This window comes from Nostoc foliaceum FACHB-393 (assembly GCF_014698505.1).
GTDB classification, from domain to species: domain Bacteria; phylum Cyanobacteriota; class Cyanobacteriia; order Cyanobacteriales; family Nostocaceae; genus Nostoc; species Nostoc foliaceum_A.
The window spans coordinates 1-57,671 of sequence record NZ_JACJTD010000038.1 but is presented as its reverse complement, the minus strand read 5'-3'; the positions used below and the strand labels follow the sequence as shown (position 1 = coordinate 57,671).

The window sequence follows — 57,671 nt, the reverse complement described above, 5'->3', positions numbered from 1 at the left end:
ATTTGTAAAAAAGTTTTGATGAAGTAAATTTAACTGAAAGTGTTGCGAGTCAGAAAATCAATGGCATTATCATTCTTTAAATATCGCATAGCCGGGTTAGCAAGTTTGACTCTGCTCGTTGTTAGTATTTCCTTTCCCTCTCTTTCTCTAGCTCCTCGTGTTGCCTTAAAGCTGGCACAATCTAATCCTAAAACTGCCATAGACTGGTTAAATCAAGGCTTACAGGCAATTCAGGCGGGAAGGGTACAAGATGCGATCGCAGCCTTTAAACAAGCAACCCAATTAGATCCAGCATTAGCACCAGCGCACTATAATTTAGGGCTAGCACTCAGACAAACAGGACAATTGCAACCCTCTGCGGATGCATTTTATCGAGCGACGCAAGCTGATCCTAAATTTGCTCCAGCTTTTGCGAATTTAGGTGGTGCGTTATTAGAAGGGAATAATTTACAGTTAGCTAACGATTATTTGCAACGTTCGTTAGAACTTGATCCCAAACTCGGATTTGCTCACTATAACTTGGGTTTAGTACAAGAACAGCAACGAGATTGTGAGCGAGCGATCGCATCTTTTAAAAAAGCCATAGAATATAGCAAAAATGCACCAGAGCCTCCTTATCATATGGGGATGTGTTATCTCCAACAAGGTAAACTCGATCAAGCCAGAGATGCTTTTAATCAGGCAATAAAAATTAATCCGAAGTACCCCGAAGCTTACTACAATCTCGGTTCAATTTGGTTTGGGCAACGCAAATCACAAGAAGCATTAGAGGCTTTTAGAAAATCAGCCGAAGCTAACTCTAACTATCCTAATGCTTATTATGGTGCAGGGTTAGTTTTTATGCAGTTACAGCAATATGGAGATGCAGTACAAGTATTACAATTTGCTAGAGATTTATATAATGCTCAGGGTAATCCTCAGTGGGCGAAAAATGCCGAACAATTGTTGCAACAAGCACAAAATTTAAATTACCAACCTCGCTGATGCGCAAAAACTTAATATTGCATAACATAAAACTATTGGGTTGACTCGCTGGTGTTGTCTGAACTTGTCCCGATTGGAAAAAACGTACATGCAAAAGCGCCCGAAGAGTCGATTTTTATTTAGCGATCGCTGGCTTGATCGGCAATCAATTGTTCGCAACATGGAAGCCTTTCAAGACTTAATTGTGATTGTTTTGTGTTTGGGTTTGTTCGCCGTCATGCTAATCCAATTGTGGGGGATAGCTATCGCCCTCACGCAGCCACTAGACTATAAACATGTGACTGCAAAAATACTATTTGTGTTGATTTTAGTCGAGTTATTTCGACTATTAATGGTCTATTTGCAAGAACATAGTATCTCTGTAGGAGTGGCAGTTGAGGTAACAATTGTATCTCTACTGCGAGAGGTAGTAGTTCACGGAGCGCTGGAAATTTCTTGGGTTAATACGCTTGCAATTTGTGGTTTGTTATTTGTTCTGGGTGGACTACTCGTAGTCTGTGCTAAGACACCACACATGGATTGTATGAGCGCTAACACTAAGTTTTGTCCGGTTGTGTATAGAGGAGGTAGGGAACGGCAAAATGATTTGGAATTACAGTATTCACGTCAATGTGATGAGAATCAACCGCTTGGATAAATTCTTATGAAAATAGGGAGTGGGAGAGACGCGATTAATCGCGTCTGTACTGGGGAGTAGGGAAAAAGCATTTTCCTACTCTGCACTCCTTTGCTTGAGGCTGTATCAGGAAATTTGATGCATCTAAAAATCTAAAATCTAAAATCTAAAATGGTATAACCTACCCTTGCAAGGTACTTCCGACGTATTGAAATATACTCTTTTTGGAAGATGAATCCCTCTTTAAGGGTGAGTATAAAGTTAATTAGAAATTCTAAAAGAGGGTCAAGCCATGACTACAAATACAGGTAATGGACAGTCTCAAGAAGTAATTAGCAACTTGGAGTATGATTTCGTCACCGTTTTGCATAACAAGGCTGAAGCCGTTAAAGCTTACGAGATTTACATCAAAGATGCAGAGCAAGTAGGTTCCCAGCCTTGTGTAGAGTTATTCCAAAAATTGCGCCAATCTGATCTTGAGCAAGCACAAGAAGTTCGTCGGCATCTACAAGAAGTGATGCAACACGGTAAGATGTAACCCAGGTTTTAAGTGTGATCGTTTCTGGTTTAGTGAAACTAAACATAAAAGAGGCGATCGCACTTGCTGATTACATTAAAGGCAAGCAGTGGCCACTATCAGCTAGACTGATTCTCGGCTATTTGCTGTACTTGCGCCACCGTTAAATCGAGAGCCACCGCCACTTGTTCCACGCTCAATCCCAATGCTAACAACCGGGGAATAGCTTCTAACTTAGCTTCTTGACGACCTTCCTGGCGACCTTCCTGGCGACCTTCCTGGCGACCTTCCTGGCGACCTTCCTGGCGACCTTCTTCTAAGCCGTCTTCCTTGATTGATTGATACATCCTTGTTTTTTTGAATTCATCGTCTATACCCAACATTTCTGCTAACTCCTCTCGGCTTAACCGGGTAAATTTGTACAACAGAATAGTCTCTATCAATTCTACAATTTGCTTGGTGGTAGCTTCATCTGCCAGTTCTTGTCTTGCTTGTAAAATCAATTCTCTACCTTTGTCAATGGCTGTCTCTTCCCTTTCTATAATTAATTTAACGATCGCAACTTGAAGTGAGTTGTCTTCTGAATCTAATTCATCTAGATAAATGCGTTGCACTTGTGAACTGTTTAGCAGCAACTGATACGGCTGTTGGTCTTGCGGATCTAAACTTCGTTGCGGATAGATGACAACAGCACGCCAAAAATTGACTGATCCGTTTTGACGCAAGTAAAGAAAGATTTCAGCAAACAAGCGTCTATAAAAAGTTGAGTCTAATTGAAACTGAACTTCAACAAAGTAAAGTGGTTGGTTTGTGGTTTCACTTGTAGGGACGAATACGCCATCAATCCTAAAAGCAGTTTCTTTTACTTCAACTGAAACAAATTCATAGGCGTTGACATTCACAGTCATATCGCCAATTATGGCAAAAAATATGCTAGGAAAAGCTTGAAATAAGCTATAAAATATTTTATCAGTTTGCACTTAGATTTAGTCAAGCGAAAATTGGATATTCAAAATTTATCAAAAATAGTGTACATGTGTCTGATTTAGCATTAAAAAAAGCAGATGGTTCCATCTGCTTTAATAAAAGATTCGTTATCTTATTTACTTGGATACTAACTGATTAACTGGAGCAACCCCAGCCAAATCTAAAATTGGCGCGATCGCATCTTCTCGCTTCACCGCCATCATGTGGACACCTTGACATAATTGCCGCGCTATCTGCACTTGCTCGGCGGCGATTTTTATCCCTTCCTCAAAAGGGTCTTTGGCTTTTGCCAATCTATCAATAATATGTTGGGGAATATTTACCCCCGGAACACATCTATTAATAAACTGGGCATTTTTTGCCGATTTCAACAGAAAAATTCCTGCCAAAATCGGTTTTTTATAACCAGCGGCAATGTTATCCATAAACTTTTCTAGCCGCTCAAAATCGGTAATCAACTGACTTTGAAAAAACTGCGCTCCAGCTTCGATTTTGCGTTCAAATCGACTTTGCAAACCCGACCAACTCTTACATTGTGGATCTACTGCTGCACCAACAAATAAATCTAATGCTCCATCAGTCAAGGGTTTCTCATTGCAATCAACGCCTTGATTCATCTTCCGAATCAGTTGCAGCAGTCGCACAGCTTCCAAGTCAAACACTGCTTTGGCATCTGGATGATCACCTGCTTTAACTGGGTCGCCAGTCAAAGCTAAAATATTACGGATACCTAAAGCATGAGCGCCCATCAGGTCAGCTTGTAAACCAATACGGTTGCGATCGCGGCAAGCAATTTGACAAATCGGCTCTATACCGTATTGTGACAAAATCACCGATGCCATTAACGAAGACATCCGTAATACTGCGCGGCTACCATCAGTAACATTGACAGCATGAACCCTTCCCTTAAGAGTCGCCGCCATTTGAATCATGTGCGCTGGATCTCCCCCTTTTGGCGGTGCTACCTCAGCAGTAACTAGAAATTCACCTGCTTGTACAGCTCTGCGGAAGGCTGTGTGGCTATGGGTGTGATGCATAACATTAAGAATTTCAATTTCTTAAATGGTATAGCAAATCACACCGAAAAGGGAAAACTTATAGAGGAAGAGAGTAGCCTAAAGCAGCTTTTACTTGTGATAAAGTTTGATTTGCGATCGCTCTAGCTTTTTCCCCTCCATCCCGCAACACAGACTCTAAATAGCTTTTATCCTCTGTTATCGAGTGATATTTTTCTTGAATTGGTTTCAGGGACTCAATAATTGTGTCCGTCAACAATGGCTTGAATTGTCCCCAGCCCATATCCTGACACTCAACTGCTACATCTTCCTTTTTCTTTCCAGAAAGCAATGTATACAGCGTTAACAAATTATTACACTCTGGCCGCGCTGGATCATCAAAAGTCAGCCCACGAATGGGATCAGTTTTACAACGCTTAATTTTGTATTGAATCTGTTCTGGTGAATCTAGCAAACTGATTCTACTTAACTCCGAAGGATCAGACTTCGACATTTTGCGTGTACCGTCCGCTAAACTCATCACCCTTGCTCCTTCTTTGCGAATCAAAGGGTCTGGTAACTTCAGAACTGGTTGATCTGGTTTACCAAATTGGTGATTTAACCGAGCTGCAATATCCCGTGTCAATTCCAAGTGTTGCTTTTGATCTTCACCCACTGGCACTTTATCCGCTTGGTAAAGCAAGATATCTGCTGCCATTAGCACAGGGTAATCTAATAAACCTGCACTCACATTTTCTCCTTGTTTAACAGCCTTTTCCTTAAACTGGATCATGTCTTGCAGCCAGTTTAGAGGTGTAATGCAGTTGAGCAACCAAGTGAGTTCACTGTGGGCCGAAACGTGGGATTGTACAAAGATGGTGGAGTGATTTAAATCAAGACCACAGGCTAGATAGAGAGCAGCAAGAGTGTAGGTATCAGCTGCTAACTGTGTTGGGTCGTGTGGCACTGTAATCGCGTGCAAATCAGCCACAAAAAGGTAATTTTCGTATTCGCTCTGACCTTCTACCCAGTTGCGAATGGCTCCCAAGTAGTTACCTAGATGGTAATTGCCCGTTGGTTGAACTCCAGAAAGAACACGTTGCTTGCCCATAAATTCCAATTTAATTATCTCAAATCCGCGCTAGTAAAATGGCGATGTCTGGCGACAAGTCGCTTGCGCCTACACAAAACTCATTTAATTTTGACATTTTCCAGGTCAACTCGCCGTTGTGGGATGAGAGATTTTAACTCAACTCGGATTGCTATAAAAACTCTTCACGAAGGAAAACGATAATTTAGTGTGTTAACCACAGCTTGTTGAGTGGGCATTGCAATGCTTTACTGTAGTCTGTTGAAGTCGATGCAATCGCATTGTTAGTCGATGCAATGGCATTGTTAGTCAATACAATCGCATTGTTAGTCAATGCAATGGCATTGTTAGTTGATGCAATGGCATTGTTAGTCGATGCAATGCCATTGTTAGTTGATGCAATGCCGTTGTTAGTCAATACAATCGCATTGTTAGTCAATACAATCACATTGTTAGTCAATACAATCGCATTGCAAGAGGTTGCATTTATAGGAATCATATTTGATTTCTGAAAAAATCTAAGTATTTGTAGGGTGTGTTAGGCGTAAGCCGTAACGCACCAAAGCCTTAAGAATGGTGCGTTACGCTGTCGCTAACGCACCATACGTATCTTTTCAAAAATCAAATACTAGTCCTATACATAACACGGCAATACAAATACTAAATCGCAAAACGCCGCAATTAAACATGATTTCGACGTTTTATTACAACGGCGGTAATCCTGCTAATTAATTAAAAATTACATTTGCAGATGCAAATGTCTATCTAAAGACAGATAGATAAAGAATAGGGGTAATGGGATCGTAGCATCATCTCTGCAATCAGCATCCAAAACACGGATTGATCAAAAGTAAAAATTTTCCAACCAAAATTTAATTAGAGGACTACAGCAATGAAAGTACTCTTACTTTACCCCCGCTTTCCTAAAACGTTTTGGTCTTATGACGAATTCATGAAAATAGCGGGGCTTAAAGCATTTATCCCACCGTTAGGGATTCTAACTGTTGCCGCTATGCTACCAACAGACTGGGAAGTTCGGTTTTATGACCGCAATGTTAATCAAGAAACAGATGCTGATTGGCAATGGTGCGACATCGTGATTCTTTCAGCGATGCTTGCACAAAAAGAAGATTTTCTCGCCCAAATTCACAAAGCAGCGCAACTGGGAAAAAAAGTTGCTGTGGGTGGCCCTTATCCGACCTCAGTACCAGAACCTGCCCAAAAAGCAGGAGCTAACTATTTGATTTTAGATGAAGGGGAGATTACAGTTCCGCAATTTTTAGATGCGATCGCTAAAGGTGAAGAACAAGGAACATTTCGCGCCCTTGAAAAACCAGATGTCACCCAAAGCCCCATCCCTCGCTTTGATTTACTCAAGCGAGATGATTACTTAATGATGGCAATCCAGTTTTCTCGCGGTTGTCCTTTTGAATGCGAATTCTGTGACATTATCAATCTATACGGTCGCAAACCACGTACCAAAGAACCCAGTCAAACTCTAGCAGAACTCCAAACCCTCTATGATTTAGGCTGGCGCGGATCTCTGTTCGTAGTGGATGATAACTTCATTGGCAATAAACGCAATGTGAAACGCCTCTTACAAGAATTAATTCCCTGGATGCAGGAACGCAATTATCCCTTCACCTTCCTAACCGAAGCTTCCGTCAACCTAGCAGAAGATCCTGAGCTATTAGAACTAATGGCTAAAGCTGGCTTCTACGCAGTCTTTTTAGGTATTGAAACACCAGATCAAGACAGCCTGCAAGTCACTCGCAAGTTTCAAAATACCCGCAATCCCCTTTTAGAAGCCTGTCATAACATCAATGAAGCCGGGTTACTGATCTATGCAGGATTTATCATTGGTTTTGATGGCGAAAAGTCTGGTGCTGGAGAGCGAATTCAAGCTTTTATTGAAGAAACCAGCATTCCTCAACCGATGCTCGGTATACTGCAAGCCCTTCCCAATACTGCCCTTTGGGAAAGACTAAAACGAGAGGAGCGATTATTAGAAGGATTTGGAGGTTTGGAGGTGGGGGATCAGAATTCCTTAATGAATTTTGTTCCTACCCGGCCGATGGCTGAAGTTGCTAAAGAATATTTAGAGGCAATTTGGAAAATATACGAACCCAAAAACTATCTCCGACGTTGTTTTGAACAATGTCTGAAGATTACACCTAATCCGCAACTACAGCAGACAATGTATTTTCCTCCTGGTAAAGGACTGCGGCTACTTGTACACTTGCTGTGGCGACAAGGCTGGCAACGGCAGGAAATTCGGGGTCAATTTTGGCAACAGCTTTGGGCTATTCTCCGTACCAAGCCCCAATTCGTGAATATGTATTTGGGTTTATGTGCTGCTGGTGAGCATTTTTGGGAATACCGCCTTTTAGCCAGAGAGCGCATTACTGAGCAGTTAGGATTTGATCCGCTGACCACGCCTACCCCTGTTGAACAACCATTAGTCACAATTTAAGGTTAGTTGATTGTCGAGCGATCGCTAATGTGTTTTTATAAATAGCGATCGCATTAATTTTGTTCACAAAAACCAAACTTTTAAATTCGATTTACCTCTCTGCTAAACCCACCTGTCCACCAATTAGCCCCAAAAATCCTGTTCCAGAGTGCTGAATCTCCAAAAAACTTGCTTGCTCTGATGAGCTTTTATAAATCCGAAATGTCTTCATAATTCCCAAGGTTGCAGCACTTTCTAGAGGCCCAACAAAGCTAATATCCCGGTCAAGGAAATAAGTTTGATTAGCCCAATGAGTCATCTGATTTGCATTCAAAAAATAGCAGCCTGCGTGAGGATTGAGGGCACGACAAAAGGTAATTGGCGCATTCATAATTGTACCTTTGAGTTCCTGTTGCTCCTGCAAATTTTGAAAGGGAGCCGTTACTCGTAAAGCCAAATCCCCATCAATGTAAGCTTTATGAACCAAACCGTAAGGGGAAACTTCATAACGATTTGGCTGGAGCAAATTTAAATCACTTGCTTGTTGAGTAAACCAGTTTAATTTTATAAAAAACCAAGGGTCATGGATAATTAGGTCATCTTCCAAAAAGCAATAGTAATCATATTGACCGAGACAACTTTGCAGAACAGCTTGACACTCAAAACCCAAAAGCAGAGGTTCTACATTAGTAGAATGATGCTTATATAAAGATGATGGTAAAGGAAGCTGATTCAAAAGATGATTATCTTTGGTTGTACAAATAACAATATCTAGTTCGTGAGACTGCGGTTGGTTGGCAGGAAAAGCTATTCGTTGAGCAATGTTGATGATACTTTGAGATTTACCAAATAATTGGTGTAAAGCGGCAAGGCTTTTAGTTAAAGCCTGCAAGCGTGGTTGGGGGTCTTTGCATTGGGAAGCATGGCGACCCTCACTGCTAGGTTTGAAAAAATGGGCAATAGTAAAAATAATTCGCATTTTAAATATCGCTTTGATATTTCTCTGTCATTTGTCCTTTGTTGGTTGTAACTAATGACTAATAATTAATGACTAATGACATCTAATTTATGCCAAATCCTTTAGAATGTGGGCGCTTTTTCAAACTGTCAGAACTTTTACCAGCCAACATCCATTGCAAATGCTGTGGTAACAGTTTCGCCAAATCATAACGCTTCAGAATTGTCTCTCGCGCCTTTGCACGAATAGCGTTCATCTCCTGAGGATGATTCAGCGCTTCTTCAACTCTATTAGCAATATTCTGAGGAGAAAAGAAATCTACCAGCAGTCCATTCACCCCATCCTGTAAGACTTCCAATACTGGTGGAGTCTTAGAAGCGACTAGTAAACATCCTGCTGCCATTACTTCCAACATTGACCAGGATAAAACAAAAGGACGGGTTAAATAAATATGAGCAGAAGAAGCTTGCAAAACCTGAAGGTACTCATTATAAGGAAGCCTATCTGTAAAGTGCAGTCTAGATAAATCCAAAGATAATTTTTCTAGCATTAATTGTTTATAAGTCTTACCATCGGGGAGATTTTTACCATAAGCAACCCTATCTTCTCCCACAACTACCACATGACACTTAGGTCGTCGCTGCTGAAGTAGCGCCACCGTTTCCATAAACTGCGGAAAACCTCTATAAGGTTCCATTCCCCGTCCCACGTAAGTTACTAACTCTTCCACATGGGAAAGGTCAAGATTTATTCTTGGTAAAACTAACTTTGCATCTGGTTTGGGAACAAAATATTTGGTATCAACACCATCATGAATTACAGTGAGTTTGCTATGATACTCTTTGGGAAACTGTTGACGCTGCCAATTTGTCGGAGAAAGACCGCGATCGCAGCTATATAAATCAGTCAAAATCGGCGCATTTTTGACGCGGATGCGGCATTCATCATCAGCATTAAGTGGTTCATTGGGATCAAAATCTGCATCTGAACCGTGAGCATGGTAAAACCACTCGAAATAACACAATAATTCCGCTTTGGGGAAAACATCTTTCATAAACAAAGTCGGCCCCCAACCAGAATGGCCATAAACTATATCTGGAACGAAACCTTCGGCTTTTAATTTTTCTGCTACGCGATAGACAGCCTGAGCGGTAAGAACAGCATTTTCCAGGTTGCGAACATAGTGGTGAGTTTGGGGAGCAGCTTCACGAGAAGGAGTGTAAATAACTTTATAAACGCCAGGTATTTCCCCTTCACGACGATTTGTCCCAAAGACGACTTTGTGATTAGGATCTTTACCTAAAACTGTCGCTAAGTTGCGAAATTGCGAGGGAAAATTGGGATGTAAAAATAAAATTTTCATTGGAATAATCTTGATTAATTTATTGCGAGATAAAATAAATTAAGGCAAGCTGCTTAAGATTATAAGATTATTTCTCACGATTTTTAGCAAGTAAATTTAGATAAATGGTTACCCGAAAATGCGAAAATAATCGCAAATTCGTGTTATGACCATGAAATTTATTGGCATTGATTTTGGCTGGAAATCTCAACCAAGTGGACTATGCTGCTTAGAATGGATAGATGGACAACTGCAACTACTTGATCTAGACCGCAAAGAAGCCATTGCAGACATTCTCACCTGGATCGATCAAAGTGTACAACCAGACGAACCAGCCATCATCGCCGTAGATGCACCTACTCTCATACCCAACGCTAGCGGGAGTCGCCTCCCCGACAAACTCAGCCATAAGTACTTTGGTAAATATCATGCGGGATGCTACCCAGCTAATCAAAACCTACCCTTCGCAGAGCGCACCCTCAACTTTGGCTTAGAATTAGAATCCCGTGGTTTTGCACATGCACCCACCATTGAACCGCAAAAACTCAGCAGATATCAAATAGAAGTTTTTCCCCACCCAGCAATCGTTAACCTATTTAACTTAGAACGCATCCTCAAATACAAAAAAGGACGCATCAGTGAACGCCGCTTAGAATTAATCAAACTCCAAAATTATCTTCTCGATATTCTTCCCTATTTCTCTCCTCCTCTGCGTTCTCTGCGCCTCTGCGGTTCGTTTATTCCAGAAATTCCCACTACAGGCGCGGCCCTCAAAGCAACTGAAGATAAACTAGATAGCTTAATTTGCGCTTACGTTGCTGCATACTGGTGGTATTGGGGAGAACAACGTAATTTAGTATTAGGCGATCGCACCACTGGCTACATTATCATTCCCCAGAGAATATTATCCTAAAATTGTAATAACGTAAGATTTAAGTCCAAGAGGTTTTATGCAAGGATTTAGTTCTAACTTGAGTTTAAAAGAGCTAATTTATATCAATACTTAGAAAATGAATTACCATCAATTTATGATGATGCTTTAGGATATGTAGTTGAGAAAACCGAAGGCAAACTAGATAATTTGCCTCAATATTGTACTTATACCTTAGAACAGCTAGTAGATATTAATTATCTACCTGAAAACTTGTAAAATAAAAGGCGTTGCTAAACTTAAATCAGCAACGCCTATTCTTGAGAATTCAATAACTACTCAGCACTCTTACTCTGCCCAAGCAATCAACCTTGGTTCATAAGGATTAGCTAGGTGTGGATTTTTCGGCAATACACGCAACGACAAGCCCTGTAAACCAGAAGCGGTATAAGTAATATTACCCGTGTAAATACTCAATTGCTGTGCATCTTCACCTTGGTAATCCATCACCACTGGTATAGCGTTGACAATCTCACCATTGGCATCGATCGCACCTTGATATAACTCCACCTGCACATCATCATTGGTCAAGGTTGCTAAGTCAACTTTGGCTTTGACAGCAACGGTTTGGTTAACTTCAATGTCTGAAGCTGCCGATACATCAACATCTTTGATTCTGATGTTAAACCAGTGTTCACTTAGTTTTTCTTTCCAAGCAGCTAGTTCTTTTGCTGGGGCATAGTTATCAACAGTCAGAGTATGATAGCGATCGCTAGCTGGGAAATAAGCTCTTTGTGCATATTCTCCTACCATCCGCGCTGTATTAAAGAACGGACAATTCAACCGAATTGCATCCTTCATTTTGGCAACCCACGGACGGGGTAAGCCATCACTATCACGATGTTCGTAAAATAGCGGTACAACTTCCTTCTCTAACAACTCGTAAAGAGCATTTGCTTCTACTTCATCTTGGTAGTTAGGATCGTCGTAATTCTCTCCATGTCCAATTGCCCAGCCCGTGCGGACGTAATCAGCTTCATCCCACCAGCCATCTAGTACACTTAAATTCGGCAAGCCATTCATTGCGGCTTTCATACCACTTGTACCAGAGGCTTCCCGTGGACGACGCGGTGTGTTTAACCAGATATCACAACCCGCAACCATCAATCGGGAGATGTGAATGTCGTAATTGGGAACAAACACTACCTGTTTTTCTAAATGATGTTCGCGGATAAAGTGATTGATATCGCGGATGAGTTCTTTACCGGGAATATCTTTGGGATGTGCCTTACCAGCAATCACAAATTGCACTTTCCGGTCTTTGTTAGCCAGCAACAGCCGCTTAATGCGTTCCAAATCACGCATCCAAAGGGTGGCGCGTTTGTAGGTGGCAAAGCGACGGGCAAAACCAATGGTGAAAGCGTAAGGATCTAAAACTTCTTGGGCTTGGACAATTTCGGAAGCGGAAGCGCCGCGATCGGTCAAATGCTTCACTAAATGCTCCCGCACATACAAAATCATATCTAAGCGGCAGCGTTCGTGATTGCGCCACAACTCTTCATCGGGAATAGCTTCCATCCTCTCCCACAATTGGCTATCAGGTGGTGCTGATGACCAGTTTGGTCCGAGGTAGCGATCGTACAATTCTTGAGTCGATTTCGCAACGCAACTGCGAGCATGTACACCGTTGGTAATTGCGGCGATCGGCACTTCCTCTACTGGCACTTTCTGCCACAAACCCTGGAACATTTGCCGCGACACTACACCATGCAGTTGTGCTACACCGTTAGAAAATGTTGCCATCTTCAGCGCCAACACCGCCATACTGAAAGGCCCAGATAAATCGCCTGTATTTTCTCGCCCTAGTCCTAAAAATTGCTCTTTGGGCAACCCAAATATCTCTGCATAGTACCCCAGGTAGTACAGCATTTTATCGGGAGCGAACAAGTCAATTCCCGCTGGTACTGGCGTGTGGGTGGTAAAGATATTGCTGGAAGCCACCACCTGTTTAGCTTGGGCATAATTCAGTCCCTCTTCCTGAATCAGCAAGCGGATGCGTTCTAGAGCAGAGAAGGCGGCGTGTCCTTCATTCATGTGGTAGGCGGTGACTTTCAGCCCCAAGGCTTTGAGCATTTGCACACCACCGATCCCCAGCATAATTTCCTGGTGGATACGCATATCGATGTCGCCACCATACAGTTGATCTGTGATGTCGTGGTCGTAAGTGTTGTTGGGTTCAATGTTGGTGTCCAAAAGATACAGGGGCACCGTTCCCACCTGTACGCGCCAAACTCTGGCATATACCTTGCGTCCTGGATAATCTACCGCAATTCGCAGTTCTGAACCATCGGCATTGCGCTCCAGATGCAAAGGCATATTATAGAAATCGTTGAGCAGGTAGCGTTCCTGCTGCCAACCATCCGCATTAAGATACTGGGCAAAGTAGCCTTGCTGATACAGCAAACCTACACCCACAAGCGGTAGCCCCAGGTCACTGGCAGATTTGAGGTGATCCCCTGCCAGAACGCCCAAGCCCCCAGAATAGACGGGTAAACAATCTACAAGTCCAAATTCAGCCGAGAAATAGGCGTAACATTCTTTTGGTTTTTGCTCGCGTTGTTTTTGATACCAAGTGCGCTCTTGCAAATAATCTTCTAACTGACGGTCAGCTCGATCCATTTGCGCTAGGAAGCCTTCATCTTCGACAACTTCCAGAAGCCGCGATTGAGAGATAGTACCCAGCATCAACACAGGGTTATGATGGCTAGACTCCCAGAGGTCAGAGTCTAAGCGACGAAATAAATCTTTACTTTCAACGTTCCAATCCCAGTGCAAGTTATATGCCAGCCGCCGTAGTGGTTCGAGTCGCGGCGGTAGTGAAGGGGATACGTTAAATGTGCGAATTGGCTGCATAGGTTGGCAAAACTCCAAGTTTAGCTATGGTTATTGTTTACTCTCTTTACCAATGTTGCCAATTCTTTATACAGTAGTTTGTGAAAAAGCGATGACTTTGTTAAGCATTGAGAATTCTTTTTAACCTCGTTGCTAAAGTTTACACCAAGGTGTTTCTAATTCTATGCGTTAGCCTCAGCCATATACTTGGTATATTAAAATTTAATCATTTACTGCCATATATAACTGAAAAAAAATTTAGTTTTGAAGAAATAATTTATATTTATTTTAGAATTGATTCCGGGGATCAATCTAAGTCCTTGGCTGAGGGTGAAAATTCTGCATAGCGGCTTACAGGAACACTTAAAACTTTAATTATTTTTTAATAAAATTGCCCTAGCGTAGAGACAGTGTGAGAAGAAAGACTTAATATAATAATTCTTCGGTCAAGGTTAGCTCAAGGTCATGAGATACCAAATAGCTTGTTGTAAACATCGCCTAAAATTGGCTGGTGTAAAAATAATACCAAGCAGTTAACTAGGAAAAGCGATGCCTGCGGCGGGCTACGCCTATGCTAACTACTTGGTATAAATTTTGATGCCAAAGCAGGAAAATAACTTACGAAGGTGTTATTTTAAGCGCCTAGTGAAGGTTGATCTTTAGTATTTTTTGTCATCGACAAAGCTACAGCTGCTGCATAGGCAATCTCCGCTGCCATTTGATAAGCAAGTTTGATACTCGATGAAGCGTCCTTGGCTTTAGGAGAGAGAGAAGCTTTTTTTCGGCGCGACTCTTGTTTGACATCACCTGCCACAACAGATCGCTGTAAAATGATCCAGGCATCTAGGTCTTCTGAGTCATAATTACTTTGAAGTTGCGATCGCAGTTGATCTTCGGCTACAACACTCAGATAGCCGGTAGTTAGAGCTTCTTGGACAATTTCTTTAATTAAAGCCATAATTTGAACCAAGTGTGTGAGTTAAAACCGATACCTCAATGTGGGCATTTGATGTTGTTTTGGGGACTTCTCCTGGAAACTAAGCTGCGTTTTAGCTTTCTTTCAATAAAATTTATAACAAGTAGTCCCAAGCACACATCACCCGCTTGGCTCACCCGAATGGGTGATTTACAAATTTTTAGATATAAGTAATAGGTAAGAGGAAAATTTTTAGCTTTTTAACAAAGAGGGTGACATAAGTATAGTAGATATCATTCTGAGTTTAACATTTAATTATAAAATTACTTACACAAACAACTTGAGAAATATAGACAAAAGTGCAAATTAACCCCTTAGAGCATTTTTCAACTGATTGAACTACAGCCCTCTCTGCTCTCCCTACTTAAGGGATTTTTTCTAAATGTATAAAATTATTTAAGAGTAGCGTAGGCTTTGCCCACCGTAGGCATCGCTCCAGTAGAAAAATTAACTGTTTTCCTCCATTCTCATCAACAACCAACTGGGAAATCAACTTATTTAATAAGGGTGTTCCACTAAAAATAAAATGTGTTATCGTTAAAAACAATTGTTATTAAAAGCCATTCATGTCATTACAAATATGAATTGGTTAGTCCGTAAATCATCTGTGTGCAACATGATTGGAGCAGCATACTCTAGAAATTCGTTGCAAGAAAGCCGTCATAGCAGTCGGGGAAGCGCTTACTTGTTTGCACCGATGGTTAACTTCAATGTGATGGCTGATGTGGGAGATAATCCACCCTAGTTGGGTTTGATTTGGGGAAAATTCCCATAAAAATCCAGCAATAATTACATTGTCATGCTAGGCATAAATTTTATCTGAACTTTGAATATAGTCTAGTTAAATGTATTGTTTGTTGCAAAATAGCTTGTCGAACTGAGTTGTTTAAAAAGACTAAAACCGCCTGAAAGAAAGTAGCTTCAACGTAAACAAGTCCATCTCTAATTGTGTAACAAGCTTTGCAAATTTGCCGGACAACCAAAACAGTAGCCTATCTAAACCAGCAAATTTGCCCATCAGACAATTTAATGGTCTGAGGTTTGACTCTGCAATCTACTGAAATTGTTTTGTTAATTGTTATCGTGAAAAAGAAGCAAAATTTTTACGTACCTATAGTACAAAAGCTTCTAACGACTTAATGCAATTGTGCATATCAATTGGGTGATTATATACACCTAAATTCAAGAATTGCTCACATAGTCAAAGCCAGACTATGGTTTTTCAAATGTTGGAAAACCATCTATAAATATGGGTAAATTTCGGTAATATTGCCAAATAAATTTAACGTATCAATAAATACATTTTTTTGGTGCTGGCAGAAGATTAGGATACAGCGAAAACAACTTTCAAGACTCCCAACAACAATTGACTTAAGAGATATGTAGCCATGCATAATCAGAAATATTTTTCAAAATTGCAGCGCGTGCAAGAACTTTTAGTAACTACTGTACTAGGAGATATTCCTACACTTATTCTCGGCCCCAAGTTGCGTAATTTGGGATATCGTAGTATTTTTGCCAGAATAGGCAGCCCAGTTTTTATTCAAAATGGTGTTGAATTTAACGGTACTCCTTGTATTGAGATAGGTAGTGGAGTATATATTTTCAAGGGTGTGCGGATGGATGCTAGAGGACACAAAAATAATAGAATTCATCTAGGAAATAGAGTCGCCATTGAGCGTAACGTTGATATAGGGTCTTTGGAAAATACCTGTATACATATTGATGAAGACACCTTCATTGCTCCCAACGTGTGTATTGAGGGGCCAGGAGACATTAAAATTGGTAAACACTGCTTGATTGCTTCCCACTCAGGGATATACGCCAATAATCATAATTTTGCCGATCCCATGAAGCCGATTAAATACCAAGGTGTTACTCGCAAGGGAATTGTGATTGAGGATGACTGTTGGCTAGGGCATGGAGTAACGGTGTTAGATGGGGTTACCATCGGTAAAGGCAGTGTTATTGGTGCGGGAGCAGTTGTCAATAGAGATATTCCTCCTTTTTCTGTTGCTGTAGGCATACCTGCACGAGTAATCAAAAACCGAATCGGCAAAGACCTAGTAAAAGTTCAAACCGAAAAATAGGGGATAGGGAACAGGTGACAGTAACTATGTTCCCTTTTTAAGAAACTTTTGCCGTCAGTCAACGTCACAAGAGTAGCCAGCCTCTGAGTTATTTCTTAGGGTCATCTAAAAGTCAGACAACTGACATCTTGCACCATTCTCAATAACCGTAGGGTAGGCACTGCTAGTCCCTAATCTCCAAGTCCCCAGTCCCAAGTCCCTAGAGTCCTCTAAAAAAGGGGCAAGATTTGGGTAATATAAAGTAGCTATCTTTTCTGTATCGCAGATCGTGAAAGAAAAGCTTTCTTTGTCTTACCAGTTGGAGATATTTCTATGCTGACTTTAAAAATCGCTGTTTATATTGTTGTTGCCTTCTTCGTAACTATCTTCATCTTCGGATTTTTATCGAACGATCCCGCTCGTAACCCCGGTCGTCGGGACTTAGAGTAAAAGGGCGATAAATTATCCGCGACTTTGGAAGGCGGAAAATACTAAACGCCACAGAAACTTACTAAGCGAAAGTTAGTAAGTTTCTTCCTCCAGGTAGCTTGCTGTAGGTAGCAGAAGGCGACAGTCGGAAGGCAAAATGTATGTTTATCCTTCCCTTCGTCATTTGGCTGTTTGTTAGCCCGATTTTGCTCAAATATGCTTCATCCAGTTCTGCCACCCGATCCGCCTCCTATCGTCGAATCTTTACAACCTGTAAATCCCGCCTCATCTGCTAGTCATATAAGGTTTCTTTCAGGTGTAGATACTGGAATACACGAAAAGACAGATAAATCCAAGCAGCCCAAGGTTTTGGCTCAATTGGCAATTACGGATAACGCAAAGAGTGATCCGCAGTTGCCAACTTCGATCAACTCAACTCAGGATGACTTGGTAGTTAGCGAAACTTCCTCTGTACCTGATTCACCAGAAACCTTCCCACCAGAAACTTCTCCACTTAGCGATTCTGGATCTGCCGCACTTTTGGGGCGATCGCTGGTCGTTGGTTATCCCACGCAGGAGGTTAAAACCTCTAATCGCCAAGATAAAGAAGACACAAAGACAAGTCCGAGCATCGGTATTCGGCGTTCGGAACTTGTCCTAAGAGCGGCGTTACGCAAACGGGAGACGCAAAGAGAAGCCACTGCGTTGCCAAGAAAAGTTGGAGCAGAGGCTTCCTCTGTAAATGTAAAACGTGAATCTTCTCAAAAACTCGGTGAGCGATGTCTAACGACAAGCTGCTTTGCGTCTACGCCAGATTCCAATTTTAGTGGTGAAGAAAAACCAACCTTTTTGGACTCTGGTAGCTTTAGAGTTGCCCCTAGTCCCGTTGTCGCTCAATCTCCGCGTCCTCTTCAAAATGCCCCAAGTGCCACAAACAGCAATGTCGAGTCCAAGAGGGAAATTTTAACTGAGAAGTTAACCCAGCAAAAACAGCAAAGTGATATTACTGCACCACAGTCTTCAGAAAGAGACAATATCTCTGTATCTGCTGCTGATCTTGCACTGAGTTCTCAATCAGTACAAAATTTTATCAAATTCAAGTCTCGTAACCCGACAAACCAACTCTCAACGCCCATTACTGTAGAATTCAATTCCCAAGTCCAACAAAAAACTCAAGCACCAACGCCTACACCAGAGGTAGACACCACCAATCAGCCACAAGCGCCAGCTAGCACGCCGCCGGCCAAACCAAGAATTGTAGAAGTCACTTCAGATCGGCAAGAGTATGACGAACAACGGCGAATTATTACAGCTGTTGGGAATGTAGTTGTGCGATTTGATGGGGCGGTGGTGGATGCCGATCGCCTGCAAGTCAATTTAGACAACTTGATTGCTGCGGGGGAAGGCAACGTAACTTTAACACGGGGCGATCAGGTACTGCGCGGACAACGCTTTACCTATAACTTTGTTCAAGATAATGGAGAACTGGAAAATGGTAGAGGAGAAATTTACGTACCCTCAGCACAAACAGATTTTGCTTTTTCACCCACAGGTATAACTGCTGGTGGAGTTCCAAAACGTCCGCCCAGCGATCGCATTAGAGCCAATCAGCCCCTTTCCGGTGTGAGCAGCCCTGGAGGAATTGATGTGACATTTGGTGGTCAGTCAGATGCTAGCAACATCCCACCACCGAAAGCAGGAGGTGCAGTTAATCGGCTCAGGTTTGAAGCTGAAAACATTGACTTCTATCCACAAGGGTGGCAAGCAAGGGATGTCCGCATCACTAATGATCCTTTTTCGCCCCCAGAACTAGAATTACGCGCAGATACAGTAACTCTGACGCGAGAGACACCCTTGGTAGACCGTATCAGGACACAAGGGCAGCGTTTGGTATTGGATCAAACAATCTCTTTACCAATTCCCGTGAATCAGCGGACTATTGACCGTCGGGAGCGGGACGTTACACCTGCAATAGTCTCCCCCGGCTATGACGGAGAAGATCGGGGTGGTTTGTATATTGAGCGTGGCTTTCCAGTGATCGATACAGAGCGGACAAGCTGGACGATCACGCCCCAGTTGCTAGTACAAAAAGCTGTGCAAGGAGGTACGGGTGACTTAGGCGCACTGTTTGCTGTCAAGACAAAGATAAATTCTGTTTTGAGTCCACGAGCAGTAATTGAAGGGACTGGAGAGTTAACCAGCTTGGACTTGAACAAGGTGGAAGAAAATTTGCGGGTGAATTTGGGATTACGCCAGATATTAGGGACTTCCCTTCCCCATACATTGAATCTGCAATATAACTACCGTGATCGTCTCTACAACGGTACTCTCGGCTTTCAAACCGTCCAGAGCAGTCTTGGCGGTATTATTACCTCTCCTGTGATTCCTTTAGGAAAGAGTGGCATCAACCTCACCTATCAGGCAGGCGCTCAGTATATCAATGCCAACACCGATCGCCAAGACTTGCTAGAACCGCAGCGGGAAAACGATCGCATCTCACTAGGTCGTTTACAAGGCAGTGCTTCCCTCAGTCGAGGGCTGTTGCTGTGGCAGGGAAAACCATTACCACCCACTGCCAGTGAGGGATTACGATACACGGCTACTCCTGTAGTTCCTTACTTGCAAGCGATCGCTAGCCTCACAGGCACTTCCAGTTATTACACCAATGGTGATAACCAAAGCACCCTAACTGGTACAATTGGCTTACAAGGACAAATTGGTCATTTTTCTCGACCCTTTTTCGACTATACCGCCTTTAATATTAGTTATTCTCAAGGCTTAAATAACGGATTATCACCCTTTTTGTTTGATCGCTCTGTTGATAACAAAGTTTTAAGTGCTGGGATATCACAGCAAATCTACGGCCCTTTTCGCTTAGGCTTTCAAACTTCTGTTAACTTAGATACTGGTAGAGAAACTAGCACTGACTACATTTTGGAATATAGCCGTCGCACCTATGGCATCACCTTGCGTTACAATCCGGTGCTGGAGTTAGGCGGCTTCAGCGTCCGAATTAGTGATTTTAACTGGGGTGGCGGCACTGATCCATTTTCTGAAGTTAAGCCAGTGGTAGGTGGCGTGCAACAGGATTATTAATGAGAACGAGTAAGAATTCAGTATTTAGAATAACCCCATGAATATTTAGAATAACCCCATGAATGAATTCAGGGTTTCAATAAAGTTACTAAGATTTATGCTTCTGGAGGGGTAAATCTGCTGGCTCTGTAACCTCGATTTGCCACACAGGCGCACAGAATTCATACTGAATTCTGGCTCCTGACTTCTAAATTATTTTTGGTCAAACAGTTATAAGTTGCCCTAATCGACACTTGAATACTCTAACCGCAATTGATACTTGCTGTTTACAGATTTTCTATCTTTTGCCTAGTTTAAGGATTTGGCACAACTCGATAGGCTACACCAGGTATTCTCAGGTTGGCATAGTCGCCGCACAATTGAACACGTGACGGTGGTTGGTGTAGCGTTGCACAGCATCTTTGAACTGCGGCTTGATACTCTCGCCATTGCTTACGGATTGCAATACTTGCAGCATCGTTACCTAAGTCTGAAAATCTTAGTCCAGCCCGAATCAGCCAAGATTCTACATCAGTGGTTTCACCCAGTATTTCTGGAATGGGATTCATATTTTTCATGAGTAATATCTTATACGTACACGTATTTGAAATTGCTCATTTCACTTTAAGAGAAACTATCAATAATAACCAATATAATTTTTTCTTAAAATCATAAATAAAAATGATTGAAAAAGGGTTCATATCTGAGTATGGTTACTCAGATATGACAGAATGAATCAATTTCACGCCTGGCTAACATCATCGCCCTAGCTTCCGAATAAGCTGTTTTCTAGCTCGGAATCACTAGAAACGATAGCCTAATCCGGCTTGAAAGCTGACGGCATCAGCATCACTATTTCTGTAAGCGTCAATGCCCCATTTAGTATCGCCATAGGCAATGACATTGTTGCTAACTTCTGATTCAATACCAAGGGTAACTACAGGTGCATTCTGATTGCCCAATGGAGTTTTTTGACCTTCATCAGTTACAAAAGAATAACCACCACCGAAGTAAAGGTTAGTGTTTCTGGCGATAGGCGCATCGTAAGTCACTATGGGCATAATTGCGGCAGCATCACCACCATACAGCACAGAACCCCGCACTGAAACAGGCGCATTGGGAACGGCGTAGCGTCCTTGAATATTACCACCAAATTGTGCTTCATCGTTTCCTTGTCCGCCACTGGTTGCACCAGCCGCAACACCAGCACCGATGTAGTTACCGTTAGTACCAGCTGTTTGAGCAGAAGCAATTCCGGCCGAGAGGACAATGGAAGCAACAGCTAGGAAAGAGGCAGCTAATTTTGTAAGTTTCATAGGATTTTTCTCACTAGAGTTAGGTAAAATCAATGTTCTCTAGTACTAGAATCTCTTTTTTTACAAAATGTAACCTCGCACATCTGGCTCACCCAAGTGGCTGAATTATTTCTCACCCACCTGGATGTACAAACTGAAATATTCAAAGAACAGTTATTTCTTCAAAAAACGCTGACGTAGACGAGATATAAAAATATTCACCTCTGGTATTTTCATCCATGAAGCGATCGCAGCAAACACCGCAATCCCCACAAAGCCAGATACACACAACTGCGACAACAGAACCAGTAAACCAGTTTTACCTAACAACTGTTGAGAAGCAACCAAAGTCCCATAGCTGGCTACCCCAGCTACCACACTACCAGCAGTCAAACCCAGAATTGGCACACTCCACTCACGCCAAGGTAAACCATTGAGTTTGCGATCGAGCAACCATAACAGCATCAACAGGGAACTGCAATTTACGCCTACTGTCGCTAACACCAAACCGGGAGCACCAAAAGGCCCAACTAAAATCCAATCGAGCACAGCATTGAGAAAGATATTAAAAGTACTGATGCGAAAAGGTGTCTGGCCATCACCCAAGGCATAAAATACCCGCACCAAGACATCACGCCCCAAATAAGCAAACATCCCAATCCCGTAAACAATTAGCAACTCGGAAACTAGCTGCGTAGCATCTTGCGTGAAAGCACCCCGCTCATATATTACCTGGACAATTGGTACAGATAGCACTACCATCAACGCTCCTAGAGGTAGCATGGTGACAGCACTAAGCAGGAGTCCCTGACGAATACGTAATTTGAGATCGTCCCAATTTTCTGGTTCGGCAAGTTTGGCAAATATCGGTAATAGAGGCAGCAAAATGATATTAGAAATAATCCCTAAGGGAGTTTGCACTAGCAAATTGGCATAGTTAAAGCCAGCAGCAGCACCAGGGATGGGACTGGCGAAGTAAAGCACAGTAGCAAAGTTAATTGGCATCATCCCTGAAGAAATTGTTGCCGGAGTCATGATTCTAATCATTTCTTGAACACCGGGGGATTTAAAATCAAACCGCAGACGTAACGTACCTAGTCCTAACCGCCACTGAACAATTAGCTGCACCAGCCATTGGAGAATTGCCCCTGCCAAGGTTCCCCAGGCTAATACCATACCACCGATTAAAGCGTATTCTGGCTTGATAATATCCTTGCCCACTTGCATAGTCATAAAAGCAATACCGATGATAACGGTAATGCTAGATAACAGAGGGCTGATGGAGAGCAACCAATATTGATTGGCTGCATTAAGAGTACCGAAGCCAATGCCAATTAATCCTGAAAATAAAGCCATCGGTGCCATAATGCGGAGTTGTTGAATTGCGATCGCTCTGGTTGTCGGCTCCAAACCATAACCGACTAAATCAACGATCGCATCCGCAAATAAAATCTGAGCAACCGTCACCAGCAACAGCAATCCAGCCACTAGCGTTGTCACGGTTTCCACTAGGGGAGCCGCTTCTTCTCGCCGTCGCTTGGCTAAAACGCTGACAACTGCACTGTGTAATGGCCCATTTACACCACCGAGTAATATCAATATAAAGCCAGGAATAACATAGGCGTAGCTATAGGCGGTAGCAGCTGCACCAACACCAAAAGCCGCAGCGATCGCTTGCTGCCGCACTAAGCCGAAGACTTTACTAATTAATGTGGCTGCGGCAACAATGCCAGCAATTCCAGCGAAAGAACGAGAGGGTTTTTGGTCTTGTTGTGTCACGAATATTACCCGACAACTCTTGCAGAGTGCATATTTTAAAACATTTAACCTGAAATACCGCAGTCTGTCAGGTAAATTTCCACAAATTACTTTTTTTAAATGCTTTCGCCCTTGCTATTGGCGGAGCGATCGCTATAATAGTACGCATTTTATATCTCATTTCCAGGTAAAGGCAGGAACTCTTGCACAAAGAGAACACGAGAAACATTAAACCAAATCGCGGATTTATTGATTTTCAGCCAGTTAGAACGACTCAAAGGAGGTCAGATCGCTTTTCTGATTTGTTCCGGCAACAGTAACTTAGTTATATTTTCTGTTGTGTATAAGCAAAAATTATTTTTTAACCCATTACAAGGATAGATAAAGAAAGGGGAACTATAAGAATAACCATTTTCTGGGAAATAGTTGAACACTGCAAAAATTTGCATTGCAGTTTGTCATACTTTGACGCGCTTTGGCTCCCTGAAGTTTGGTATGAGGAATCATTATATAAAAACGACATAATCTAATCCAGAGCAATGGAACCCAATTCAAATTTCACGGAAAATCAACTTCTCTTGTCAAGCGCTCAACTTCAAGAGCAACTAGAGCAACAAAAGGCTCTGGCGAGTGTAATTGTGCGAATTCGGGAGTCTCTTGACTTAGAAACGATTTTTCAAACTACCGTTATACAAGTGCGTCAGTTGCTAAATGCTGATCGTGTAGCAGTCTTCCAGTTTGACTTGGAAAAAGATTGGGAAGGAGAATTTGTTTCTGAGGATGTTGCACTTGGCTGGGACTCAGCGCTGGCAGTCAAAGTTTACGACCACTGCTTTGGAGAACAATTTGCTTCCAGTTATCAACAAGGTCGAGTGCAAGCAGTAGCAGATATTTACAAGGCAGGACTGAGTGATTGTCATGCCGCAATTTTGAGTAAATTTCAGGTACAGGCCAACCTCGTTGTGCCTCTATTGCGGGAAAAAGAACTGTGGGGATTGCTTTGCATTCATCAGTGCAGTGAGGCTCGTGACTGGAAAGAATCGGAAATTGAGTTTATTCGTCAAATTGCTGATCATCTTGTTGTTGCGATTCAACAAGCGAAGCATCTCCATGAAGTCCAATTGCAAGCCGCAGAATTAGCTCAAGCGGCTCAACGCGACCAAGTAATTGCTCGGATTGTCGATGAAATTCGCTCACCCCTTGATATTGAAACCATCTTTAAAACCACTACTCAAGAAATACGCCAGCTGCTGCAAGCTGATCGAGTTGCCATCTTTAGCTTCAATGACGATTGGAGTGGTAACTTCGTTGCTGAATCATTTGCAGAAGGCTGGACTCCTTTAGTTGGTGTTGAGCCTGCGATCGCTGATACTTATTTACAACAGACGCAAGGCGGACGTTACGTTAACAATCAAACATTTACAGTCAATGACATTTATCAAGCCGGATTAACAAACTGCCATATAACCCTGTTAGAGCAATTCCAGGCAAAAGCCTTTGCAACTGCCCCCATTCTCCAAGGAGATAAACTTTGGGGAGTCATTGCTGCCTACCAAAATGCCTCACCCAGACAGTGGCAATCTTATGAAGTCGAATCGCTGACCAAAATCGGCACACAAATTGGTGTTGCACTGCGACACTATAAGTTACTAGCACACGCTCAGTACCAAGCAGAGCAACAAAAGACACTAACTAGCGTGATTACTCGAATTCGGGAGTCTTTAGATTTAGATACAATCTTCCAGACTACTGTCACCGAGGCACGGCAAATGCTGCAAGCCGACAGAGTAGCAGTCTTTCGTTTTGACCCTCAAAAAGATTGGGAAGGAGAATTTATTTCTGAGGATGTTGTACCTGAATGTAACTCGGTTATAGCAGAAAAAGTTTATGACTATTGTTTCAGTGAAAACTTTGCACCCCTTTACGCACAAGGTAGAGTAAATGCGATCGCGGACATTTATCAAGGAAAGTTTCCAGGTTGCTACGTCCAAATCCTAGAAAAATTTCAGGTACGTGCAAATATGATCGCACCTCTATTGAAAAAGGGTGAACTTTGGGGATTGCTGTGTATTCACCAATGCAACTCTCCTCGTCATTGGCAACCCTCTGAAATTGAATTTACCAGTCAAATAGCCGAGCAATTGGGAGTCGCATTAAAACAGGATTCTTATTTAAAACAAGTTCAAATGCAGGTTGTCCAGTTAGCAGAAGCCACTGAACGCGAGAAAGCAATGGAACGGCAAGAATTACTGGCTGCAACCATAGATAAAATCCGCCAGTCACTCGATATTAAAACTATTTTTAAAACCACTACTCAAGCTGTGCGAGAGTTGCTCGAAGTCGAGCGAGTTGCAATCTACCGCTTCAACACAGATTGGAGCGGTAAATTTGTAGCAGATTCTTTTAAAGATGGTTGGATACCTGTTGCACAAGCTCAACCAATAATTATAGAAACCTTTGAGGACACAGACGACGATAACGAACTTCCGCGTAACGAAACCTTTGTTCCCATTCGGGAAGGTGAAAAATTATGGGGATTATTAGTTGCTTATCAGAATTCGCAACCGCGTTATTGGAAAGAGGAAGAAATCAATTTACTAGCCCAAGTAGGAGTGCAATTAGGAATTGCGATTCAGCAAGCAGAATTACTCGAACAAACTAAACGTCAAACCTCAGAACTTACTCAAGCTCTCCAAGAATTAAAACAAACTCAAACCCGCTTAATTCAGGGTGAAAAAATGGCAGGTTTAGGACAATTACTTGCTGGAGTCGCGCATGAAATCAACAATCCTGTAAGTTTTATTTTTGGTAATCTGATCCATTTAAATGAATATACTCAGGAACTGCTAAATGTAGTGAAGCTTTACCGACAAAACTCCTCACTATCGCCAACTGTCCAAGAGCAAATTAACAAGACTGATTTGGACTTTCTCATCGAAGATTTGCCCAAAACTCTTGAGTCAATGAAAGTAGGAACAGAGCGTATTTGTGAAATTGTGCTATCACTACGAAACTTTTCTCGTACAGATGAGGCTGAATTAAAACCAGTAGATATTAATGAAGGCTTGGATAGTACTTTGCTGATTTTAGGGCATCGGCTCAAAAACAATAATGAACGCCCAGCTATTGAGATTGTGAAAGAATATGGTACTTTCCCTTTGCTCGAATGCTATCCCTCGCAATTAAATCAAGTGTTTATGAATCTTTTGAGTAATAGTATTGATGCATTAGAGGAAAAGTTTAAAACTATACAGCAAAGGTATTTGAAGTTATCCCAAACGTGTCCAAAAATACCCTTAACTATCTGGATTAGTACGCAAGCTATTAATAACCAGATTGTAATCAGAATAGCTGACAATGGTCTTGGGATTCCAGAAGAAGTGCGATCGCACATGTTTGACCCCTTCTTCACTACCAAAGCACCAGGTAAAGGTACGGGGTTAGGATTGTCTATCAGCTATCAAATAGTAGTTGAAAAACATCATGGTCAAATTAAATGTTCCTCTAAACCAGGAGAAGGAACAGAGTTTGTGATTGAAATTCCTAGCAGTAATTAGAGGCGGCTGATTTTCGATAATTCTAATAATACATTTCACAAAATATCTGGTACAGATACACTTGTAAGTTTAACCAAAATTACTCGCAGGATAGCTTGCTGACCCAAACTTTTCGGCATTAAGTACGCGTAAATTATAGCTCAATAGGCTTGAGTTAGTAATTTTTGATTGTGGAAAATTCCTCCAACCCATGCCAGACGATCTAAAAAGAAGGGTTAGGGAGGATCTCATCAAATCTTAACTGAACTGTCTTGGGTTATAGCCGCGACTTCAGTATCCTGATGTCGTTTTGCTCATTAACACAACCTAGTCAACTACAAATACCCACTTTGTCAGTTTGTCTAATTAAGCTATGTTTGGTAAATAAAATAAGTAGCCTACATGATCGGCTGTTATTCCACACTTGACATAAAGCATTGTGAGTGCAAAACGTCTGCCAGAAACCATTGCCCATGTCAGAATTACTCGCCAATCCTGGCAACACGGCTTCCTTGAAGGCGAAGTGAGTGCAGGTGAGTTTGAGTGGCATTTCCAGTGGCATTTTCGCCGGGGAGAACTTGCCGTCAAGCCTTCCCAAGGTCGCGCCTTAATCAAAGAACCCCTCGGTCGATTCTTGGAGCAACAAGATTATCAATTAGAGCCTGGAGGAGATTATGCTTTTACTATTCGGGCAGAACTTTAAAAGTTAGGATTTAGGAATTTAATTTTGGATTTTAGATTTTAGATTTTTTCTTCAATCCAAAATCCAAAATCTAAAATTGGTTGACTGCTGATTCAGTGAGGCGATTTAAGTATCTTTCGATTAAGAGGATGGCAACAATGTCATCTATCGGTCTTGGCGGCTGTCGCAGACCCTGTGGCAATAGCTTTATTAGCCCTTTGGGTGGGAACATTTGCCAATAGCGATCGCGTGCTTCTAGGGTTGTGTAGCGCTCATCCACTAAAATAATATTTAGAGGTTCTGTCAATTCCTGATATAATTTCTGTCTCCACTGCTTGGCTGTAGTTTGGTCGCCCATCACCATCAAGGAGATCGGAAACTTTTGACGTAGTGTCTCAATGGTAGCGATCGCCTCTTTTGCTAGCACGACCTGATGATAATACAGTTGCCGATCCAGTCCCATCACCGCTAAACCACACTTATCCCGACCTGGATCAAACCCCAAGATGACTGGTTGCGTTGGTGAAAATTCACGGAAATTCATAATAAATTCAAAATTAAAAATTAGAAATGTACCCTTACAGGGATCTTGCTACCCGTAGCGTCTCGTAGAGAATAAATACAATCACAGCAACTATTTTGCCTGCTGTTCAATATGTTTAAATCTTACTAATAACAGTGTGCAAATACTTTTTTAAGTACTAAAAATAATTTGTCCGTTGACTATTGCCACTAATTTTACTCTCAAGGGCCCAGCTGTATAAGTGTCCTCTGCTGCGATCGCTTTGATCTCCAAGGGTTGATTATACTGTCTTAATTGATTGACAAAGCGTAAAAAAGTCCCGTCTACTTGGACATTTTCGACAATTCCGGCGTTACGGGCCCGAAATTGGGAAGCAGAAATCAGTATTTCCAACCGCTGCTGTAACTGATAGGATGTCATGGTTTTGGAATCGGTAGTAGTTGTGGCCAGCACCGCGCCTCCCGAAAAAACCAATTGATTCCGGGCTGTATCGGCAAAAAATTCTATCTGCTTTTCTCCTCTGACATAATTACCAGCGGAAAAAATTCGCACCACGTATTCTTGACCATCCTCAATCTGCTTGCTCAATTTCTCAACCCTCTCCTGGGTGAAGCGTATTAGCTCTGCATTTGCAGGATTTGCGCCGGGTTCACTTAATTCCAGGTTGGCGTTGCGATTGGCTTCTTGTAAAAGTTGTACCACTGCCTGACGGGCAGCATTTGGTTGGGTCACACGAACTACACCAGCAGACAGAACTTGACCGCGAACTAAAGCTAGCTTACCCAGACGCAAGTCGCGGTAGGACTGATAATATTTTTCTAACCTTGCAACTTCCAGTTCTAGTTGCTCCTGTTGTCCTTCCAATTCTTTGAGGCGAGATTCCCGTTTGGCAATTACTTGCTCTCGCGCTGCAACTTCTAGATTACGCTTTTGAATTAGTTGATCCAGTTGGGCGATTTTTCGATCGCGCGCTTCTACGGCTTCTTGGCGGTTAGCGAGTTCGCGATCGCGTTTTTCAATAGCTGCTTTGGCTTCATCAATAGCTTTTTTAGCTTCAGCGTAAAGTCTTTGACGTTCTGTCTTAAGTAGTTCAACTGCCGCCTGTAGCTCCTTTCTCTGATTGTAAACGCTTTGCAATTCAGCTATAGCTTTTTGGTACTGAGTTACAACTTGTTCTAGCTGACCTTGAGTGCGTTGGAGTTGAGTTTGAGTTTGGGCTTGTTGACTAATAGTGCGGTTCAATTGAGCTTGTGTTTGGCGTTGTTTGGCATTCGCCGCCTGCAAAGATTGATTGATTACCTGCAATTCTTGTTGTGCTTTTGCTTGGGCAATTCTTGCTTGATTTAGCTCACTCTCTACCTGACTTTTCTGAGCTTCTGCGGTTTTTAGCTGTTCCCGCTTCTGCCTGAGGTCTGTTTGAATATCTTCTAATTCAAAGACTCCCTTTCGCAAGCCTTCGTCGGCAGCGAATAAAATTCCTAAGGTTGATGCTGAAATCAAACCGCCCGTAAAAATAGTTACTAGTACAGCAGTATTTTTCGGACGAAGGTTAAAAAGTGAGAGGCGGGCTTTGCCAACTCGTGTGCCGATGCGATCGCCCACGGTTGCAATTACGCCTCCCAGAATTAAAATTGCTGCGATGAGGATGTATCCGGTGGTCATCTTTAGCTACCGAAATCCTTCCAGATACAGCCTACTACTTTTAACCATTGTCTGGAAAGAAGTGGAAATTGGCAATAGCTGAAATTACTCAATTTTTAGATTTACCTCTAGCTATTAGTGTCATTTTTCAAAATAGAACACGCGCCGATTCCCCTTTCTCCTATTACATTTATGTGAATTGCCTACTTAAGGTAACAGGTTTATGCACAGTAATCTTCTTTTTGTGGATAGAAATCATCTTTTTTTCACGCAAATCCCCTAGTAGCCTAGTAACAGTAACACGAGTCGAACCAATTGCCTCTGCGATCGCTTGATGAGATAACTTCAGATCAATTGTGATCCCATCTGCACAAGGAACGCCAAAATCCCGACAAAGAATTAGCAAAAAACTCACCAACCGAGAACCCATATCTCGGTGAGCGAGAGTTTCAATCATCATCTCCGTTTGTAAAATGCGCGAAGACAGACCTCGCAGCATTAACATTGATAATTCTGGATTTTCCTTGAGTGCTTGCTCCACTTGTTCAATTGGTGCTGACAGTAATTCCACAGGGGTAAATGCAACCGCATGGTAAAACCTATCCGACTTATTTCCCGTCAGCAATGACAAAACACCAAAAACACTATTTTCCCGTAGCAACGCTACCGTTATTTCCTCTCCTGCCTCGTACACCCTGGAAAGTTTAACAGCACCTTTCAAAAGAAAATAAACTCGTTCGGCAGGATCGCCAGGAAAAAAGATCGTTTTATTGCGTTCAAACGTTTCCACAACTGGCGGAAACGCCCCGGTCGCCATCTGACGAAATACATTTGCTAGGGCTTTATCTTGTGTCACGATCATCTCCCTTCCCCTACCCAATGCCGGAAAAACAAAAACTGATTACCTAAGAATACACCCGAAAAATGAATATAGCACCGTCAACCTTTTTGTACTTTCCTATACTCAAACTAATCTCTTCATAACTCTTTGTTTATAATGATACATAATTGTTGATCCTTTCAGCTACTAATTGTTGATAAGTACTTCCAATAGCTGTATTCAAAAGGTTTTTTGAAGAACAAATAAAGTTATTTTGAGAATATCTTTAGAAAAAATCAAGATTTTTGTCACAGCAAACACTCTTACCAATATTCATTTTTGCAAATCCTGTGTAAAACAAAGACAAAACGTGCCTCAGATTCTAGTATGCTCCTAATGATCGATCGCATTAACAATTTCTATGCTGAATCTGACTGGAAAAAATGCTCTTGTTACAGGTATTGCCAATAACCGCTCGATCGCCTGGGGCATTGCCCAACAGCTCCATAAAGCCGGAGCAAACCTGGGTATTACCTACCTGCCGGATGAACGCGGCAAAATGGAGAAAAAAGTTGCGGAGTTGGTAGAACCCCTCAACCCCAGCTTATTTCTTCCCTGTAATGTCCAAAATGATGAACAGATTCAATCTACCTTTGAAACAATCCGCAATCAGTGGGGAAAGCTAGACATCCTCATCCATTGTCTTGCCTTTGCTAGCAAAGACGATTTGAGTGGAGATTTTAGCCAAACCTCTCGTTCTGGCTTCAACACCGCCTTAGAAATTAGTACCTACTCGCTGGTGCAGTTAAGTGGTGCAGCTAAACCTTTGATGACAGAGGGAGGTAGTATCGTCACCCTCACATATTTAGGTGGTGTTAGAGCAATCCCCAACTATAACGTTATGGGAGTTGCCAAGGCGGGGTTAGAAATGAGTGTACGTTACCTAGCCGCCGAACTAGGGCCGCAAAATATCCGCGTGAATGCGATCTCCGCAGGCCCCATCCGTACTTTGGCATCTTCAGCAGTCGGCGGGATTTTGGATATGATTCATCATGTAGAAGAAGTAGCTCCCCTACGACGTACCGTCACTCAGCTAGAAGTGGGTAACACTGCCGCTTTCTTGTGTAGTGATTTGTCCAGCGGTATTACCGGACAAGTGCTGTATGTAGATGCAGGATATGAAATTATGGGAATGTGACGCGATAAAGTTAGGAGTTAGGAGTTAAAAATTTATAACTCATAACTCCTAACTTCTAACTCTTTCCACTCCCCATGCAAACAACCAATCGTCAAGTTAATTCAAGCTACGATCAGTCAACTAAAACCCCTCGGATTGCCACTGTTCACCGCACCACTGGTGAAACTGATGTGCAAGTTACCATTAATCTGGATGGTAGAGGAATTTGCACGGCAGCAACTGGCATTCCGTTTTTGGATCATATGTTGCATCAAATTGCCTCCCACGGACTGATTGATATAGATGTCCAAGCCAAGGGAGACTTGGAAATTGATGACCATCACACTAACGAAGATGTAGGCATTACCTTGGGCCAAGCTTTCAACCAAGCACTAGGCGACAGAAAAGGCATTGTCCGCTTTGGTAATTTCCTAGCACCACTGGATGAAGCCTTAGTTCAAGTAGCGCTAGACTTTTCCGGCCGTCCTCACCTCAGCTACGGCTTGCAAATTCCTACCCAGCGGGTAGGAACCTATGACACGCAACTCGTGCGCGAATTTTTTGTGGCTTTGGTGAACCATAGCCAAATGACACTGCACATTCGGCAACTGGATGGCATTAATTCCCATCACATTATTGAAGCAACATTTAAGGCGTTTGCGAGGGCAACGCGGCTGGCGGTGGAAATCGACCCCCGTCGTGCTGGCTTGATTCCCAGTTCTAAAGGCGTTTTGTAAAGCTAGCCAGAATTACTTGCCAGGGCTGACATTTTTAATGTTAATTCACCTACTCTGTTTGCGATAATTGACACACAGGTTAGTGATGGTTATTATCAGCCTACTGGGTAACTTGTAATTAATACCAAGCTGGTAATTAGTAATTGAACCGAGATGAAGCCTGTTGCAGATGACCCTAATTCTCAACTTAATACCATAGACACTGCGCCAGTAGTCCTGACTTCTGAGTTGCGAAAAGTCTACCGCACTGGTTTTTGGCTAAATCAAAAAGTCGTATCTCTCAAAAACTGTTCTTTAACAGTTTATAAAGGCGAAACCTTTGGGTTGCTGGGGCCAAATGGTGCTGGGAAAACTACCCTTTTAAAATTGTTGCTAGGAATTATTCGTCCTAGCTCTGGACGAGGATTATTATTGGGTGAGCCACTGGGCGATCGCACTATCAAGCAACATATCGGATATCTGCCAGAAAATCCCTATTTGTATGACTATCTCACTGGCTGGGAATTTTTGCAGCTAGCCGCTGGGCTATTCCAAATTCCCCAAAGTGTCCAACGCCAACGCATTCCCCAACTGCTGGAATTAGTGGGTTTATCCCAAGCCGATGCCCGCAAAAAGCTGCTGCGTCGCTACTCTAAAGGAATGCTACAACGTGTTGGTATGGCACAGGCACTAATTAACGAGCCAGATTTGGTTTTTCTTGATGAACCGATGTCTGGTCTCGATCCTGTGGGACGCTACCAAATGCGGGAAATTATCCTGGCGCTAAAAGCCGCTGGTAAGACGATTTTTTTCAACAGCCACGTTCTTAGTGAAGTAGAACAGATTTGCGATCGCATTGCCATCCTCGCTCAAGGTGAATTAATTTGCTCTGGTTCGCTCAATGAACTCTTAGGTAAAAACAACACATATCACGTAAAAGGTCAAGGTGGTGACTGGGAAATTCTGAAAAAATGGATACCCACTCTCAGATTTGAACCTGATGGTTCATGGCAAGGTACATTACAAGACGATTACTATGATTTTCTCGCCAGTCTTCGTCTCATGGAGGGTAAAATTATCACCATGAACTTGTCGCGTTACTCCCTAGAAGAGTTTTTTATTCAACAAATTCAAAGGAAAAATGACTCACTTAATTAATCTTCTCGCTTATTGGTAAATAGTAAATTTTGGATTAATTTGAGGAAGAAAACCCAAAATTTCTGTCTTTTTGAGTTTATCTTTCTCAAACCAACCCACAAAAAATCAAATTACGATCTATTTTTAAGGTTATTTGTAATTATTTAATGAAATTGTTCATAATTTTGGTATTCTTAGCAGATTTTGAATCACAGTTAAGATGTCGTAAAATTGACTTTGACAATAAAATTTTATTCGTAAGTACTTGTTCGGTTAACAGATAGTTTCTTGTATAAACTATGTTGATTTGCGTAAGTCCTAATATTTTTTGATAATTCCTATATTCAAGTTGGCTTAACTTTAAATTAACTTCACTAAAAATTCAAATTCAATAGACAAATTTACTCCGGAAAATGACACTTTTCGAGGAAAATAAGAGTGTCGGGGAACTTGAATACTTAGGTATAGTCAAAATAAAAATGTTTAGACAGTACTTTATTGATCGTAGTTTCAGAGTCTCAAGGTAAATATGCTTAACACAACTTTGTTTAAATTCCTAACTCAGCCAGTTGTGGGTGTGGCTTTGTTAACTGCTGTCAATGCCGCTGTGCCATCTGCCAGTCTAGCTCAGGGACAACCAGTACCACCAACTACACAATCACCAACCACGCAAACACAAATAGATACTAATTATTCATTAGGAGGCGGCGATCGCATCCGTGTAAATGTATTTGAAGTACCTGAGTATACAGGCGAATACCAAATTCCCCCAGGTGGAGCAATCAACCTACCTTTAATTGGTAGTGTGTCAGTCCTTGGTCTAACAACTGAACAGGCTGCTGACGAAATTGCCAGAAGATATGCTCGCTTCCTCAAACGTCCCTTGATCTCAGTCAATTTGTTATCGCCTCGTCCGATCAATATTTTTGTTGCTGGAGAGGTGACACGTCCAGGGGCTTACACCCTGAGCTTGAGTGGAGGGGCAGGAGATAATCCAGGCGTACAATACCCCACTGTATTAGCTGCACTGACAACAGCCCAGGGGGTAACCCTAGCTGCGGATGTGACTCAAGTACAATTACGGCGTAAAATAGGACGCTCCTCAGAGCAAGTCGTCAGTGTCAATTTGAAGGAACTCATCCAAACAGGCAGGTTATCACAGGATATTACCTTGCGGGATGGAGACACTATAGTTGTGCCAACTGCAACCAACTTCAACGTGGCAGAATCCCGTAATATATTTGCATCTAACTTTGCCGCTAGCCAAACCACACCGCGCACAGTAACAATTATCGGTGAAGTTAACCGTCCCGGTTCGTATCTTGTCACCCCAGCTAGTACAGATGCACAGGGGGGAGCCGCAACCGCTAATAGTGGTACTGTCACTCCTAATGGTCTACCAAATGTGACGCGGGTAATTCAACTAGCTGGGGGAATTACAGCACAGGCTGATATTCGTAATCTCAAACTACGCCGACCTACAAGATCTGGTTCAGAACAAGCTATAGATATCAATCTTTGGCAATTATTGCAGAGTGGTGATGCCAACCAAGACATCATTGTGCAAGACGGAGATACCATTGTTATTCCGACGGCAACTGAAATCAACCCCGCAGAAGCCACTCAATTAGCTACAACTACTTTGTCTCCTGCACGCATTCAAGTTGGTGTTGTAGGCGAAGTTAAAAGACCAGGGTTAACAGACGTTCAGCCGAATAGCTCTTTAAATCAAGCCATACTCGCTGCTGGAGGATTTAATGATGCCAGAGCTAGTAGTGATGCTGTTGATTTGATTCGCCTCAATCCTAATGGTTCCGTGACTAAACGTATAGTAAAAGTGGATTTCTCCGCTGGGATTAATGAGCAAACTAATCCCATACTCCGCAATAATGATGTTGTGGTAGTCAATCGATCTGGTTTAGCTAACGCTGGCGATACCACAAACACTATAGCTGGACCTCTAGGTGTTATATTTAGTATTTTGAGGGTGTTCGGACTCTAGTTTAAAATACAGATATGAATTGGGGGCGTTGGTCAAATCTCTCCGTCCCCAAAATTCCACTATTCTATGAGTCAAAGCTCAATCGTCAAGAGTTAATATAGCCCTACTTAATCATTTGTGAAAGATAAAAAGGCTGAAAAGCTTATAAATACCTAATTTTATCTCCGTATTTTTTCACGATTTAATTTGGATTGCCATAAAAAACAACTATATACTCATTTATTGCAGTATTAAATTAACTCCTGTACTGGCTTTTGAAAGCAAGAATTAAGTAAGTGGATGTGAATAATTAAAGGTTTGTACTAAGCGGCTCCAACCCTATTTTAGGGTTGGAGCCGCTTAGTATGAGCTAACTTAATAAATTTTACATTGCGTAACATAGTTTTATTTATTCTTGCCCACGATCGTAGATCTGTACTCTTGCAGAGAAGCAAGCTATGCAAAGCGTCTTTATATTCTAAAGAAAAACTTGTAGGCTAGAACAGCCGTTCTCGTATTCCTGGGGACAAGCAAGCTACGCACCGCCTCGACCACAGGATAAAACAAGAGTATGGTACAAACTGGCTTGCATGGAGCGATCGCTGACTCAAAAATTGTATTTTCTATCCCCATTTTAAAATAATATCAAGTAATATTACTCATTGACAAATGGTATGAACCTAAATTTATCACTGAAAATTCTTAATCTGCTATTGATAGGCTTTTTCAAAGTTTGTTTTAGTTACTTTAATTTCTTATGATAATGAGAATTAGTTAGAAGGTAGAGGTATTAATTTCTCGGCTCTGCCTTGTTTATGCTCACAAAATGATTCTTATTATCATAAGAAATATTTAAGTAAATTAACTGTTTGATGACAGATATACTATCTCAACCATAGATACCGCGTATACACAGTAGAATGATGTCGAATTGGAAATAACGCTATTTGTACGGTTGCTTAATGTCCATAAATGCGGTAAATATCGATACTGATAATTTGGGTTCAGTAATTTTACTAGACAGTTGCCATTTTCTGGAACACAAGCTAAAAAGGCTTTTCGGCCATATTTACGTGTAACCTCTCAGGTGCAATCCTGAGAAACCGTGTATAAACTTACAAATAGCAGTTACACGACCGTATCCAATACTGAGTTACTTACTAAGGCTAGAGTTACTGACCGTTGACGATTTAGTTTTTTCAACATACCCTATTTTTTCCCTATGATGATTCATGGTTTCGGTTTTCTCAGTTTGAGCGCATCTCTTGTACTTCCCTGGGCATTAACAGGACTAGTTCAAGGAGAGAGAATAGCAGAGTCTTTAGTTAAAGATGTTCGTCAGTCATCTACTGATCGGGAAACGACACTACCAAGTCGCAAGCTGATCAGCCAGGTTCCAACTGGGACAACATACTATGTTAGTGGTACCGGAAGCGACAAAAATAGCGGACGCACCACCTCATCCGCCTTTAGGACAATTCAAAGGGCAGCAAATCTGACTAACCCTGGGGACAAGGTACTCATTATGAATGGGGTATACAAGAATGCACACCCATCTGGAACAGTACTAGATATTAAACGTTCTGGAACGGCAAATGCATGGATTACCTATAAAGCATATCCTGGACATTTTCCAAAACTTCAGAATAATGGATGGCATGGAATTTCTATTACCAATGGAGCATCATATATTGAGGTAAACGGGCTGGATGTTGGAGGGAACAATGGCAATATAACCCTTTCTTACGCTCAGAGTCAGAAGTATAACACATCAAACCCGCTGACTAATGGAAACTGCATTACCATAGATGGACGAAACGGTAAGCGCCCCCACCATATACGTATTCTCAACAACAAAGTACATGATTGTGGAGGCGGAGGCATTTCAGCCATAGAATCGGACTACATAACAGTGGATAATAACGAGGTATTCAATAATGCCTGGTACTCAGTCTACGGCTGTAGCGGCATTTCGCTGCTCAATACTTGGAATTATGACAACAGCCAGAACTATAAGATGTTTGTGACCAGAAACAAGGTCTACAACAATAAAATGCTCATTCCCTGGATTCAGAACGGAAAGTTCCAAGACGGTAATGGCATTATTGTTGATCGTTCAAGAAATAATGGGTCTGGTGGCTCAAAATTGAGTGCATATCGAGGACGTACTTTGATTGCCAACAATATCTCATATAAAAATGGTGGTTCGGGCATTCATACCTATGAAAGTGACCATGTCGATATTGTCCACAACACAGCTTATCTGAATAACCAGACTGCGGGAATTAGTTATGGGCAAATCATGAGTAATGCTTCAGGTGATATCAAAGTTCTCAATAACATCCTTTATTCTGCACCTAACAAACCAATAAACGCGCGTTATAACAGTAGCAACACTACTTTCAACTACAACCTATACAACAACAATGGTTCCCGTGTAAGTGCTGTCGGGCCTAACGATATTATGGCAGATCCACAATTTGTTAATGCCTCGATTGGTGACTTTAGACTGAAAGGTACGAGTCGGGCAATCAATAGTGGTTTTAGATGGAATAATTTGGCAACCGATATTGTAGGCAATCCTCGTATTTATGGTTCAGCATCTGATAGAGGGGCACACGAAAAGCAGGATTAGTTACCAATTATCTTTGCTAATTTCTGAAGACAGGTATTAAGTTAATAGTAGTATGGCATCGGGTTGTATGGCAAAATTCTGATTTATATAGAGCTTTTGTCTACAACCCGTTGTTTTAACCTAGGTTATACCAAATTTATGTGAGGCTGCATAGAATAATTTCCTTGTCCGGCATGGAGTTTCAAGTGTTTGATTCTGTGCATCTTCATAGAGAATTGGTATTACGCACCTGATCTACAACCTTGATTTGATTTAATGTCTTGAAGTAGACCCTAAACTTTGGAGATTTTATCTTTTCGCAATTCCCTTAAGTTCTTTTGTCAACTCCCTTGGTTTAAAATATTCATGATCGTGATATAAATAACTACTAGATTCATGTTTATCAATGATTCCATTCACGACTAAACCTAAGACGTTGTAATTGGATCTCTCTAACATCTCTTGAGCAGCGTTAGCACTGTTAGAATCAATTACCCCAGGTCGAGCTACTAACAAAATCCCATCAGTCATTTGGCTTAAAGTTAAAGCATCGGCTGCTAAAAGGAGGGGAGGAGCATCAATAATTACAAAATCATAGTTATGTTGAGATGAAAAATTTTCAATTAATGCTGCCATCCGTTGTGAGTCAAGCAAAGCAAGTGGGTTGGGAGGTCTAACTCCAGCAGTTAAGACATCAAGATTATCCATTACCTTAGATACAGTAACTTCAAATTCAGACTGACCTACAAGAACCTCACTCAAACCAACTTCATTGGTTAGTTGCCAGAGATGATGCTGGGAAGGAACTCGCATATCTGCATCAATTAGTAAAACTTTACGTCCTAGTTGAGCGATCGCTGCTGCCAAATTAGCTGAAACTGTAGACTTACCTTCTTTAGGAACTGCGCTAGTTACCACAATAGTTTTGAGCACTTTATCTGAACTCAGGAATTTCAGATTGGCTTGAATCATTCGGTACATTTCGCTAGTTAAAGAGTAAGGTGTATCTCTAACAGCAATTTTTTGAGTTATTGATTCTACATTTGAATAACGGGAGCCAACCTTTTTAACAGACAAAGGAACAATTCCCAGCAACGTATATCTAAATACATCTCTGACTTCCTTAAGTGTTTTCAGAGATCTATCTCTCATTCCTAAAAAGAGAACAGTTGTAGTGGCCAAAAATAAACCAAACATCACCCCTAGCAGCAAAACTATCATTTTTTTGCCTGCTACTGGATTTTTAGGTACTAAAGCCTGAGCAATAATCCGGGAACTAGCTGTATTTGTATTTTCTACTAACTGTAATTCTTGAACCTTTTTCAAAAGAGTCTGATATGTCGATTCTGCGACTTCAACTTTCCTTTCTAACTCCCGCTGATTTTGTGCTAACTGTGGTATGATTTTGACTCGCTGTTCGTAGGTAGAACGGGAATTATATAGGGAAGAGAGTCTTTTTGCTAAACCAAAGCGCTGTACTTCTGACTGCAGAAAATTTTGGATCAGGTTTTGTCTGAGTTCTCCAATCTGCAATAGGCTCTGCGGAATTTGTGTTTGATTGCCAACAGTTTGACCAACTTGCTGTTGCAGGAGAGATTTTAAGCTAGCTTTCTTTGCTTCTAAGTTAACAATTACGGGATTGTCATCTAGGAAACGGCTACGCTCAATCGCTAGCTGTCGATCGGTTTCTTGAAGTTGTGTAAGAACTCCCTGCACTGCAGGTGACTGACTGAGGGCACTGACTGCGATCGCTTCCTGAGAATTTAGCTCTACTTTCTGGCGCAGTTCATTAGTTTGGGCGTTTACCTCATCCAGTTGAGCCTTAACAGTATTCATCTCATTGTCTAGATTTCCAATAGTCGTAACGGCTGATCTGGTCTCCTCTGATAAATCTGCAATCTGATGTTTTTGTTTAAATATACGTAGCGCTACTTCCGCATTATTAACAGCTTCTTGAGTTTTAGGAAGCTGCTTGGCCATAAATTGGCGAGTTGCTGCTGCTTCAGAGCGATTTGTCAGAATGTCATTTTCTAAATAAAGACTCATGATTGTGTTTACGACAGCCGCTGATTGTTCGGGGTCACGACTGGTATAGCTAATTCGCAATACATCTGTACCACCAACAATTTTTAGTATCAGAGATTTTCGTAATTGATCTACTTCCAAAGGTTTACCTTCTGAGTCTTGAAGCTGTAGTTTGTCTATTGTTCGCTGCAATAGAGCCGGTGAAGAAATAACTTCTATTTGAGTATTTATAGGATTTTGAGTTGCTATCAGGGATTTTAAATCTCCTGCATCTCCTCCTTCACTGTTATTAGGCAAAAGATTAGATCCTACTACCTTAAAAGAAGGAATTCTAAATAACAGTTTTCCTTCGGCTTCATAGGATGGCTTTATAAATTGTGTAGCTACAGCACTTAGCATAACTGTAGCCGCAAATATTGCAGTAGCAGGTAGCCACCATCGTTTCAATATCAATAAGTAACGACTAAGGTCTAAATCAATAGATTCTCTAGATTCCATAGATTTTTGTGACATAAATCTTCAAAAGTACAGGATTTTAGCAAGAAACTAACAATTGGCTTACTTAAAGAATACACAAACCACTGCAATTGACAAGACTGATGCGATTTGACAATATGACAATAGTATAGACTATCTAAGTTACAAATTGAGTTCCCATTCTGGCACAATGGTGCCATAGCATTGCAGACCACGCTAGTGAGCAAAAACTAACTTAGTAAATTCTGGATTCGAGGTGAGTAAAAAGTGTCGTAACCCTCTACTGACCATAAATTAACCTTTTGGCACCACTGCATTTATTCATTTATTTTTTTTTTGCTATTAGCCATTAGTATTAGAATTTTAAATTTATTTCTCGATTATCAAGGGTTTGATTTTTCTCCTCGAAGTTATATGGCTCTAACCGTTGTGAAATCACCTATGCTGTCCAAAGTTACCCAGTCTAGTAAAAAAAATCATTGTCCAGTCAGTTTGCGATTTTTGACCATATGACCATACATATTAATTACTCACCCTCATTTAAATAAGTAACTCGATTGATTTTATTTTTACAGATTTGCGCGTGTAGAAAGTTTGCTTGATAATATTGCTGATACATAAAGTATCCATTCTAGACTATTTTGCTCTAATAATGTAGTTTCAGTTAAATTTGAAAGAATTATATAAGTTAGATAAAGTAAAAGCCATAAGTTTTCAAATGTTTGATTCCATCGGATTAAATATATCGATCTTAATAAATTAATAACAAAGCCAATTAGAAAAACCAAAACTCCTAGGAGACCCAACCCTAGCCAGAGATCCAAAAAACCATTGTGAGCATTAGGAGCATTCCACTGTACCGTTTGTAGAACAATATAAGAGTCACCATTCTTCTCCCAAAATGCTCCATAGCCATATCCTAGCCAAGGTTTTTTGGCAATCATATCCAACACAGCAGGCCATAAATCTGAACGTCCAGTGAGTGTTGTGTCCTTACCTACTGAGCCTAAAATTGTATCAGCTTGTGAGAGAAACCAAGTATAAAAAGCTATACCAAATGTTGCTAGCAACGTCACAATAGGTATCATCAATTTATACTTTAAATGTAAAATTCGATAATATATAAGAAAAGCAACTGTAATGATTATAAAATTACCCAGAGATGTTGTTGACTTTGATAATAATACAAGCACTGCAGAAGCAATATAGCCAAGCCATGAAAACCAGCGATTTTCTTTAGTAGTAATGGCAAGAAACAGAAATATTGTTTCACTAAGTACAAATCTCTTGCCAAGAGCATTTTTAGTTTGGTATATTCCTCGCCAACTAGTAGTTCCACCAAAATCGACTCCGAACTGTGGTATAAATATAGCAAATAAGAAACACATTACTGCTGATATCCCGAGCATGTATGCACATAACTTCAACTGCTCCTTTAAGGTGTAGCGTGAAGCTAAATAAAGTCCAAACATACTTGTTCCTACCAGAGCAATAACACGACGTATAGTAGTGTCTGGATCTGAAGACCAAAAACTAGAAAGTGCACAAACTCCAATCAATACCCAAATAAATTTATCTCTCCTAAAAACGTAAGTAACCTTTTTCCAGCGTAGAGCAATCAATAAAAGGGTAACTATATATGTAAAAGTATAAAGCAATCTAAATATAGTTCTATCGCCTTCTCTTACAGTAAAACCATCCGTCAGAAAAGCGTCTAGCGGAGTTCCTGAGTAGAGCATTAAACAGATGAATGTCAGTATTTGTTCGGCAGAAATTAAAAATTTCCTCATTTCTTCTTATAGTATGATCATGTATACATATATAAAATAGATTAAGTAAGTCAGGGATTTGTAGTTGGTAGTCTCAGTTTATTTTGGCAAATAATTTGTTTCTTGAATTTGTAATTATTATTTTTCTGATATGCCAAAAACGTTAGTGCATTTGTACTAACGCCTTGTTTTTATAGTTTTTTGATAAACTTCCACAGTTTGAGCGGCAATATTTGACCAATTTAAATCTTGCTGGCAGCGAGTTAGTGCCGCAGTTCGCATGCGTTGTTGCAAGTCGCGATCGCTTAATAAACAAATTATGGCATCAGCTAGGGATCGAACATCACAGGGGGGGACTAACAACCCATCTTTTTTATGCTGAATTATCTCACTCAATCCCCCTACCTCAGAGGCTACAACCAGTGTCCCCATTCCATAAGATAATGCTGCTACACCACTTTGAGAAGCTTCTATGTATGGCAGAACTGTTACTGTGCTGCGTTGAAATAGATTATTTACTTCTTCAAGGGGTATAAAGTCATTGATAATCTCGTAGCGTTTATCATCATACCCATTAGGGAAATATTGTTTTATGTTTTCTCCCCGTCCAGCAATAATCAGCTTGACTTCAGGTACATGTTCAGCAATTAAAGGCATAGCCTCAAGCAAATATTTCAATCCTTTATAGGGCCAGATGCGTCCAAAAAATAGCAATGTATTTGGATCGCGAGACTGATCATTGTGATTACCCCGACGCTGATACAAGCTACCAAGTTCCCCATGCGGTAAAACATTGACTCGCTCTTGAGGTAAACTAAACTGTTCAATTAGAATCTTTTTTAATTGATGAGTGTGGACAATCAATTGTTGGGAACGGTAGAAAGCAATACGTCTGGTATACTCTGAACCAAATACAGCCATGCTATCCCCTGGATGACGAAATACGTCGTGGATAGTTGTCACCAATGGTGGCATCTTGTTGAGTAACAGAGTCCAATCGTACCAAGGATCGTTAGTTTCTTGCACATGTAAAACATCTGGTTGTATGTCTTTGATGAGATTCATCATAGTGCTCATAGACAATAGGTTGCGCGGGTCACGAATCCGTGGTTTTTTAAAGCTAATAACACGGATACTGGAATCAAGAACATTCCGACAGACATCGGATACTTTTTCCGGATGAATTAGCGTTAAATCAACATATTTAACCAGATTGTTTGCTAATTCAATCGTGTAATCTTCAAAGCCAAAATGTAATAACGCAACTTTAATCATAGTTAAGATTATATTATCACTTAAATTATTTATTCAAAAAAAGTTGGATGTCTTACTGCTAAAATTTTATTTCTTAAAAATTACTGTTCTCTTAAAAGTTTTGTCCACAAAAAACGAAACCCTCCAAACGCACGAATACCTAGATAAATCACAAATACAAAATAGGCAAAAGTCGCAACAAGTAGAGTATATATAAAGTCTAAGCTTATTTTTTGCAATAATACGAATATAAATAGCATCAAAATGCTGATTATTAAAGGTCGACGCATAATCCGCAATATATTTAATGGAAATAGGCGAGTATAGGTGAAATAGATAAACTGGCTAAAACCGAGAATGGTCATTAATAATGCCATTAAAGCTGCACCTAGTAACCGATATTGCGAAACTAATGCCACACCTGCCAAGCTTCCTAATGAAGTGGTAATAATCACTTCGCGCAGGTTCACTATTTCGAAACCATTAGCTACAAGTATATAAGAAAGTGGGCGGGTGAAGGGCAAAAAAAATAGTGACATGGCACTTAAAATAAGAGCAATATTTGCTTGAGCAAAACTAGAATCATATATAAAAATTAGTAAATCCTTGCCAAAAAATAACAGTCCCATAAATAAGGGTAATGCCATAATTAGTAGAATTTCAATAATATTTTCCGTTATCTCCCTCTGCTTTTCCCGCCCTTGCTCTACTGCTTTTGAAAATCTTGGAAATATTGCTAAAGTTATACTGTTAGCAATAATCAAAAATGGTTGTAGCAATTGTGTTATTCCGCCAAAGAGTCCCACTAAAAACTCATTTCCTAATAATGAAAGAATCAATATTTGAATTCTGCCACTGATTACAGCTATTGCTTCAATAGCAAAAAATGTACGTGCACTTTTGATTGTCTTAAATATAAAATTCCCATCAATCTGCCATTGTATTTTGACTAACCGTGTGATCAGAATCCATTCAATTACCAAAATTAGTGCTTCTGAAAAAAATAGGATTGCCCCCAGATATTCAATTTCGTATTTTAGTTGCATTGCCAAAATCATTATTATTAGGCGTAAGATATAAACTGGCACTGTAGCTATTGCAATCAGATGCATCTTTTCTTTAGCTTGAAAAATTGCCTCCGTGATGTTGGAAAGTGCAAAGGGAATTATCGTCAAGCCCATGATATAGCAAAGATTTGAGGTGTTGGAACTATAGGGAAGTAAAAATACTACAATCACCAACGCCCCATAACTGAGTAAACTAAATATTAATTGCAGCCAAGTACCACTCATTAAATAAACTGGTGTTTTTTGTGGCTCACGGGCTAGTTCTCTAGTAAACAATGTCTTTAGCCCCTGTGAAGCAATGCCCACAAAAATAAAGTAGTAGCTATATGCTAGTAGATACTGGCCTAAAGCTTCAGCTCCTAAATTACGAGCAATAGCAGCGGTTAATACAAAGGTTGTAATGCTTTGCGCTAACCGATTGACTATCATTGAGAGCGAATTACTTATGAATTTGTACTTTTCTACCATTCTTAAATTATTAATTCAGCTTAATTCGCTCATTTGGAATCGGCATTATCTATATATCTCATAACTGTACTTTTTTGCATCTCTCCTTATTTTTCTCGCTGTTCCATACAAACCAATCATAACTAGTTAAAAACGAAAATGCATTTTCATTACATTTTCGTTTGGCTTATATCAACGCACGCTTAAACTTTTCACTTATCCCAATATCTTGTTAATTAACAAAGATTTTGATTCATATATCTATCCAAACTATTTAGACGACTTTTACTTTGGAATAACTTGATGTCTTCTCTATTATGTATGGTAATAAACTTTTCCTGGTCTTAATAGGCACCTTCCTTTTTCAAAACTACCATAACTGTTTTGAGAAGAATTTCGAAGTCTAAACCAAGCGACCAATTCTCAATGTAGTTAAGATCAAGATTTATCACTTGTTCAAAATCTAAAATATCCGAACGACCTGAGACTTGCCAAAGACCTGTAATACCAGGTAAAACTTCATGTCGAATAAAATGATGTTCAGAAAACTTATCTACATCTCTTGTAGGTAAAGGACGAGGCCCTACTATACTCATTTCTCCAAAGATAACATTAAAAAGTTGGGGTAATTCATCTAAGCTGTAACGACGGAGAAATTTTCCTACACGGGTAATGCGAGGATCATCTTTAATTTTAAAGATAATTCCGTCTTTCGTTTCATTTAATGCTTCTAATTCTTTCTGGAATTTTTCCGCATCAGACCTCATAGTTCTGAATTTCCATACTTTAAACTGTTGCCCATGTAAACCTATACGGGTTTGTCTGTAAAATACTGTGCCAGGAGAGTCTAGTTTTATAGCTATAGCTATAGCTATATAAATAGGGAACGATAACATTACAAATAAAGTAGCGAAGCAAAAATCACAACTACGTTTGATCCAAAAATCTTTACCTGTAATTATCGGACAATCCAAACTCAGACAAGGCATTCCTCCTATTTTATTAAATTCTACGTTTCTATAAATTGGTTTTAATTCCATCGGTAAAATATGTACTTGGATGCCAGATGCTTGAAATAACCAGCATAAAAACATTCTATTTTTTAGAGCATCCCAAGATATAAAGACTTCTGTTACACCTAATTCATTAAGTTGATTTAATGTTTGTTGACGTTTATATCTATCTAATGAATTAGCATTAGCTGTTCCTGATACAATATAATGCTTTTCTTTTTTTATAAAGCTAGCTATCTGCTCATGATCTTGAGGATCACAAATAATGAAGACAGAAGAACGAACTATTTTTTTCTGCTTACGTAAATATTCAAGAGTAAGATTTACAGCATATCTACCAGTACAAATAAATAATACACTGAGCAACCAAGATAATAATATTAATCTGGGGCGTGTAATATCAACAACTGGCTTATACAAAAAACAAACAAGGAGTATTAATCCATGAGCAAAAGTTAGCGATTTGATAATATTCAAATAGTCATAGCGTTTTTGTCCTTCTCGATAAATACCTTGGAGAGCTAGTGAGCCTATTTGAATGCCAATAGTTATTAAAATAGGTAAATAATGACTCGGTATATTCCAAGTCAAATTTCCATAAGAAGATTGATATCCAGCTAATAACCAAGCTAAGGATAAAAGAGTATAGTCTACTAAAAACAATGTTGTTAATCTCAACCACCAAGAACCCTTGCGTACCTTGACAAATGAAGATGCACGTAAATCCAAAGGCACTTCAGTGAATTTATTTGTTGTTATGCTTTGATTACTCATAGTTAGGAACACTTGGTGTAGTTAGTTAAAATTTGATTGAAGATTGTATAAGACAAGTGTGATATCTTACATCTTTTTTTTCACAGTAAGTCGGTCTTTGTAGTCTACTATTAACCATTTTCTTCGGAGTAATTTTAGGCTTTTTATTATAAAGTATCTTCCAGGATCGGCTTGAGTGCGGTTAATACCCAGATACTTAAACTTTTTTTGCAGGGTAGAATCAAGTTTGACCTAGAAGTTCTGAGCTTTGATGCAAAAAAAGGATTTACTTGTAAGTTAACTTAATAAGTTGAATAAAATTCCTGACGTGAATAATCAAGGAAGTCAGGTAAAAATATTATAATTTTTCAGGAGCGTAATAGCGGAACTGAGTTCTTACAGTTCCATTGCAGAGTTCCACTTCTATAGAGACAATTATATGTCTTCGGGAATTACTGTAGCATGTTTAGCTAGACTAATTCTGCTTTACTTGGAAGTTCTGTGGTTTTTTACGCATAATTACTGAATTAACAAAACTTACACACATAACATATAACAAAATGCATCAAATATTTGAAAATTGTTACAAAACTTTACAAAATCCAATATCGTGGTTGAGCTTGAGTTAAGTTTCATGGACATCTCTTTAGATAATTGGTCAATAGATTAATGAAAATAAATTCTAATAGCTCAAAGTAATATCAACATGTGATATCTGTGAGACCTGTTATATCTGCATTGTAGAGATTTTTAGCGCTTGCAGATCATAGGTATGGATTATAACAGTTTTAGGATTTTTAGTTATGTTTAGCACCCAAAACAGTAAACATGCGTGCGAACAATTTGGGGTTGTGTGAAGCACATGAAGCAATCAACTTGCCTAATTTACATACGTTAGAGTGAATTTGTAAAGTGCGTAACTCTAATATTTACCTCCTAAGAGAGAGTATTTTTCTTGCTTTACACTATTTTTACATATCGAATAAATACAGTGAAGATTCGGTAATAATTATTTTTTCCTTCAGCAAATTTTCATGAAAAAGGATAAAGTCTTTTCAGTATTAAATTTTAGCCATCTAGAATCTACAAAAAATGATTTGTAAATTAAAAGTAAAGCCGCAGAATAAATACTTTTCCATGCATGTAATTTAACAATGGAATCATGCATTTTTTGTAATTTTCATTGGGTTTTAAAGATTGACGTAAAAACAATAAGATATAGGGTAAAGATAGGATTATTATGTTAAATAAAAATCGATTAGCTAGAGCTTTAAATACCACTTCTCTTGTGAAGATGTATATAACTAACCTGGGTACTGCAAACTAGAGGCCTTAGCGCAGTGTCCCGATCTTAAAGCTAGTCAGGCTTTGTTTCTGTAGCCCTAGCCTTATATACTGAGGGCATTAATATGCAACCTCACACAGAATTTGGTATATATACAATAAATAATAAATTAGAAAAATGCCATTTCCTGATGGAGTTGATACATAGAAAATGCAGATAAATAGCCAAACTTCAGGGTATAAGCAAAATATTCCGTTAAATACCTTAACTCACATTATCGGCACTCAAGTTCTACAGGAATGGCATGACACTCAAGTAGTTCATCATCAGGATCTGTGCATTCATCAAATATTTGAGATGCAAGTAGAGCGATCGCCCCAAGCGATCGCTGTAGTATTTGAAGATATACAACTTACTTATCAGCAGTTAAACCAGCGGGCGAATCAACTAGCGCACCACTTACTTACTTTAGGAGTTGGGCCTGAAGTACTAGTGGGGATTTGCTTGGAGCGCTCCTTGGAGATGATCGTAGGAATACTGGGTATTCTTAAAGCTGGAGGTGCTTATGTGCCTTTAGATCCGGCATATCCCCCAGAGCGTTTAGCTTTCATCTTATCAGATACCCAGACACCAGTGTTATTAACCCAAGAGAAATGGGTCAAGAACCTACCACCGCATCAGGCGCAAGTGGTTTGTCTAGATTCAAATTGGCAAGATAACACCCAAAACAGTCAAGAAAATCCTGAAAATCAAACGACGGCTGATAACCTGATCTATGTAATCTACACATCTGGTTCTACAGGACAACCCAAGGGTGTAATGATCTCTCATCGTGGTATCTGCAATCAACTACACTGGCGGCAAACAACCTTTAAATTAACTCAAACAGATAAAGTCTTACTGACTATTTCTTTTAGCTTCGACCCCTCAGTGTGGCAAATATTCTGGCCATTGTGCTTCGGGGGGCAATTGATCATCGCTCGTCCTGGTGGACATCAAGACACTGCTTACCTTGTTAAAGTGATTACTGAGCAGCAAATCACTGTCTTGGCCTTAGTACCTTCTATACTGCGTGTCTTACTGGAAGAGGAGGGAATTGAGAATTGCCGATTTCTCAGGCATATTACTTGCGGTGGTGAAGCTTTACCTAGCGAACTCATAGAACGTTTCTTTGCCCAACTGAATTTGGACAATGTTTTCCATAATTGCTATGGCCCGACAGAAGCTTCCATTGATACCACTTTTTGGACTTGTCAACGCGGCACTAATTACGCGATTGCTCCAATTGGTCGCCCCATAACTAATGCAGAGATTTACATCCTCGATGAAAATTTGCAGTCTGTGTCTGTTGGTGAATCAGGTGAACTGCACATTGGCGGTATTGGCCTAGCGCGAGGCTATCTTAACCGTCCTGAATTAACCACAGAGAAGTTCATTTCAAACCCTTTTAACTCTGAAGTTGGGGCACGTCTTTACAAAACTGGGGACTTGGCACGTTCCTTACCAGACGGTAATATTGAATTCCTCGGTCGTATTGACCACCAAGTGAAGATTCGTGGCTTCCGAATTGAATTGGGAGAAATTGAAGCAATATTAGGACAACATCCGGCACTGACACAGACTCTAGTCATAGCTAGAGAAGATGTTCCTGGTGACAAGCAACTCGTAGCATATATTGTTGCCAACCCAGAAAAAATTCCTAGTCAGGTTGAATTGCGTCGCTTTTTGCAAGGTCGGTTGCCTGAATATATGGTGCCTGCCTCCTTTGTATTTTTAGATACTCTGCCATTAAACCCAAACGGCAAAATAGACCGCCGCGCTTTACCCGCACCGCATACATCTGATCTTGGTCTGTCAACTAACTTTGTCCCACCCCAAAATGCTACAGAAGATGTCTTAGCTGGCATCTGGGTAAAAGTTTTGCGTCTGGAACAAGTAGGCATTCACAACAATTTTTTTGAATTGGGAGGCCATTCACTGCTGGCGACTCAAGTCATGTCTAGGGTTCGCCAAGCCTTTCAGATAGAAATGCCGTTGCAGATTTTATTTGAGAATCCAACGATCGCTAGTTTAGCTCAAGCCATCGCTCAAACCCAGATTCCAGAAAATGATCCTCAAAACCAGACTATTCCCCTAATAACCAACCGGGAGTCAATCCCTTTATCCTTTGCCCAGCAGCGAGTGTGGTTTTTGGAGCAGTTGGAACCTCACAGCCCAGCTTATATTATCTCCAATGCACTGCGTTTAACAGGCGAGTTCAACGCGAGTATATTGCAACAGGCACTAAATGCGATCGTCATCCATCACGAAGCACTGCGAACAAACTTTATTACATCACTGGATGGTAGCCCCATACAAGTTATTGGCAAGCCTCGGCCAGTTGAACTCAAGATAATTAAAGTAACTCAGGAGCAGGTGCAATCTCTGCTGAATCAAGAGGCGCAACGCCCGTTTGACTTAAAATCTGACGTAATGTTGCGGGCTTGCTTGCTCCAGATAGACGAACAGGAGCAAATACTGTTGTTGGTAATGCACCACATCGCTTCTGATGGCTGGTCAATGGGCATTCTCTGGCAGCAGTTAGCATCCCTTTATGAAGCCTTATTGAGTGGTAAGCCTTCTCCTTTAGCAAAATTACCCATTCAGTATGCCGATTTTGCTGCCTGGCAGCATCAATGGCTATCTGGTGAAGTCCTCTCCAGTCAAATAAACTACTGGAAAACCCAGTTAGCAGGTGCTAATACTGTACTAGAATTGCCTACCGACCGGCCACGGCCACCAGTGCAAACTTACCAGGGGACAGCCCAATCCCTAATGATACCGCAGACCTTGAGTGCATCGCTCATTGAACTCTCGCGTCAGGAAGGTGTCACCCTATTCATGACCTTACTGGCAGCCTTTGGGACAATCCTGCACCGCTATACTGGGCAAGAAGACATTCTCATCGGTTCTCCCATTGCCGGTCGTAACCGTTCTGAAATTGAAGGGTTGATCGGATTTTTTATTAATACCGTCGTTTTACGGGCTGATTTTTCCGGTAATCCTAGTTTTCGTTCAGTGCTGAGTCGAGTTCGCCAGATGGCATTAGGTGCTTATGCACATCAAGATATGCCCTTCGAGAAACTGGTAGAAGAACTGCAACCAGAGCGAGATACCAGCCGTAACCCACTGTTTCAAGTGTGGTTTAATATGCTCAACTTAAAGGACATCCAACTGGAACTACCTGGAGTGGCGATAGAACCAGTCTCGATGTTAGAAACGGCTTCCAAGTTCGACTTAACCTTGTATGTGACAGAAAAAAATCAGGGAATCCAACTTGATTTAGTCTACAACACTGATCTGTTTGCTTCAGAGCGGATGATGGAAATGCTGCATCAATTCCATCATTTGTTAAATCAAATTGTTGCTGCTGCGGATAGCCAGATTAGTTTGTATTCTCTTGTCACACCAAAAGCCAGAACTTTGCTACCAGAACCAAGGGCGGTTTTGCCAGAACCGAGTTACGAATTAGTAACAACAATGTTTACCTCTTGGGTAAATCGCACCCCAGAACATTCAGCACTCCGTCAAGGATCTCGCACTTGGAACTATGGGAAATTGGGCAGAAGCGCTCAAGCTTTAGCAGGGGTGATGTTGGATCACGGAGTCCAACGGGGAGATGTTGTAGCCGTGTTTGGGACAAGAAGCTTTGGATTGATTTCGAGTATGGTCGCTGTACTATTGAGTGGCGGTGTCCTACTTACCCTCGATCCAAAACTTTCCAGCGATACCTTTGGTGGGCTATGCCAACGCCACTTGCTCATGTTAAAGCAAGCTAAAGCTAAATACATATTATATATTGATAGTCAGCGTCCAGAAGACAAAGAAATATACAAATCTTTAATTACCATCTGTATAAACCCAGACACAGGAGAAGCGATAAATTCACCCCAAGACAACAGTAAAGCAATCAATTTGCCTGAAATCGCTGCCGATGATGCAGCTTATATTTTCTTTACTTCTGGCACTACTGGTATACCTAAGGGAGTGCTGGGATGTCACAAAGGGTTGGCGCATTTTCTCAACTGGCAGAGGCAGACATTTGAAATTGGTCAGCAAGACCGGGTTGCCCAATTGACAGGTCTTACCTTTGATGTAGTCCTCAGAGATATTTTCTTACCTTTAACTAGTGGTGCAACCCTGTGTTTACCAGAGGAAGGGGATAACCTAGAACCAACTAGAATTCTGAATTATTTGGAACATGAGCAAATTTCTGTGCTGCACACAGTTCCTTCGCTGGCGCAATTATGGTTAGCGAATGTGCCGTCAGGAGTCTATCTACGTAACTTACGCTGGTTGTTCTGTGCTGGAGAACCTCTCAAGGAGACACTTGTATGTCGGTGGCGCGAAGCTTTTCCCGAATCAGGTGAAATTGTCAATCTTTATGGGCCGACAGAGACAACTTTGGCGAAGTGTTATTACAAAATACCTGTTGAGTGTACACCAGGAGTACAACCAGTAGGATTGCCGCTCCCTGAAACCCAAGCACTAGTTTTAACACCAAATAACCAGTTGTGTGGCATTGGTGAACCAGGCGAGATCGTTATACGAACACCATTCCGCACCTTGGGTTATATAAATGCTCAAGATGAAAACCGTTCTCGATTTGTCAAAAACCTCTATCGGAATGACGAACGAGATTGGCTTTATTATACAGGCGATTGCGGTTGCTATCTTCCAGATGGCTCTCTAGCAATTCTCGGTCGCCGAGATCATCAAGTTAAGATCCGTGGGATACGCATTGAGCCAGGGGAAATTGAGACAGTGTTAGCCCAACACCCAGATGTACTTCAAACTGTAGTAATTGCCCGTGAAGATGTTCCTGGGGATAAACGTTTAGTGGCTTACATTATCCCCAATCAAGACTGGGCATCTACAATTAGTGATATACGTAGCTTTCTCTTGACAAAGCTCCCACAGTACATGGTACCTTCGGCTTTCGTCTTGCTGGACACCATGCCTCTAACCCCCAACGGCAAGGTAGACCGCCGGGCCTTACCTGCACCCGACTTATCAAGGCAAGGGTCGGAAGATACGTTTGTTGCTCCCCGCAATGAGGTGGAACGCCAGCTAATAAAGATTTGGGAGGAGATTTTAGGTGTCCAGCCCATTGGTGTCAAGGATAACTTCTTTGAGCTAGGAGGACACTCCATATTAGCAGTAAAACTATTTTGGCAAATTGAGAAAACATTTCATAAAAATCTGCCTCTTGCTATTCTCTTCCAATCAGGGACTATAGAGGCTTTAGCCAAAATAATTTGCCAAGAAGATTTAGCAGAAAACAAGGCTTTAGTAGATAACTTAGACAAATCAAGAGCTTCCTGGTCATCCCTAGTAGAAATTCAACCCAATGGTTCCAAGCCACCTTTTTTCTGTATTCACGGACTAGGTGGAGAAGTCTTGTGTTTCCGTGAATTGGCATTGCATCTGGGTTCAGATCAACCATTCTACGGACTACAACCACAAGGGCTAGATGGAAAACATCCCTTCCATACACGGGTTGAAGACATGGCAACTCACTACATTAAAGAAATTCAGACCCTTCAGCCTAATGGCCCTTATTTTCTAGGAGGTTATTCTTTTGGGGGTGTAGTTGCTTTCGAGATGGCTCGGCAACTCCAAGAGCAAGGCGAACAAGTTGGTATTTTAGTTATGCTTGATAGTTGTCGCCCAGGTTATAGCTGGCGGGCATCATTTCTCAAGCGAGTTTTCTTGCATTTAAATAATATTATTCAACAAGGGCCTGACTACCTTTGGCAAAGAGCTGTGAGATGGAGTTATTGGCGTAAGTCTCATCTCCAAAATAGATATAATCGTTACTTAGAAGGCGTACTTAATTTACCTACAACTGACAAGCACTTAAAGATTATAGATGCTAACACTCAAGCCGTCAGTGAATATATCTTTTCACCTTACCTTGGTCGAGCTATCCTCTTGCGAACAGACGATCAAAGTCGGGACGAAGCTATAGGCACACAATACGATCCTCAATTCGGCTGGGGCGAAGTAGTTGCTGGAGGATTAGATATCCATTACGTTCCCGGATCTCACCTTGACCAACTTAATGAGCCGCATGTACAGGTGTTAGCCGAAACATTAAGAAATTGCTTAATCCAAGCGCAGTCTCCAAAGAATTAATCTGAAAACCCATTACCTTCGCAAAAGAAGTCAACTGTCCAATTGATTTCTGGAAGGGGGTTTGGAGATTGCTTTACTTCGTTCGTAATGACAACTAATCAGCCGGACATGATATGAGAAACAATACCAAAGCTAAGGCTTATCTTCCAATGGAAAAATGCATTCTAGTGGTAACTAGGATAAGATAATTATTTTGTGTAACTGGAATACTGGTCGCAGTCCAATAGCTAAAAGACCTGACCAATTTAATATGTGATGAATATTGCTAGTGTCAGAGATTGAACAGAGGTAATTATTGTGGCACTGTAGTCACGAGTGACTGTCGTTTTGAGATTTTAAGTTGGTAAGCAATCCACAATTTACTGATGCTATATAGACGATTTGGACGCACAGAATTACAGATGCCAGTGTTTTCCTGCGGTGGCATGAGATATCAGTTCAAATGGGAAGATGTTCCCAATAATGAAATTCCTGCTGATAACCAGGCGAATCTGGAAGCGACTATTAGAAGGGCTGTCGAGGTTGGGATTAATCATATTGAAACGGCCCGTGGTTATGGCACTTCCGAAATGCAATTGGGAAGAGTTCTACCTCAGTTTCCCCGTGAAAAGTTGATTGTTCAGACCAAAGTCAGCCCAAAGGCAGATGCGAAAGAATTCCGCGAGACATTTGAACAATCATTGCAAAATCTCCAGCTAGATTATGTTGACCTTTTAGGGTTACACGGCATCAATCATGCTGAGTCATTCGACCATAGCATCCGTCCTGGTGGCTGTTTAGAAGTAGCGCAGCAGTTGCAAGCTGAGGGAAAAGTTAGATTTATTGGCTTTTCCACACATGGTTCCACAGATATAATTGTGCAGACAATTAATACCAATTTATTTGATTATGTGAACCTGCACTGGTACTACATTAATCAATGGAATTGGGCGGCAATTGAAGCAGCTAAACGCCACGATATGGGGGTGTTTATCATTAGTCCATCTAATAAAGGAGGTTTGTTGTATGAACCTCCACAAAAATTAGTAAATCTTTGCGCCCCTTTGAGTCCAATTGTGTTTAATGATTTGTTTTGTTTGAGTCATCAAGAGGTGCATACTTTGAGTGTGGGAGCAGCAAAACCACAAGATTTTGATGAACACCTGAAGACTTTAGAATTAGTAGATCAGGCATCAGAAATTTTGCCCCCGATTTTAGCAAGGTTGGAGTCAGAAGCGATCGCTACTTTGGGAGAAGATTGGGTAAAATCCTGGCAGACAAATCTACCAACCTTTGAGGAAACTCCTGGTGAGGTAAATATTCGGGTAATTTTGTGGCTGCGAAATTTAGCGATCGCCTACGATCTGGTAGAGTATGCCAAAATGCGCTACAACCTGCTTGGCGATGGTAGCCACTGGTTCCCCGGCAACAAAGCTGATCGGCTAGGCGAATTAAACTTGCGGCAATGTCTCGCCCGCAACCCTCACGCCGATAAAATCCCCCAACTTCTGGAACAAGCACATCAATTGTTGGCGGGTGAAGCGGTCAAACGTCTATCTCGCACATAATAAATTGGGTATGGTGCATCGTAAATCCCATGCACCATACCATTGCTAGTCAGCTTTTGTCGTATCTGGTAATTTATTTCCCTTAGGTACGACTAGCACCTTATCAACGCGGTTACCATCCATATCCATCACTTCAATTCGCATACTTTGCCATTCAAAATGATCTGCTGCGGCAGGAATACGACCTAAATGAGTGATCACAAAACCGCCTAAGGTTTGATAACTGCCGCGTTCTTCAGATTCCCACTCTTCCATACCGAAAAGTTCCAAAAACTCTTCTACGGGCAACATGCCATCCAAAAGCCAGGAGCCATCTTCGCGTTGTACAGCTTGTGGTTGATCCTGTCCATCTGTTGAAGGAACATCACCCACAATTTCGCTCATGATGTCGTTAAGAGTGACTAATCCTTGAATCACGCCATATTCATCGACTACTAGCGCCATGTGAGTGATGGTTTGTTTGAACAATTCCAAAACTTTCAAACCACGGGTGCTTTCTGGGACAAATACGGGCTGTCGCAATCCCACTGTCAAGTCTAGCGGTTCTCCTCGGAAACTCCTAGCTAATAAGTCGGTAACAGGGATAACACCTAGCACATTGTCAAGTCCCCCCTGACAAACTGGATACCGAGAATAGGCACTATCAACCATTTTTTGACGATTTTCTTCAGGAGAGTCGTCTAAGTCTAGCCAGACAATATCGGGACGGGGTGTCATTAAGTAGCTGACAGGGCGATCGCCTAAACGAAAAACTCGCTCTACCATATCCTGTTCGGCTTCCTCAAAGGTTCCCGCCTCAGTGCCTTGCTCAATTAAGATTTTAATTTCTTCTTCGGTGACTTGCGGCTCGGTAGAAGCTGTAATTCCCAGTAATCGCAAGATCAAATCTGTAGAAGCGCTTAAGAGATAGACCATTGGGGAAGCGATCGCCGATAAGGCACGCATTGGAATCGCTACAATCGATGCAATCCTTTCTGGGTTGTTTAATGCCAGACGCTTTGGTACCAATTCGCCAACAATGAGTGACAAATAGGTAATGAGCAAAACCACTATTCCGAAAGATAGAGGTTCACTATAAGGTGCTAAAAAAGGCACAAGTTTTACATAGACTGCCAGTCGATTGGCAATTGTTGCTCCTCCAAAAGCACCAGTCAGGATACCGATTAGGGAAATACCCACTTGGACAGTTGACAAAAAATGATTTGGAGACTCAGCTAGTTTCAATGCTGCCCTTGCTTTGACATCTCCTTGATTAGCAAGCTGCTGTAGCCTAACTTTCCGGGCTGAGACAATCGCCATCTCAGACATAGAAAACACGCCGTTGGCAATAATTAGCACCAAAATGATTAAAATTTCAAAAGTGATGGAGGACATGTTTAAAATTGCCGCTTATCAGAGCGAACGTAGCTCAATACCTAGTATCTAGTATTAAAGGTGCTTCTATAAATGCTTTGACTGTACACAAAGTAATAGTTATAGTTCTTAAGTCTATTAGTCGCCGTGCATTATTCTTCCACCGAAAGAACTAAGAAGGCTGTTAACACTTTTAAAATAGTTGAGATAAACTGCCTCAAGATTTTCTGACCCACAAAGACTCCTGACTTTTCACGGGATGTGGAAAAGAAAAAGTGGTTCGCGATGTTCTATCGCGAACCACTCACTATTCTTTATTATATTTGGAAGTTTCTTCGACAAAATCTTTTAAACCCTGTTTGAGAACCTCA

At 41.1% G+C, this 57,671-nt stretch carries 38 protein-coding genes and 1 pseudogene; 20 read left to right on the top strand and 19 right to left on the bottom strand.

The window, feature by feature from the left end:
• Positions 1-60: 60 nt before the first annotated feature.
• The 3 genes from H6G92_RS25565 (at position 61) to H6G92_RS25555 (ending at position 2,138) form a co-directional block, all read left to right on the top strand.
• Positions 61-984 carry a tetratricopeptide repeat protein gene (locus tag H6G92_RS25565; RefSeq protein ID WP_190897050.1) on the top strand — a complete coding sequence of 308 codons (924 nt, stop codon included), beginning with the start codon at positions 61-63 and terminating at the stop codon, positions 982-984.
• Positions 985-1,072: 88 nt separating this feature from the next.
• Positions 1,073-1,621, top strand: coding sequence for a phosphate-starvation-inducible PsiE family protein (locus H6G92_RS25560; RefSeq protein ID WP_190897048.1), 549 nt, complete (start codon positions 1,073-1,075; stop codon positions 1,619-1,621).
• A 271-nt stretch (positions 1,622-1,892) separates the two neighbouring features.
• The gene (locus H6G92_RS25555; RefSeq protein ID WP_190897046.1) at positions 1,893-2,138 is read left to right on the top strand and encodes a hypothetical protein; all 246 of its coding nucleotides are present in this window, start codon (positions 1,893-1,895) and stop codon (positions 2,136-2,138) included.
• Positions 2,139-2,236: 98 nt separating this feature from the next.
• Here H6G92_RS25555 and H6G92_RS25550 read toward each other — a convergent pair whose 3' ends face one another.
• The 3 genes from H6G92_RS25550 to trpS form a co-directional block, all read right to left on the bottom strand.
• On the bottom strand, positions 2,237-3,097 hold the full coding sequence (locus tag H6G92_RS25550) for an Rpn family recombination-promoting nuclease/putative transposase (RefSeq protein ID WP_190897044.1): 861 nt from the start codon (positions 3,095-3,097) through the stop codon (positions 2,237-2,239).
• A 123-nt stretch (positions 3,098-3,220) separates the two neighbouring features.
• Positions 3,221-4,141, bottom strand: coding sequence for a methylenetetrahydrofolate reductase (locus H6G92_RS25545; RefSeq protein ID WP_190897042.1), 921 nt, complete (start codon positions 4,139-4,141; stop codon positions 3,221-3,223).
• A 58-nt stretch (positions 4,142-4,199) separates the two neighbouring features.
• A complete protein-coding gene (trpS, locus tag H6G92_RS25540) occupies positions 4,200-5,210 on the bottom strand; it encodes a tryptophan--tRNA ligase (protein ID WP_190897040.1) in 1,011 nt (336 codons plus the stop codon).
• A 260-nt stretch (positions 5,211-5,470) separates the two neighbouring features.
• On the opposite strand from trpS, the gene H6G92_RS25535 reads away from it, so the two are divergent.
• Together H6G92_RS25535 and H6G92_RS25530 are read left to right on the top strand one after the other, a co-directional pair.
• Positions 5,471-5,701, top strand: coding sequence for a hypothetical protein (locus H6G92_RS25535; protein ID WP_190897039.1), 231 nt, complete (start codon positions 5,471-5,473; stop codon positions 5,699-5,701).
• Positions 5,702-6,081: 380 nt separating this feature from the next.
• Positions 6,082-7,662 carry a B12-binding domain-containing radical SAM protein gene (locus tag H6G92_RS25530; protein ID WP_190897033.1) on the top strand — a complete coding sequence of 527 codons (1,581 nt, stop codon included), beginning with the start codon at positions 6,082-6,084 and terminating at the stop codon, positions 7,660-7,662.
• Between the two features lie 91 nt (positions 7,663-7,753).
• Here H6G92_RS25530 and H6G92_RS25525 read toward each other — a convergent pair whose 3' ends face one another.
• Positions 7,754-8,620: a calcium-binding protein gene (locus H6G92_RS25525; RefSeq protein WP_190897032.1), complete on the bottom strand. Its 867-nt coding sequence runs from the start codon at positions 8,618-8,620 to the stop codon at positions 7,754-7,756.
• Positions 8,621-8,702: 82 nt separating this feature from the next.
• Complete coding sequence (locus tag H6G92_RS25520) at positions 8,703-9,962, bottom strand: glycosyltransferase family 4 protein (protein WP_190897031.1); 1,260 nt, start codon at positions 9,960-9,962, stop codon at positions 8,703-8,705.
• Between the two features lie 151 nt (positions 9,963-10,113).
• Here H6G92_RS25520 and H6G92_RS25515 point away from each other — a divergent pair, with 151 nt between their 5' ends.
• Positions 10,114-10,854 carry a DUF429 domain-containing protein gene (locus H6G92_RS25515; protein ID WP_190897077.1) on the top strand — a complete coding sequence of 247 codons (741 nt, stop codon included), beginning with the start codon at positions 10,114-10,116 and terminating at the stop codon, positions 10,852-10,854.
• 84 nt (positions 10,855-10,938) lie between these two features.
• Positions 10,939-11,091: pseudogene (locus H6G92_RS39710) on the top strand (DUF29 family protein); the annotation flags it as partial.
• Positions 11,092-11,160: 69 nt separating this feature from the next.
• Here H6G92_RS39710 and glgP read toward each other — a convergent pair.
• On the bottom strand, positions 11,161-13,725 hold the full coding sequence (glgP, locus tag H6G92_RS25505) for an alpha-glucan family phosphorylase (protein WP_190897026.1): 2,565 nt from the start codon (positions 13,723-13,725) through the stop codon (positions 11,161-11,163).
• A gap of 613 nt (positions 13,726-14,338) precedes the next feature.
• The gene (locus H6G92_RS25500) at positions 14,339-14,662 is read right to left on the bottom strand and encodes a hypothetical protein (protein WP_190897025.1); all 324 of its coding nucleotides are present in this window, start codon (positions 14,660-14,662) and stop codon (positions 14,339-14,341) included.
• Between the two features lie 598 nt (positions 14,663-15,260).
• Between H6G92_RS25500 and H6G92_RS25495 the strand changes: the two genes are divergently transcribed.
• The 4 genes from H6G92_RS25495 (at position 15,261) to H6G92_RS25480 (ending at position 20,274) form a co-directional block, all read left to right on the top strand.
• Entirely contained in the window at positions 15,261-15,425 is a 165-nt protein-coding gene (locus H6G92_RS25495; RefSeq protein ID WP_190897083.1) for a hypothetical protein, read from the top strand.
• A 643-nt stretch (positions 15,426-16,068) separates the two neighbouring features.
• Entirely contained in the window at positions 16,069-16,770 is a 702-nt protein-coding gene (locus H6G92_RS25490) for an acyltransferase (protein WP_190897023.1), read from the top strand.
• A 312-nt stretch (positions 16,771-17,082) separates the two neighbouring features.
• Positions 17,083-17,199 carry a photosystem II reaction center protein I gene (locus H6G92_RS25485; protein WP_041566417.1) on the top strand — a complete coding sequence of 39 codons (117 nt, stop codon included), beginning with the start codon at positions 17,083-17,085 and terminating at the stop codon, positions 17,197-17,199.
• Positions 17,200-17,394: 195 nt separating this feature from the next.
• Positions 17,395-20,274, top strand: a complete 2,880-nt coding sequence (locus H6G92_RS25480; protein WP_190897020.1) for a DUF3769 domain-containing protein — start codon at positions 17,395-17,397, stop codon at positions 20,272-20,274.
• A gap of 293 nt (positions 20,275-20,567) precedes the next feature.
• Here the strand turns inward: H6G92_RS25480 and H6G92_RS25475 are convergent, their stop codons facing one another.
• The 3 genes from H6G92_RS25475 to murJ all read right to left on the bottom strand — a co-directional run bounded on the left by H6G92_RS25475 (position 20,568) and on the right by murJ (position 23,327).
• Positions 20,568-20,831 (bottom strand): hypothetical protein, encoded by a 264-nt coding sequence (locus tag H6G92_RS25475; RefSeq protein WP_190897019.1) that lies wholly within the window; start codon positions 20,829-20,831, stop codon positions 20,568-20,570.
• Between the two features lie 225 nt (positions 20,832-21,056).
• Positions 21,057-21,569 (bottom strand): outer membrane beta-barrel protein, encoded by a 513-nt coding sequence (locus tag H6G92_RS25470; RefSeq protein ID WP_190897017.1) that lies wholly within the window; start codon positions 21,567-21,569, stop codon positions 21,057-21,059.
• 153 nt (positions 21,570-21,722) lie between these two features.
• Complete coding sequence (gene murJ / locus H6G92_RS25465; RefSeq protein ID WP_190897013.1) at positions 21,723-23,327, bottom strand: murein biosynthesis integral membrane protein MurJ; 1,605 nt, start codon at positions 23,325-23,327, stop codon at positions 21,723-21,725.
• A gap of 518 nt (positions 23,328-23,845) precedes the next feature.
• Here murJ and H6G92_RS25460 point away from each other — a divergent pair.
• The gene (locus tag H6G92_RS25460) at positions 23,846-26,863 is read left to right on the top strand and encodes a GAF domain-containing sensor histidine kinase (RefSeq protein WP_190897011.1); all 3,018 of its coding nucleotides are present in this window, start codon (positions 23,846-23,848) and stop codon (positions 26,861-26,863) included.
• 418 nt (positions 26,864-27,281) lie between these two features.
• Complete coding sequence (locus H6G92_RS25455; protein ID WP_069070640.1) at positions 27,282-27,545, top strand: DUF3146 family protein; 264 nt, start codon at positions 27,282-27,284, stop codon at positions 27,543-27,545.
• A gap of 70 nt (positions 27,546-27,615) precedes the next feature.
• On the opposite strand, the gene H6G92_RS25450 is transcribed toward H6G92_RS25455, so the two are convergent.
• The 3 genes from H6G92_RS25450 to ntcA all read right to left on the bottom strand — a co-directional run bounded on the left by H6G92_RS25450 (position 27,616) and on the right by ntcA (position 30,550).
• Positions 27,616-28,068, bottom strand: a complete 453-nt coding sequence (locus H6G92_RS25450) for a pre-16S rRNA-processing nuclease YqgF (protein WP_190897008.1) — start codon at positions 28,066-28,068, stop codon at positions 27,616-27,618.
• Positions 28,069-28,218: 150 nt separating this feature from the next.
• The gene (locus tag H6G92_RS25445; RefSeq protein WP_190897006.1) at positions 28,219-29,709 is read right to left on the bottom strand and encodes a DUF3084 domain-containing protein; all 1,491 of its coding nucleotides are present in this window, start codon (positions 29,707-29,709) and stop codon (positions 28,219-28,221) included.
• A 169-nt stretch (positions 29,710-29,878) separates the two neighbouring features.
• Positions 29,879-30,550 carry a global nitrogen regulator NtcA gene (gene ntcA, locus H6G92_RS25440; protein WP_010998529.1) on the bottom strand — a complete coding sequence of 224 codons (672 nt, stop codon included), beginning with the start codon at positions 30,548-30,550 and terminating at the stop codon, positions 29,879-29,881.
• Between the two features lie 379 nt (positions 30,551-30,929).
• Here ntcA and fabI point away from each other — a divergent pair, with 379 nt between their 5' ends.
• The 5 genes from fabI to H6G92_RS25415 all read left to right on the top strand — a co-directional run bounded on the left by fabI (position 30,930) and on the right by H6G92_RS25415 (position 38,154).
• Entirely contained in the window at positions 30,930-31,706 is a 777-nt protein-coding gene (gene fabI, locus H6G92_RS25435; RefSeq protein ID WP_190897004.1) for an enoyl-ACP reductase FabI, read from the top strand.
• A 74-nt stretch (positions 31,707-31,780) separates the two neighbouring features.
• Positions 31,781-32,422: an imidazoleglycerol-phosphate dehydratase HisB gene (gene hisB, locus H6G92_RS25430; RefSeq protein ID WP_190897002.1), complete on the top strand. Its 642-nt coding sequence runs from the start codon at positions 31,781-31,783 to the stop codon at positions 32,420-32,422.
• Positions 32,423-32,575: 153 nt separating this feature from the next.
• Positions 32,576-33,559 carry an ABC transporter ATP-binding protein gene (locus tag H6G92_RS25425; RefSeq protein WP_190897000.1) on the top strand — a complete coding sequence of 328 codons (984 nt, stop codon included), beginning with the start codon at positions 32,576-32,578 and terminating at the stop codon, positions 33,557-33,559.
• Between the two features lie 508 nt (positions 33,560-34,067).
• The gene (locus H6G92_RS25420) at positions 34,068-35,540 is read left to right on the top strand and encodes a polysaccharide biosynthesis/export family protein (protein WP_190896998.1); all 1,473 of its coding nucleotides are present in this window, start codon (positions 34,068-34,070) and stop codon (positions 35,538-35,540) included.
• A 1,201-nt stretch (positions 35,541-36,741) separates the two neighbouring features.
• Positions 36,742-38,154: a right-handed parallel beta-helix repeat-containing protein gene (locus H6G92_RS25415; protein WP_242059308.1), complete on the top strand. Its 1,413-nt coding sequence runs from the start codon at positions 36,742-36,744 to the stop codon at positions 38,152-38,154.
• A 288-nt stretch (positions 38,155-38,442) separates the two neighbouring features.
• Here H6G92_RS25415 and H6G92_RS25410 read toward each other — a convergent pair whose 3' ends face one another.
• The 5 genes from H6G92_RS25410 to H6G92_RS25390 form a co-directional block, all read right to left on the bottom strand.
• Complete coding sequence (locus H6G92_RS25410) at positions 38,443-40,671, bottom strand: GumC family protein (protein ID WP_199344971.1); 2,229 nt, start codon at positions 40,669-40,671, stop codon at positions 38,443-38,445.
• Between the two features lie 533 nt (positions 40,672-41,204).
• Complete coding sequence (locus tag H6G92_RS25405; protein ID WP_190896996.1) at positions 41,205-42,425, bottom strand: O-antigen ligase family protein; 1,221 nt, start codon at positions 42,423-42,425, stop codon at positions 41,205-41,207.
• 156 nt (positions 42,426-42,581) lie between these two features.
• Complete coding sequence (locus H6G92_RS25400) at positions 42,582-43,679, bottom strand: glycosyltransferase family 4 protein (RefSeq protein ID WP_190896994.1); 1,098 nt, start codon at positions 43,677-43,679, stop codon at positions 42,582-42,584.
• A gap of 80 nt (positions 43,680-43,759) precedes the next feature.
• Positions 43,760-45,193: an oligosaccharide flippase family protein gene (locus H6G92_RS25395; RefSeq protein WP_190896992.1), complete on the bottom strand. Its 1,434-nt coding sequence runs from the start codon at positions 45,191-45,193 to the stop codon at positions 43,760-43,762.
• Between the two features lie 323 nt (positions 45,194-45,516).
• On the bottom strand, positions 45,517-46,959 hold the full coding sequence (locus H6G92_RS25390) for a sugar transferase (RefSeq protein WP_190896989.1): 1,443 nt from the start codon (positions 46,957-46,959) through the stop codon (positions 45,517-45,519).
• Positions 46,960-48,433: 1,474 nt separating this feature from the next.
• Between H6G92_RS25390 and H6G92_RS25385 the strand changes: the two genes are divergently transcribed.
• Both H6G92_RS25385 and H6G92_RS25380 read left to right on the top strand, forming a co-directional pair.
• Positions 48,434-54,400, top strand: coding sequence for an amino acid adenylation domain-containing protein (locus H6G92_RS25385; protein WP_190896987.1), 5,967 nt, complete (start codon positions 48,434-48,436; stop codon positions 54,398-54,400).
• Between the two features lie 365 nt (positions 54,401-54,765).
• A complete protein-coding gene (locus H6G92_RS25380; protein WP_190896985.1) occupies positions 54,766-55,947 on the top strand; it encodes an aldo/keto reductase in 1,182 nt (393 codons plus the stop codon).
• A 45-nt stretch (positions 55,948-55,992) separates the two neighbouring features.
• Here the strand turns inward: H6G92_RS25380 and H6G92_RS25375 are convergent, their stop codons facing one another.
• On the bottom strand, positions 55,993-57,321 hold the full coding sequence (locus H6G92_RS25375; RefSeq protein ID WP_190896983.1) for a hemolysin family protein: 1,329 nt from the start codon (positions 57,319-57,321) through the stop codon (positions 55,993-55,995).
• Between the last annotated feature and the right edge of the window lie 350 nt (positions 57,322-57,671).

Coding starts and splice junctions, on each gene's coding strand:
- H6G92_RS25385 (WP_190896987.1), top strand. CDS start 48,434: ATGCAGATAAATAGCCAAACTTCAGGGTATAAGCAAAATATTCCGTTA.
- H6G92_RS25520 (WP_190897031.1), bottom strand. CDS start 9,962: ATGAAAATTTTATTTTTACATCCCAATTTTCCCTCGCAATTTCGCAAC.
- H6G92_RS25395 (WP_190896992.1), bottom strand. CDS start 45,193: ATGGTAGAAAAGTACAAATTCATAAGTAATTCGCTCTCAATGATAGTC.
- hisB (WP_190897002.1), top strand. CDS start 31,781: ATGCAAACAACCAATCGTCAAGTTAATTCAAGCTACGATCAGTCAACT.
- H6G92_RS25390 (WP_190896989.1), bottom strand. CDS start 46,959: ATGAGTAATCAAAGCATAACAACAAATAAATTCACTGAAGTGCCTTTG.
- H6G92_RS25425 (WP_190897000.1), top strand. CDS start 32,576: ATGAAGCCTGTTGCAGATGACCCTAATTCTCAACTTAATACCATAGAC.
- ntcA (WP_010998529.1), bottom strand. CDS start 30,550: ATGATCGTGACACAAGATAAAGCCCTAGCAAATGTATTTCGTCAGATG.
- H6G92_RS25530 (WP_190897033.1), top strand. CDS start 6,082: ATGAAAGTACTCTTACTTTACCCCCGCTTTCCTAAAACGTTTTGGTCT.
- glgP (WP_190897026.1), bottom strand. CDS start 13,725: ATGCAGCCAATTCGCACATTTAACGTATCCCCTTCACTACCGCCGCGA.
- H6G92_RS25560 (WP_190897048.1), top strand. CDS start 1,073: ATGCAAAAGCGCCCGAAGAGTCGATTTTTATTTAGCGATCGCTGGCTT.
- H6G92_RS25545 (WP_190897042.1), bottom strand. CDS start 4,141: ATGCATCACACCCATAGCCACACAGCCTTCCGCAGAGCTGTACAAGCA.
- H6G92_RS25445 (WP_190897006.1), bottom strand. CDS start 29,709: ATGACCACCGGATACATCCTCATCGCAGCAATTTTAATTCTGGGAGGC.
- H6G92_RS25415 (WP_242059308.1), top strand. CDS start 36,742: ATGATGATTCATGGTTTCGGTTTTCTCAGTTTGAGCGCATCTCTTGTA.
- H6G92_RS25450 (WP_190897008.1), bottom strand. CDS start 28,068: ATGAATTTCCGTGAATTTTCACCAACGCAACCAGTCATCTTGGGGTTT.
- H6G92_RS25460 (WP_190897011.1), top strand. CDS start 23,846: ATGGAACCCAATTCAAATTTCACGGAAAATCAACTTCTCTTGTCAAGC.
- H6G92_RS25500 (WP_190897025.1), bottom strand. CDS start 14,662: ATGGCTTTAATTAAAGAAATTGTCCAAGAAGCTCTAACTACCGGCTAT.
- H6G92_RS25470 (WP_190897017.1), bottom strand. CDS start 21,569: ATGAAACTTACAAAATTAGCTGCCTCTTTCCTAGCTGTTGCTTCCATT.
- trpS (WP_190897040.1), bottom strand. CDS start 5,210: ATGGGCAAGCAACGTGTTCTTTCTGGAGTTCAACCAACGGGCAATTAC.
- H6G92_RS25495 (WP_190897083.1), top strand. CDS start 15,261: ATGAATTGGTTAGTCCGTAAATCATCTGTGTGCAACATGATTGGAGCA.
- H6G92_RS25400 (WP_190896994.1), bottom strand. CDS start 43,679: ATGATTAAAGTTGCGTTATTACATTTTGGCTTTGAAGATTACACGATT.
- H6G92_RS25475 (WP_190897019.1), bottom strand. CDS start 20,831: ATGAAAAATATGAATCCCATTCCAGAAATACTGGGTGAAACCACTGAT.
- H6G92_RS25490 (WP_190897023.1), top strand. CDS start 16,069: ATGCATAATCAGAAATATTTTTCAAAATTGCAGCGCGTGCAAGAACTT.
- H6G92_RS25515 (WP_190897077.1), top strand. CDS start 10,114: ATGAAATTTATTGGCATTGATTTTGGCTGGAAATCTCAACCAAGTGGA.
- H6G92_RS25555 (WP_190897046.1), top strand. CDS start 1,893: ATGACTACAAATACAGGTAATGGACAGTCTCAAGAAGTAATTAGCAAC.
- H6G92_RS25565 (WP_190897050.1), top strand. CDS start 61: ATGGCATTATCATTCTTTAAATATCGCATAGCCGGGTTAGCAAGTTTG.
- H6G92_RS25410 (WP_199344971.1), bottom strand. CDS start 40,671: ATGTCACAAAAATCTATGGAATCTAGAGAATCTATTGATTTAGACCTT.
- H6G92_RS25485 (WP_041566417.1), top strand. CDS start 17,083: ATGCTGACTTTAAAAATCGCTGTTTATATTGTTGTTGCCTTCTTCGTA.
- H6G92_RS25380 (WP_190896985.1), top strand. CDS start 54,766: ATGCTATATAGACGATTTGGACGCACAGAATTACAGATGCCAGTGTTT.
- H6G92_RS25420 (WP_190896998.1), top strand. CDS start 34,068: ATGCTTAACACAACTTTGTTTAAATTCCTAACTCAGCCAGTTGTGGGT.
- H6G92_RS25525 (WP_190897032.1), bottom strand. CDS start 8,620: ATGCGAATTATTTTTACTATTGCCCATTTTTTCAAACCTAGCAGTGAG.
- H6G92_RS25405 (WP_190896996.1), bottom strand. CDS start 42,425: ATGAGGAAATTTTTAATTTCTGCCGAACAAATACTGACATTCATCTGT.
- fabI (WP_190897004.1), top strand. CDS start 30,930: ATGCTGAATCTGACTGGAAAAAATGCTCTTGTTACAGGTATTGCCAAT.
- H6G92_RS25480 (WP_190897020.1), top strand. CDS start 17,395: ATGCTTCATCCAGTTCTGCCACCCGATCCGCCTCCTATCGTCGAATCT.
- H6G92_RS25375 (WP_190896983.1), bottom strand. CDS start 57,321: ATGTCCTCCATCACTTTTGAAATTTTAATCATTTTGGTGCTAATTATT.